Here is a 54779-nt window from a genome sequence, read left to right as displayed (position 1 = left end):
CCTCCGACCCCAACCGCCCGGCCCGCTCGCGCGGCCATTTCGGAGATCTCAACGCGCTGCTGGCCGACGAGATCGTTCCCGCCGCCGAGCGCCTCGCCTGACCCCGGGCCCCGCCCGCAACCCGCCGCCCCCGGGCCCCGCCCGCAACCCGCCGCCCCGTCGACCCCGGCGCCGCGACCCCCACGCCAGCCCCGGACGCGCCCGTCGCGCGGCGCCTGCGCGAAGACAACGCCTCACCCGGGAGTCCGCGCCGCGCCCGCCACAGGCGTCCGCCCGCAACCCGCCCCCCCGTCGATCCCGCGCCGCGAGCCTGACGCCCCTCCCGGGCGCGCCCGTCGCGCGGCGCCGCCCGCGCCGCAGGCGCGGGCTCCCTCAGGGTTTGGCAAAGGCCCGCGCGTTGGCGATCGAGGGCACGCGGGCGCGGGCCCTGGCCACTTCGCCCAGGTCCAGGTCGACCAGCGTCACGCCGATCGCCTCGCCCGCATCCGCCAGCACCTCGCCCCAGGGCCCCACCGCCATCGAGTGGCCATAGGTCTTGCGCTGCCGCCCCTCGGCGACCGCCACCCTCGGATGCGTCCCGGTCGAGGCGGGGGCCAGCACGAAGCACCCCGTCTCGATGGCGCGCGCGCGCATCAGCGGCGCCCAGTGCGCCTTTCCGGTCGGCTGGGTGAACGCCGAGGGGATGGTCAGGATCTCCGCCCCCGCCTCGGCCAGCGCCCGGTAGAGCGCGGGAAACCGCAGGTCGTAGCAGATGCTCATCCCGATCCGCCCCCAGGGCGTGTCGGCGACCACCGCCTGCTCGCCCGGACGGTAGGCGGCGGATTCGCGATAGCTCTCGCCCTCGCCCACCTCGACGTCGAACATGTGGATCTTGTCGTAGCGCGCCACGATCCCGCCCGCGGCGTCGATCAGGAAGCTGCGGTTGACGAAGCGCCCCTGGGGATACGCGTCCTCCGGCGGCGCCTTGAGCGCCAGCGAGCCGACCAGGATCCAGATCCCCAGCTCGGCGGCCAGCGCGCGATAGCCCGCCAGGCTCTCGTCCTCGGCCTCGGGCTTCAACACCTCGGCCTGCAGCTTGCGCGAGAAGGTCACCATGTTGGTGACCTCCGGCGTCAGGACCAGTTGCGCGCCCGCGGCCGCCGCCTCGCGGATCAGCGCCGAGGTGGCGGCCAGGTTCTGCTCGGGCACGTCCGAGGCGCAGGTCTGCACCAGGGCGGCGCGAAGGGCGGCCGGGGCGTCCATCAGGCCAGCATCGCGTCGAGCTTGCCCTCGCGATCCAGCGCAAACAGTTCGTCGCAGCCGCCCACGCCCTGACCCGCAATGAAGATCTGGGGCACCGTGCGCCGGCCCGCGGCGCGCTCCATCATCTCCTCGCGCGCACCCGACACCGAGAACACGTCGTACTCGACATAGGGGATTCCCTTCTGGTCCAGCAGCCGCTTGGCGCGCACGCAGAAACCGCAGATGGGGCTCGTGTAGATCTCGACCTGTTTCATTCCGACCCTTCGCTCTCCAGCGGCGAGAATATGGGCCCGTCGGCCTCCGGCGCAACCCGCGCGAGGCAAAGCGCGTCGACCCGCCGGGCGCCCGCGGCCCGCAACGCCGCCGCGCAGGCCGACAGCGTGGCGCCCGAGGCGTAGACGTCGTCGATCAGCAGCACCGCCGTCCCCTCGACCCGCGCCCGCCGGCGCGCGGGAACGGCGAAGGCGCCGGCCTGGTTGGCCGCCCGCGCCTCCCGGCTCAGCCCGCGCTGCATGGGCGTCGCGCGGGTGCGCGCCAGCAGGTCCGCGCAGCACGGAACTCCGGTGCGCATCGAGACCCGGCGCGCCAGCTCCGCCGACTGGTTGAAGCGACGCCTCAGCAGCCGGCGCCAGTGCAGCGGCACGGGGGCGATCACATCGGCGCGATCCAGCAGCTCGCGCCCCGCCCGGATCATCCAGGTGGCGGCGGGCCGGGCGATGTCGAGCCGGTCGCCATGCTTGAGCGCCAGCGTCAGGTCCCGCCCCACGCCTTCATACAGCACCGCCGCCCGCGCCCGGGCGAATTCCAGCCGCCGCCCGAGGCAATGGTCGCAGAACGGCGCGTCCTCGGCCCCCGACATCGGCGAGCCGCAGCGGTCGCACAGCGGATGGGCGATGAAGGTCGCCTCGCGCCAGCAGGCGGGGCAGAGCGCGTGCGCCTCCTGCACCTCCGACCGGCACCAGGTGCACTGCGGCGGATAGAGCAGGTTCGCGGCCCCCAGCGCCAGCGGCCGGGCGAGCCGTCCCGCGGCCGCGGCGGCCCATCGCAGTCGGGATCGGGGCGCCCCCCCCGCGCCGGGCGCCTCAGGCGCCTCCGCGCCGGGCGCCTGCGGCCCCCCCGCGCCGGGCGCCTGCGGTTCCTCCGTGCCGGGCGCCTCACGCGCCACGCCCGGAGCACACGCCCCCGGCGCAACGCCCACGCCGCAAGCCTCCGGCGCAACCCGCAGAGCGGTCAATTCGGGATCGGACGCAACGAGACGGGTCATCGGCGAGCCGGCCTCCTTCCCCTTGCGTCCCGATGCCAATATATCCCGGACGAGCCGCGGCGCCAGCCCGCCATTGCGCTGCAAAGGATGCATGGGAAGGAGACCCGCCCTGCCCCCGACGCCCGCCCGCCTCCGCCTCGCCGCCGCCCCGGCCGCGCCGCGATGAGCCAGCCGCCCGACCTCTCGACCGGCGCGCCCGCGCCCCAGCAGGCCCCCGCGCTCTTCGATCGCGCGCTGTGGCTGGCGCGCCGCCGCCGCCGCGCCCTGCCCCGGCCCGAGGCCGGCTTCCTGCACGAAGCCGCCCTCGAGGGCGTGCTCGACCGGATCTCGATGGTCGCCGACCGCGCGTTCCCCAACGCCGCCCTGGTCTGGCCCGGCTCGCCCGACTGGGCGCCCGCGCTCGCCGCGCACCCCCGTGTCGGGACGCTCGAGACCGCGCCCCTGACCGCGGACGAGACCCTGCCCCTCGCGCCCGAGAGCTTCGACCTCGCGGTGCTGGGCTTCACCTTCCACTGGGCCAACGACCCGGTCGGCGTGCTGATCCAGATGCGCCGGGCGCTGAAACCCGACGGCCTGCTGATCGCCTGCGGCCTTGGCGGCGCAACGCTGGCCGAGCTGCGCGACGCGCTGGCCGAGGCCGAGGTCGCGGTCACCGGCGGCCTCTCGCCCCGCATCTCGCCGATGGGCGAGCTGCGCGCCATGGGCGCCCTGCTGCAACGGGCGGGTCTGGCGATGCCCGTGGCCGACGCCGACCGCCTCGAGACGAGCTACGCCGACAGCCTCGCCCTGATGCGCGAGCTGCGCGCGATGGGCGAGGCCAACGCCCTGCACGCCCGCAACCGCGCCCCCCTGCGCCGCGAGGTGCTGGCCCGCGCCTGCGCGATCCATGCCGAGCGTCACCCGGCCGAGGGCGGCCGCGTCGCCGCGGGGTTCGAGATCGTGACCCTCACCGGCTGGGCGCCGGGCCCCGACCAGCCCCGCGCCAAACGCCCCGGCTCCGCCGTGGCCCGCCTTGCCGACGCGCTCGGCACGACGGAGCGCCCCACCGGCGAGAAGCCCGACCGCTGACCCCCGCGCCCCGGCCGCCACACGCGCCCTGGCGCCCGGCCGACCGCAGGGCGCGAGCGCCTGTTCTCCGGAGCCGTCTGTCGCTGATGCCGATCAGAGCGACTCGTCCGCAGGGGTCAGGGATCGCGAAGCGACCGGCGAAGCCGGCTTGTCCTTGACCCCTGCGGGCGAGTCGCTCAGGCATCAGGCAGCGACGGACGGCTTCGGAGGACAGGCGCGGCCTCTGTTCTCTGGTGAGTCAGGAGCTCCGCCGGAGGCGCCCGCCCCGCCCGCCCCTCGCCCGCGCCCCCACAGGCGCCCGGCAGCCAAGCCCGCCCGCAGGGCGCCTGCAGGCCCCTTCCCCCCTTCCGCGCTTGCTCCCTCGCCCCTGGCGCGGCATAGCGGCCCCGCGCGCCCCGCCGGCATTGACCCGCGCCCCGCTCCCCCTAAGTGCGGGACGCCGGGCGCCGTCGCAGGGCGCCCGATTGGAACGGAGGGGCCGATGCTCGACGCCAGCCAGATGACGAAAGCCGGAGCCGGCCGGCTCGCCCATGCGCCGGGCGACCACCCGCCCGTCCCTCGCGCGAAGATCGGCGTGATGCTGGTCAACCTCGGAACCCCGCCCGCCACCGACTACTGGTCGATGCGCAAGTACCTGTCGGAGTTCCTCTCCGACCGCCGGGTCATCGATTATTCGCCGATGTTCTGGCAACCGCTCCTGCAGCTGGTGATCCTGACCAAGCGCCCGTTCACCTCGGGCAAGGCCTACGACAGCATCTGGAACCGCGAGCGCGACGAGAGCCCGCTGCTGACCATCACCCGCGAGCAGACCGAGAAGCTCTCGGCCCGCCTCGCCGCCGAGCTCGGCGAGGGCGTCATGGTCGACTTCTGCATGCGCTACGGCGAGCCGTCGACCGCGTCCCGCATCAAGGCGATGCAGGCGGCCGGAGCCGAGAAGATCCTGTTCTTCCCCCTCTACCCCCAGTACGCCGGCGCCACCACCGGCACCGCCAACGACGCCTTCTTCCGCGCGCTGATGGAGATCGTCTGGCAGCCCGCCGCGCGCACCGTGCCGCCCTACTACGACCACCCGCTCTACATCGACGCGCTGGCGAGGTCGGTCGAGACGGCCTACGCGGGGCTCGACAGGCGCCCCGACGCGCTGGTCACCTCCTACCACGGCCTGCCCAAGCGCTACCTGGTCGAGAAGGGCGACCCCTACCACTGCCACTGCGCGGCCACCACGCGCCGCCTGCGCGAGCGGCTGGGCTTCCCCGACGAGGAGGTGGTGCTGACCTTCCAGTCGCGCTTCGGCTCCGAGGAGTGGCTGCAGCCCTACACGGTCGAGGAGGTCGCGCGCCTGGCGAAAGCCGGCAAGACGCACATCGCGGTGATGGCCCCGGCCTTCTCCTCGGACTGCGTCGAGACGCTCGAGGAGATCTCCGAGGAGATCAAGGAGAGCTTCATCCATGCCGGCGGCGAGCGCTTCGACTACATCCCCTGCCTCAACGCCTCCGAGGACCACATGACGATGATCGAGGCGATCGTGCGCAACGAGCTTCAGGGCTGGATCTGAGGGCCCGATCCGCGCCCGGCCCGGGCGCGCGACCGCAGGGGCCGCGGACCTGCCGAGCCCCTCGCCGAGCCCCTCGCCGACCCCGCAACGCCCGTCCGGTCCCCCGGGCGGGCGTTGCGCGTCGCGAGATGCGCCCTATCTGGGAGAGCGGAGAGGGACCGGATACGGGAGCGCAGACATGGAACTTTTCGCCATACCCTGGATCGTGGCCTTCGGGCTGGTGGTCTGGTGGGCCTCGGTCTGGGGCCGCAGCGTGTTCTGGGCCGTCGTCGGGGCGCTGTTCCTGACGCCGCTGGTCTGGGGCGTCGTGCTGCTGATCCTGGGCCCCGACCGCGAGACGATCGGCTAGACCGCCTCAAGGCGTCATCCCGTCCAGGGAATCCTCCCGGACGGGACGCAACTGCGGGCCGCGGCGTCGCCGGCCGCGGCTCACGTGTCGGGCCCGGCTTTCGGTCGGCCAGACGAGCGCCGCGTCGGCCCGACCGACGGGCGCGGCGCGGCGCGGACCCGACAGACCCGCCGACGGGGATCGACAGACCGGCAGGGCGGTTCCGCACCCGGATCGAGACGATCTCTCCTTGATTCTGTCCATTTTGCAGTAAAATCTTTGCTCAGCGAGCGGCCGCGCCGCGGCCCGTCGCCGTCTCCGCGCCGCGCCGCCCCTCGGCCGCGACGCCCATTTCGAGCGGCGAACGAGCCCCGCACGCGACCGCCTGCCGCCGCCGGCAAGGTCGCCCGTCTCCTGCCGACGCGCCCGCACCGGAGCCGACGGACGGAGGACGCCATGAAATTCCTGCCCACCCTCTTCCGGAACGCGATCGTCAAGGGCCAGGTCGAGCTTCGCACCCCCGATGACGAGACGATCGTCGTCAAGGGCGCCGAGCTCGGGCCCCGCGTCGCGATCCGCATCACCGACCCTGCGCTCGACTGGAAGATCCCGCTCAACCCCGAACTGTTCGGCGCCGAGGCCTTCATGGACGGCACGCTGATCGTCGAGGACGGGCCCGAGGGCGGGACCGCCTATGACCTGCTGAGCCTGCTGTTCGAGAACCAGAGCGCCTTCACCCTCTCGGGTCCGCAGGCGCTGGTGCACTGGCTCGACCGCGTGTTCCGCCGGGTGTCGCAGCACAACCCGGCCTCGCGGGCGCGCCGGAACGCCGCCCATCACTACGATCTCGGCAACGCCTTCTACCGAAGCTGGCTCGACCCCGACATGCAGTATTCCTGCGCCTATTTTCACGACGGGACCGAGAGCCTGCGCGACGCCCAGATCCTCAAGAAACGTCACATCGCGGCCAAGCTGAACCTGCAGCCCGGGCAGCGGGTGCTCGACATCGGCTGCGGCTGGGGGGGAATGGCGCTGTATCTCGCCGCGACCGCGGACGTGGAGGTCACCGGCATCACGCTCGCCGAGGAGCAGCTCGCGATCGCGCGCGCCCGGGCGAAGGCCGCCGGGCTCGAGCATCGCGCGACGTTCGAGCTCGTCGACTACCGCAACGTGACCGAGCGCTACGACCGGATCGTCTCGGTGGGGATGCTCGAGCATGTCGGCGTCGGGCACCTGGAGACCTATTTCGAGAAGGTGCGCGCCTGCCTGAAGGACGACGGCGTGGCGCTGGTCCACTCGATCTCCTCGATGAGCCCGCCGGCGGCCACGGGGCCGTTCCTGCGCAAGTATATCTTCCCCGGCGGCTACACGCCCACGCTCTCGGAATGCGCCGCGGCGACCGAGAAGGCGGAGCTGTGGATGCTCGATTGCGAGATCTGGCGGGTTCACTACGCCCGCACGCTGCGCGCCTGGCAGGAGAACTTCCAGGCGGTGCGCGCGCAGGTCGAGGAGACCCACGATCCCCGCTTCGCCCGGATGTGGGAGTTCTACCTGGCGGCCTGCGAGTGCAGCTTCGCCTACGGCTCATCGAACGTGGTGCAGCTGCAGCTGGCGCGGGAGCGGGACGCGACGCCCCTGCACCGCGACTGGATCCCCTCGGCCGCCGCCGCGCTGGCGCGCAACGAGCCCGAGGCCGTGCGCCGCATCGAGGCCGCCACCGCCCGCGTCTTTGGCGAAACGCCGGCCGAACCGGGGGAGGCGGCGGGCGACCTCTACGACGGCCCGCGCGAGGCGAGCGGCTGAGTCTCGCCGGCCCGCGCCGGGGAGCCCGGGCGGCGACGGCGCCGGGGGGGCCGCCGCTCGGAACCCGGAGACGACGAAGGGCCGCCCCGAGGAGGGGCGGCCCTGCGCGGTCCGGCCGAGGCGCGGACGGGGTCCCGGCGCCGCCCGCGGGGGCGGCGCGAGAAAGCTCAGTCGTCCTCGAGGCGCGTCACGATCACCGTGACCACCGGGCGCTTGCCCCAGCGGCGGCCGCAGACGGCGCGGACGGCGCGGGCGGCGACCTCCTCGACGTCCTTGTCGGCTCGGCGGCGCTTGGGCAGACCCTCGACCGCCTCGTCGACGGCCTCGTAGATCATCGCCTCGAGCGGGGCCGGCCAGCGGTCGTTCTGCAGGGGGCCGCCCATCACCCGGATCTCGGGGTCGGCGAGCAGCTCGCCCTTCTCGTCGACCACCAGCGCGCAGACCACGTGACCCTGACGGGCCAGCTTCAGACGCGAGCGCACGACCCCGTCCATCGCCCCGATCAGCGTGTCGCCGTCGAGATAGAGACGCCCCACGGGCACCTCGTTCAGGATCACCGGACGGTCGCCCCCGATCGCCACCATCGTGCCGTTGGGCGCCGGGATCGCGGGCACCTGCATGGTCGCGGCAAAGGCCGAATGCTCGACCAGGTGGCGATGCTCGCCGTGCATCGGCACCGCCATGCGGGGCTTGAGCGCCTCGTAGAGGACGCGCAGGTCCTCCTTGCGGGCGTGGCCCGACACGTGGATCCGCCCGGTCAGCTCGGGCGAGGCCTCGTCGACCACGTGAACCCCGCGCTCGGAGAGCTGGTTGGCAAGCTTGGCCACCCCCTGCTCGTTCCCCGGGATGGTCTTGGAGGAGAAGATCACCATGTCCCCCTTGCCCAGCCGGACCGTGGGATGGGAGCCCGACGCGATCCGCGCCAGCGCCGCCCGCCCCTCGCCCTGCGAGCCGGTGGCGAGGTAGAGGACATGCTCCTGGGGCACGTCCTTGGCCTCGTGGTCGGAGATGGTGCGGGGGAAGTCGCGCAGCTCCCCGGTCTCGACCGCGGCGGCGACCATCCGCTCCATCGCCCGGCCGACCAGCACGACCGCGCGGCCGCACTGCTCGGCGGCCACGGCGATCGAGCGCAGACGCGCGACGTTGGAGGCGAAGGTCGTCGCGGCGACCGCCCCCTTGGCCGTGCGGATCAGGTCGGCGAGCGGCTTGACCACCTCGGACTCCGAGCCGCCGTGCCCGTTGAGGAACACGTTGGTCGAGTCGCAGATCATCGCCTGCACGCCCGTCGAGCCGATGGCGCGGAACGCCTCCAGGTCGAAGGGCGCGCCGATCTGGGGATTGTCGTCGAACTTGAAGTCGCCCGTGTGCACCACCCGGCCCGAGGGGGTGTCGATCACCAGGCTGGACGCCTCGGGGATCGAGTGGGTGACGGGCTGGAAGCTGACCTTGAAGGGTCCGGCCTCGATGGTCTCGCCCACCTGCACGATGTTGAGACAGGCGGGGTCGACCCCCGCCTCCTCGAGCTTGCGGCGGATGTGCAGGCCGGTGAAGGGGCGGGCGTGGATCGGCGCCTTCAGGCGCGGCCACAGCCGTCCGAGCGCGCCGATATGGTCCTCATGCGCGTGGGTCGCGAAGATGCCCACGAGCTTGTCCGCCTGCTCGGCGATGAAGGACGGGTCGGCCATCACCAGCTCGATTCCCGGAGACGTCTCCATGTCCCCGAATCCGACGCCGCAGTCGACCATGATCCAGCGACGCTTCGCGCCCTGCCCATGGCCATATAGATACATGTTCATCCCGATCTCGCCGGCGCCGCCAAGCGCCACGAAGACCAGGTCCGATCCGTCCGACATCAAGTTAGCCTTGTCTGTTCAATTCGTGGATGGCGGCGAGGCCCCTGAGCGTCAGGTCGCCGTCCACCGCGTCGATCACGTCCGTGCCTCGCGCGAACAAAGGCGAGAGACCCCCGGTCGCGATCACCTTCATCTTGCGGCCCCGCTCGTCCATGATGCGACGGCAGAGCCCTTCGATCAGGGATACGTAGCCCCAGTAGATGCCAGACTGCATGCACGCAACCGTATTCAGCCCGATCACCTTCTCGGGCTTGGTCACATCGATCTCGGGAAGGGCGGTCGCGGCGGTCTCGAGCGCCTTCAGCGCGAGGTTCACGCCGGGCGCGATGATGCCCCCCTCATAGGCCCCGTCCGCGCCCACCACGTCGATGGTGGTGGCGGTGCCGAAGTCGATCACGATGATGTCGCCGCCATAGGTCCGCCAGGCCGAGAGCGTGTTGACCAGCCGGTCCGCGCCGACCCGGGTGCCGGGATCGACCCGGACCTCTATCCCCACCTTGGTCTCGGGCTTGCCCACCACGATGGGGCGCACGCCGAAATAGCGGTCGGCGAGCACCCGCAGGTTGAACATCGTGCCGGCCGCGGTCGACGAGATCACCACCGCGTCGATCTGGCGGGACGAGATCCCGTGATGCTCCATCAACTGGCGCAGCCAGACGAAATACTCGTCCGCGGTGCGCTTGACGTCCGTCGCGCAGCGCCAGTCGGCCAGATAGGCCGTGCCGTCATGAATCGCGAACACACTGTTGGTGTTGCCCACATCGATCGCCAGAAGCATCGCCCGGTCTCCTCCCGCTCGGCTTCGTTTCCTGTCAGGGAAAGAACACCTCCGCGGCCGCGATTCTGCGCGCGCCCTGCGGAGTGTCCAGTACCAGCCGACCGTCGGAGTCGAGGTCGGCGAAGATGCCGGTGATCGTCTCGCGCGGCAGGCGGGCGACCACCGGCTCGCCCAGGCGCGCGGCGCGGGCGAGGAAGGCGTTGCGCAGGGGCTCGAACCCCTCGGCGCGGTAACGGTCGAGCCAGTGGGCGAAGGCGGCGGCCAGCGCGTCGAAGGCGGCCTCTGGGCTCGGGACCGGCACGCCCAGGTCGGCGAAGCTGATCGGGGGAAAGGCCGCGGCCGGATCGCCGGGGGGGCGCGAGGCGAGGTTGATCCCGATCCCGACCGAGATCCACTCGGGCTGGGGGCCCTGGCCTTCGGATTCCAGCAGGATGCCGGCGATCTTGCCGCCCTCGACCAGCACGTCGTTGGGCCATTTCAGCGCCACCTGCGCGCGCGGCGCGAAGCGGCCGGCCACGTCGGCCACCGCCAGCGCCGAGACGAAGGTCAGCAGTGCGGCCGCCCTGGCGCTCATCTGCGGGCGCAGCATCAGCGTGGCGGCCATGTTGCCGCCCGGATCCTTCCAGGCGTTGCCCCGGCGGCCGCGGCCGCCGGTCTGCAGCCTGGCCATGATCCAGACCGGCCCCGGCTCTCCCGCGCGGGCTTTCGCCCGCGCGTCGTCCATGGTGGAGCCGGTCCGCTCGTGGATCTCGCGCCCGTAGCCCTCGGGCCAGCCGTCCATCTAGTGGATCAGCGAGGCGGCGGCCGCGGCGGCGGCCTCCGGAACGCCGAACAGGTTGATCAGCGGCATGCCCCCGATCCCGATCACCAGCGCCGAGGCGGCCAGCGCCACGCCGTGGGGCAGCGGCATCGTGCCGGTCAGGCCCTGGTCGACCTCGTCGAAGAACATGATCTTGACGATGCGCAGATAGTAGAAGGCGCCGATGACCGAGGCGATGGCCCCTGCGGCCACCAGCGGCACCATCCCCGCCTGCACCGCGGCCATGAACACGTAGAGCTTGCCGTAGAAGCCCACCAGCGGCGGAATGCCGGCCAGCGAGAAGAACAGCACCAGCATCGCGATGGCCGAGGCCGGACGGGTCTTCGAGAGCCCCGCGAGGTCCGAGATCTGGGTCACCGGCTTGCCGTCCCGCTCCATCGTCAGGATGAAGGCGAAGACGCCGACGTTCATGGTCACGTAGATCGCGATGTAGATCAGCAGCGAGGAGGCGCCGTCCGGCGTGCCCGCCGCGAGCCCCACCAGCGCGAAGCCCATGTGCGCGATCGAGGAATAGGCCATCAGCCGCTTGATGTTGGTCTGCCCGATCGCCGCGATGGAGCCGAGGAACATCGAGGCGACGGCGAGGAACGCCAGGATCTGCCCCCAGTCATGCGCCGCGCCGCCAAACCCGTCGTAGAGCACGCGGGCGAACAGCGCCGCCGCGGCCGCCTTGGGGGCGGTCGCGAAGAAGGCGGTCACCGGGGTCGGCGCGCCCTCGTAGACGTCGGGCGTCCACATGTGGAAGGGCACGGCCGAGATCTTGAAGGCAAGGCCCGCGCACAGGAACACCAGGCCGAACAGCAGCCCCATCGAGGTCTCGGTCGCCGCCACCTCGGCGATGGAGGCGAACTTGGTGGCCCCCGTGTAGCCGTAGACCAGCGAGGCGCCGTAGAGCAGCAGGCCCGAGCTGAGCGCACCCAGCACGAAATACTTCAGCCCGGCTTCCGTCGAGCGCAGGCTGTCGCGGCGGATCGCGGCGATCACGTAGAGCGCCAGCGACTGCAGCTCGAGCCCCATGTAGAGCACCATCAGGTCGCCGGCCGAGACCATCACCATCATGCCCAGCACCGACAGCGCGATCAGCACCGGATACTCGAAGCGCATGATCTTGTGCTTGCGCATGTAGCCGTCCGACAGCAGCAGGATGATCGCCGCGCCGAACAGGATGATCACCTTGGCGAACCGCGCGAACGGATCGTCGATGAAGGTGCCATTGAAAGCGGTGTGCGTGCCGCCGGTCAGCCCGTCGACCGCGCCCAGGATCGCCAGGAACAGGGCGGTCAGCCAGGTGATCGGTCCGGCCCACTTGTCGCCCTGCCCGTAGGCGCCCGCCATCAGCGCCGCCATCGCGAAGATCGCCAGCAGAAGCTCGGGCAGGATGACGGAAAGGTCTTGGCTCAGCATGTCAGTGCGTCCCCTGCGCGGCGGTGTCGCCGTCCCCGTGGCCGCCGTCGCCGTGGCCCCCGGCCTCGGCCCCCTCGGCGGCCTCGATCAGGGTCGGCGCCGCGTCCGCGGTCGTGATGATGCCCGTGTCCCGGGCCTCGGCCACCGCCTGGTCGACGCCGGCGACCAGGTTCTCGACCGAGGGGCCGAAGACATCTGTGATCAGGCTCGGATAGACGCCCAGCAGCAGCATGCCGACCACCAGCGGGGCGAACAGCGACTTCTCGAGCCGGGTCATGTCCTTGATCTGCTTCAGGCTCTCCTTGATCAGGTCGCCGAAGACGACCCGCCGGTAGAGCCACAGCGCGTAGCAGGCCGACAGGATCACGCCCGTCGCCGCGCCGAACGCCGCCCAGGTCGAGACCTGGTAGGTCCCCGCCATGGTCAGGAACTCGCCGATGAAGCCCGAGGTGCCCGGCAGGCCGACGTTGCCCATGGTGAACAGCATGAACACCAGCGCGAAGGCCGGCATCCGCACCGCGAGCCCGCCATAGGCCGAGATCTCACGCGTGTGCATCCGGTCGTAGATCACGCCCACCGAAAGGAACAGCGCGCCCGAGATGAAGCCGTGGCTCAGCATCTGGAAGATGGCGCCGTCGACGCCCTGCTGGTTGGCCGCGAAGATGCCCATGGTCACGAAGCCCATGTGGGCGACCGACGAATAGGCGATCAGCTTCTTCATGTCCTCCTGCATCATCGCCACCAGCGAGGTGTAGATGATCGCCACGACCGAGAGGAAGAAGACGAAGCCCGTCATCAGCTCGGACGCCACGGGGAACATCGGCAGGCTGAAGCGCAGGAAGCCGTAGCCGCCCATCTTCAGCAGGATCGCCGCCAGCACCACCGAGCCGGCCGTGGGCGCCTGAACGTGCGCGTCGGGCAGCCAGGTGTGCACCGGCCACATCGGCATCTTCACCGCAAACGAGGCGAAGAAGGCCAGCCACAGCAGGGTCTGGAAGCCGCCCAGGATCTGCCAGCCCAGGATGTCGATCGGCCCGGCCGCGAACTCATGGGCCAGCAGCGCCGGGATGTCGGAGGTGCCCGCGTCCCAGTACATCGCGATCATCGCCACCAGCATCAGCATCGAGCCGAGCAGCGTGTAGAGGAAGAACTTGAACGAGGCGTAGATGCGGTCCTTGCCCCCCCAGATGCCGATGATCAGGTACATCGGGATCAGGCCGGCCTCGAAGAACATGTAGAACAGGAACATGTCGAGCGCGCAGAACACGCCCAGCATCAGCGTCTCGAGGATCAGGAAGCAGGCCATGTATTCCTTGACCCGGCTCGTGACGCCCCAGGAGGCGCCGATCACGATCGGCATCAGGAAGGTGGTCAGCATCACGAACAGGATCGAGATCCCGTCGACGCCCATCTTGTAGGAGAGGCCCATCAGCCAGGTCCCCTCCTCCACGAACTGGAAGTCGGGGTTGGAGCTGTCGAAGCCGCCGAGGATCACGAGGCTCAGCAGGAAGGTCGCCGCGGTGGTGATCAGCGCCACCACCTTGGCGTTGAGCTGGGCGGCGGCGTCTTCGCCGCGCAGGACAAGGATAAGGACCAGCGCCCCGATCAGGGGCAGGAAGGTCACCAGCGTGAGGATGTTGTCCATCTCAGTGCGCCCCCCCGCCGACGCTCAGCCAGGTGATCAGGATCGAGATGCCGATCAGCATCACGAACGCGTAGTGGAAGACATAGCCCGACTGGGCCCGGCCCGAGAGCCGGGTGAAGAAGGGCACCACGCCCATCGCCAGCCCGTTGATGATCCCGTCGACGATGGCGCCGTCGCCCTTCTTCCACAGGGTCCTGCCGATCCACATCGCGGGCCGGACGAAGATCCAGTGATAAAGCTCGTCGAAATACCACTTGTTGAGCAGGAACTTGTAGAGGCCGTGGTGACGCTCGGCCAGCTCGCGCGGCAGCGACGGGGACTTGATGTAGAAGATCCAGGCCACCACCAGCCCGCTCAGCATCGCCACGAAGGGCGACAGCTTCACCCAGGCCGGGACATAGTGGCTGTCGTGCATGACGTGGTTGCCCTCGCCCATGAAGATGGCGGTGTTGAACCAGGCCTCGGCGCTCTCGCCCCCGATGAAGGGGTAGTAGAACGCCATGCCCGCCAGGACCGCGCCCGCCGACAGCAGGTAGAGCGGCCACATCATCACGCCCGGGCTCTCGTGCGCGTGGTCGTAATGCTTCTTGTCCCGGGTCTCGCCGAAGAAGGTCATGAACACCAGGCGCCAGGAGTAGAAGGAGGTGAAGGCGGCCGCGATCACCAGCATGGTGAAGGCGAAGCCCGCGGCGGCGTTGTGCGAGGCGAAGGCGCCCTCGATGATCGCGTCCTTGGACACGAAGCCGGCGAAGCCCACGGGCAGGTGGATCAGGTCGTAGCTGAACGGGATCCCGACGCCCGTGATCGCCAGCGTGCCCAGCGTCATGCACAGGAAGGTCACCGGGATCTTGTGGCGCAGGCCGCCGTACTTCCGCATGTCCTGCTCATGGTGCATCGCGTGGATCACCGAGCCGGCCCCGAGGAACAGCAGCGCCTTGAAGAAGGCGTGCGTGAACAGGTGGAACATCGCCGCCTGATAATAGCCCACGCCCGCGGCCACGAACATGTAGCCCAGCTGCGAACAGGTCGAATAGGCGATGACCCGCTTGATGTCGTTCTGCACCAGGCCGACGGTCGCGGCGAAGAAGGCGGTCAGCCCGCCGATGGCCACGATGAACACCTGGGTGTTCGGCGCATACTCCATCACCGGCGACATCCGGCAGACCAGGAACACGCCCGCGGTCACCATGGTGGCGGCGTGGATCAGGGCCGAGACCGGGGTCGGACCCTCCATCGCGTCGGGCAGCCAGGTGTGCAGCAGCAGCTGCGCCGACTTGCCCATCGCGCCGATGAACAGAAGGAAGCAGGCGAGCTCGGCCGCGTTCCAGTCGGTCCACAGGAAGCGGATCGAGGTCTGCGCCAGCTCCGGCGCCGCGGCGAAGATCGTGTCGAGATCGACCGAGTCCACCACGAAGAACAGCGTGAAGATGCCCAGCAGGAAGCCGAAGTCGCCCACCCGGTTGACCACGAAGGCCTTCATCGCAGCGGCGTTGGCCGAGGGCTTCTTCCACCAGAAGCCGATCAGCAGGTAGGAGGCGACGCCCACCCCTTCCCAGCCGAAGAACAGCTGCAGCAGCGTGTCGCCGGTGACCAGCGCCAGCATCGCGAAGCTGAAGAACGACAGGTACGCGAAGAACCGCGCCTTGGCCTCGTCCTCCTCCATGTAGCCCATGGAGTAGAGGTGCACGAGCGCCGAGACCGAACACACCACGACCAGCATCACCGAGGTCAGCCGGTCCAGCCGGATGCCCCAGTCCGCGACCAGGCTGCCGCTGTCGATCCAGCGCATCAGCACCAGTTTGTCGGTCTCCTCCGGCAGGGCGAAGAAGACGATCCAGGCGAAGACCGCGGCGACCATCATGATGCCGGTGGTCAGCATCATGGCGCCCTTGTCGCCCAGCATGTTCTTGCCGAAGCCGGCGAGGATCGCTCCCGCCAGCGGCCCCAGCAGGATGAAGAGCGTCAGGCTCTCGAGCATCCCTTATCCCTTCATCATGTTGACGTCCTCGACCGCGATGCTTCCGCGATTGCGGAAGAAGCAGACGAGGATGGCGAGACCGATGGCGGCCTCGGCGGCGGCGACGGTCAGCACGAACAGGGTGAACACCTGCCCCGCGAGATCGCCCAGATGCGCCGAGAACGCCACGAAGTTGATGTTGACCGCGAGCAGCATCAGCTCGATCGACATCAGAATGATGATGATGTTCTTCCGGTTGAGGAAGATTCCGAAGATGCCCGTGACGAACAGGATCGCCGCCACGGTCAGGTAATGCTCGATGCCGATGCCCGCGCTTTCCATCGTGTTCTCTTTCCCGTTCTCAGATCCGGCCGCTGGCGACGGCGACGCCCCCGCCCGCGACGGTCCTGCCCCCCGCGCTCACAGCCCCTGCCCCGGCTTGACGTCCTTGAGCTCCACGGCCTCGTGCCGCTCGCGGTAGATCTGCTTGACCACGTCCTGGCGCTTGATGCCGGCCTTGTGGCGCAGCGTCAGCACGATCGCGCCGATCATCGCCACCAGCAGCACCAGGCCCGCGAGCTGGAACAGCAGCACGTAGTCGGTGTAGACGAGCCGGCCCAGCGCGCGGGTGTTCTCCACCTGCTCGGGTATCGGGGCGACCGCGGTGCGCAGCTCCGGCGCGGCGTCGGCGAAGACCCACTGGCCGGCGACCAGACCCAGCTGGATCAGCAGCACCAGGCCGATCAGCAGCCCCACCGGAAGATAATCGGTGATCCCGGCCCGCAGCTCGGCGAAGTCGACGTCGAGCATCATCACCACGAACAGGAACAGCACCGCCACCGCGCCCACGTAGACGATGGCGAGCAGCATGGCCACGAACTCCGCCCCCACCAGGACGAACAGCCCCGAGCAGGAGAAGAAGGCCAGGATCAGCCACAGCACCGAATGGACCGGGTTGCGGGCCAGGACGGTCATCAGCCCCGCGGCGATGGCCGTGCAGGCGAAGAGGTAGAAGGCGATCGTCGCCACGGTCATGCTTGAGCGTCCTTCTCAAGAGCAGGCGGTGTCCGCAGCGGCGTCGCATGCGGAAGCGAGGCGGCGAACGCATCGCGCGCGCTGGCATGAAGCATGCCGTCCTCCTTGTAATACTCGGTCACGAGATCCGCGACCGCGGCCTCGTCGGCGAGACGTTCGGCCACCGCATCGCCGGCAGGGGCGCCCAGGCCGAGACCGCGCAGTCGCATCAGCACGCGGACCCGGAACGGAACCGTCCCGAAGCGCTTGCGCGTCTCGCTTCCCGCCAATGTGCGGTTGGCATGCGCGAGAGCGGACGCGCCGGTGGCGACGCCATAGCGCGCGTCCAGCATCGCCGGAATCCGGCTCACGTCCTCGAGCGGAACCAGGGTCTCGACGATCTGGCGCCCGTCATGGCGCACGTAATCGACCTGAGGCTGGAAATGCACCAGCCGCGGGTCGCGCCAGGGCTCCGCCCCTTCCAGCAGGCGCGCGCTCAGCTTCCTCGCCGTCCGCCGCACCAGTTCGTAGGGCAGCTGCGTGAGGTCCTTGCCCGTGCGATAGCGCAGATGCTCCGCCAGACTCGAGACGAAACGCGCGCCGGGATCGCGGACCACGGCGAAGCTGCGGTAGGCGGCGACCTTGGCATAGGCGTTGGGGAAGTGCCGGGACAGTTGTGCGAGCGGAATATGCATCAGATCGATCCGCCCCCCCCACCGGTGGTTCTCGTGGATGCCTTCAAAGGCATTCGTCTGGTCGTCGAACGGCACCAGCAGTTGCCGCAGGCTGGTGCCGGCGCACTTCGGGATGTGGATGAACGCCAGCTTGTGATGATCGCTGATGATCATGACGCCGCCTCCCGCAAGGCCGGCGTCAGCAGGCGTTCCCGCGGGCCCGCCAGGCCGAAGCCCGCCAGGGCGCCTCCGGCGCGGTCCGCGTGAAATCGATCTCCAGGTCGCAGGCGTATTCCTCGACCCGGGTGCGGTAGGCGGGGCCGTAGCCCCCCCAGGGGTAGCCCGGCCCGCCGTAGCGGCGCGACAGCGTGCCGAGGCCGCCCGGCTGGTAGGGCGGCCAGGGGCCCCAGGGATCCTCCCACGCCACCACCCGGCGCTGCGACCAGCGCAGGGAGCGGACGTCGTCCTCGATCCCCGGCGTCTCCTCGCCGGTGGTCAGCTCGGCGTCGGGGACGCCCAGGTCGCGCACGATCTCGCGCTCGCTCAGGCCCATGCGCGGGTCCATGCGCTCCTTCAGCGTGGGTTGCGGCGCGCCCGTCGAGCAGGCCGCCAGCAGCGCGGCGCCCAGGCAGGCGAGCGCGATACGGCGCAGCATCGGCCGTCTCCTTCCTTCCCCCCAGGTGATCGCCACACGTCATGCCCCTGCCTCCCCCGCTCAGCGATAGGGGGCGTCGAGCTCGAGGTTGCGGGCGATCTCCCGCTCCCACCGCTCGCCGTTCGCCAGCAGCTTGTCCTTGTTGTAGAACAGCTCCTCGCGGGTTTCGGTCGCGAACTCGAAGTTCGGCCCCTCGACGATGGCGTCCACCGGGCAGGCTTCCTGGCAGAAGCCGCAGTAGATGCACTTCGTCATGTCGATGTCGTAGCGCGTGGTCCGGCGCGAGCCGTCCTCGCGCGGTTCGGCCTCGATGGTGATCGCCTGGGCGGGGCAGATCGCCTCGCACAGCTTGCAGGCGATGCAGCGTTCCTCGCCGTTGGGATAGCGGCGCAGGGCGTGTTCGCCACGGAAGCGGGGGCTCAGCGGCCCCTTCTCGAACGGGTAGTTCAGGGTCGCCTTGGGCTTGAAGAAGTACTTGAAGCCCAGCCGGAAGCCCCCGATGAAATCGGCGAGCACGAAGTAGCGTGCGGCGCGGGCGGCGGTGAAAGCCATCGTCGGTTTCTCCTTACCAGCGGGCGTAGCCGGGGACGCCGTACTGCGCGAGCCCGGCGGCGATGACCACCCAGCCCAGCGACAGCGGCAGGAACACCTTCCAGCCGATGCGCATCAGCTGGTCGTAGCGGAAGCGAGGCACGACCGCCTTCACCATGGCGAACATGAAGAAGAAGAACACGGTCTTGAGCGTGAACCAGAAGATGCCGTCCGGCAGACCCGGGATCGGCGAGAGCCAGCCCCCGAAGAACAGCGTCGTCATCAGCGCGCACATCAGCGTGATCGCCATGTACTCGCCGATCATGAACAGCAGGTAGGGCGTGGAGCTGTATTCCACCTGGTAGCCCGCCACCAGCTCCGACTCCGCCTCGGGCAGGTCGAAGGGGGGGCGGTTGGTCTCGGCCAGGGCGGAGATGAAGAACATGATCATCACCGGGAAATGCGGCAGCCAGTACCAGGAGAACAGGCCGTAGGCGCCGTCCTGAGCTTCCACGATCCGGGTCAGGTTCAGCGAGCCGGTGGTGATCAGCACGCCCACGATGATCAGGCCGATCGAGACCTCGTAGGAGATCATCTGCGCGGCCGAGCGCAGGCCCCCCAGGAACGGGTATTTCGAGTTCGACGCCCAGCCGCCCATGATCACGCCGTAGACCTCGAGCGAGGACACGGCGAAGATGAACAGGATGCCGACGTTGATGTCCGAGACCACCCAGCCCGCGTTGAACGGCACCACCGCCCAGGCCACGGTCGCCAGCACGAAGGAGACCAGCGGCGCGAGGAAGAACACGGTCTTGTCCGCGCCGGCGGGGACCACGATCTCCTTCATCGCGAACTTCAGGAAGTCCGCGAAGCTCTGCAGCAGGCCGAACGGCCCCACCACGTTGATCGATCGGCGAAGCTGCACCGCGCCCCAGACCTTGCGGTCCATCCACAGAAGGAAGGCGAGCGAGACGAGAAGGCAGACCGTCACCACCAGGCACTGAAGCGCGATGATCAGGCCCGGAAGGGCGTAGGAGGTCCAGAAGCCGGCGTCTTCCATCGTCACGTTCACTCCGCGGCCATCGGCTGCGCTTCACGGTCCGCCTTGAGCCGGGAGAGCTCGGCCATGACGGTGGAGGCGCGCTGGATCGGGTTGGTCAGGTAATGGTCCGCGACCGGGGCGATGAAGGCCGCGTCGTCGATGTCCCCGGCGGGAAGCGCCGGGCCCTCGTTGACGGGCACCTCGTCGATCAGGCCCAGGTGGGGGACCGCCTCGAACATCTTGGCGCGCAGCGCCGAGAGGCTGTCGAAGGGCAGCGTCTTGCCGAGCGTCGCCGAGAGGGCGCGCAGGATCGCCCAGTTCTCGCGCGCGTCGCCCGGGGGGAAGCCGCAGCGGTTGGCCATCTGCGGACGGCCTTCCATGTTCACGAAGATCCCGGACTCCTCGGTCCAGGCGGCGCCGGGCAGGATCACGTCGGCGCGATGCGCGCCGCGGTCGCCGTGGCTGCCCTGGTAGACCACGAAGGGGCCGGCGGGGATGTCGCCCTCGTCGGCGCCGAGGTTGAAGACCACGTCGGCCTTGAGCGCCGCCTGCACCCCGCCCTCGGCGACGCAGCCAAGGTCGAGCGCGCCGACGCGGCTGGCCGCCGTGTGCAGGATCAGCAGGCCGCTCTGGGTCTTCGCGCAGATCTCCTGCGCCATCGCCAGGATCGAGAGCCCGTCGGCGCGGGCGAGCGCGCCCTGCCCGACCACCACGACCGTGTTCAGGGCGTGGTTCTCCTCGGCGTTGTCCATCTCGAGGATCTCGGTCAGGGCGGCCTTGCCCTCTCCGGCGTGATGGACGTCGTAGGTCAGGTCGTTGCGCGCGCCGATCCGCCCGATGGTGGCGCCGTTCAGCCAGGCCTTGCGGATGCGCGCGTTCAGCACCGGCGCCTCGCCGCGCGGGTCGACGCCCACCAGCAGGATGCGGTCCGCGGTCTCCAGATCCTCGATGGTCGCGGTGCCGGCGTAGGCCGCGCGGTTGTCGGCGGGCAGCATGGCGCCGTTCAGGCGGCTCTCGACCACCCCGCCCAGGCTCTCGACCAGCGACTTCAGCGCGAAGGCGGACTCGGTGGAGGCGAGGTCGCCGACCAGGCCCGCGACGGTCTTGTCCCTGGCGGCCGCTGCGATCGCCTCGAACGCTTCGGTCCAGGTGGCGGGCTTCAGCTTGCCGTCCACGCGCACGAAGGGCCGGTCGAGGCGCTGGCGGCGCAGCCCGTCCCACACGAAGCGGGAGCGGTCGGCGAGCCACTCCTCGTTCACTCCGTCATGGTTGCGGGGCAGGATCCGCATCACCTCGCGCCCGCGCACGTCGACCCGGATGTTGGAGCCGAGCCCGTCCATCACGTCGATGGTCTCGGTCTTCTTCAGCTCCCACGGACGGGCGGTGAAGGCGTAGGGCTTGGAGGTCAGCGCGCCGACCGGGCACAGGTCGATGACGTTGCCCTGCAGTTCCGAGGTCAGGGTCTGGGCGAGGTAATTGGTGATCTCGCTGTCCTCGCCGCGGCCGGTCTGGCCCATCTCGGGGACGCCCGCGACCTCGGTGATGAAGCGCACGCAGCGGGTGCACGAGATGCAGCGGGTCATGCAGGTGCCGACCAGCGGGCCGAGGTCCATGTCGACCGCCGCGCGCTTGGGCTCGCGGTAGCGGGAGAAGTCGACGCCGTAGGCCATCGCCTGGTCCTGCAGGTCGCACTCGCCGCCCTGGTCGCAGATCGGACAGTCGAGGGGGTGGTTGATGAGCAGGAACTCCATCACCCCTTCGCGGGCCTTCTTGACCATCGGCGTGTTGGTGAACACCTCCGGCGCCTGGCCTTCCGGCCCCGGGCGCAGGTCGCGCACCTGCATGGCGCAGGAGGCGGCGGGCTTGGGCGGGCCGCCCTTCACCTCCACGAGGCACATGCGGCAGTTGCCGGCGATCGACAGGCGCTCGTGATAGCAGAAGCGCGGGATCTCCACCCCGGCCTCTTCACAGGCCTGCAGGATGGTCATCGCGCCGTCGACCTCGATCTCCTGGCCGTCGATGCTGATTTTCTTGAGGTCGCTCATGCCGCCTCCGCCGCTCCGCGGCCCCGGGATTTCCAGAGCTGCGCCTGTTCCAGATGAGTCCAGCCGAACGCTTCGTCCGTGTCGCCCTCGGCTTCGAGACGACGCAGACGGGCGACGCCCTCCTCGACCGAGGGGCGATGGCCGACCGGCACCCACCACATCACCAGCCGCGGGGTCGCCCACGGCTCGAACCACTCAGGACCGCGGGCGTAGAAGCGCCCGTGCACGGTCCTGAACACGAAATGCTCCAGCGCCTCGACGCTCTCCCACACCGAGAGGGCGGAGGCGATGCGCGTATCGCCGCCCAGCGGCCCCTGGGGGTCGAGCTGCGCCTGCTCCATGCCCGCGTCGTCGAGACGCCACACGAAGCCCGCGCTGCGCTCCCCCACCGCGTTCACCCGGTCGAGCGCATCCCTGAAGGGGGCGACCCGCGGGTCCTCCCAGTCATGGAGCAGCCGGCCCAGGTTGAAGGCGGCGATATGATGGGCGGCGGGCTGCATCACTCGGCGGCCACCGCGGCGCTGACGCGGCCGGTCTTCCTGGCCTTGATCCGATCCTCGATCTCGTCGCGGAAGTGACGGATCAGGCCCTGGATCGGCCAGGCGGCGGCGTCGCCGAGCGCGCAGATGGTGTGGCCCTCGACCTGCTTGGTCACGTCGAGGAGCATGTCGATCTCCTCGATCTCGGCGTCGCCGGTCACCAGGCGATCCATCACGCGCATCATCCAGCCGGTGCCCTCGCGGCAGGGCGTGCACTGGCCGCAGCTCTCATGCTTGAAGAACTTGGTCAGGCGCCAGACGGCCTTGATCACGTCGGTCTGCTGGTCGATGACAATGGCGCAGGCGGTGCCGAAGCTGGATTTCAGCTCCCGCATGCCGTCGTAGTCCATGATCGCGCCCTCGGCCTGGCTGGCCGGGATGATCGGGCAGGAGGCGCCGCCGGGGATCACCGCCTTGAGGTTCTTCCACCCGCCGCGGATGCCGCCGCCGTGCTTGTCGACCAGCTCGCGGAAGGGGATCGACATCGCCTCTTCCACCACGCAGGGGTGGTTCACGTGGCCGGTCAGGCCGAACAGCTTGGTCCCGGAGTTGTTCTGGCGGCCGAAGCCCGCGAACCACTCGCCGCCGCGGCGCAGGATGGTGGGGGCCACCGCGATGGACTCGACGTTGTTCACCGTCGTCGGGCAGCCGTAGAGGCCGGTGTTCGCCGGGAACGGCGGCTTCAGCCGCGGCATGCCCTTCTTGCCCTCGAGGCTCTCGAGCAGCGCGGTCTCCTCGCCGCAGATATAGGCGCCGGCGCCGTGGTGGACGTAGACGTCAAAGCCCCAGCCGTGGGCGTCGGGGCCGAGCAGGCCGGCGTCGTAGCACTCGTCGATGGCCGACTGCAGCGCCTCGCGCTCACGGATGAACTCGCCGCGGATGTAGATGTAGGCGGCGTGCGCGCTCATCGCGAAGCCGGCGATCACGCAGCCCTCGATCAGGGTGTGCGGATCGTGGCGCATGATCTCGCGATCCTTGCAGGTCGCGGGCTCGGATTCGTCGGCGTTGACCACCAGGTAGTGCGGGCGGCCGTCGGATTCCTTGGGCATGAAGGACCACTTCAGCCCGGTGGGGAAGCCCGCGCCGCCGCGGCCGCGCAGGCCGGACTTCTTCATCTCGTCGATGATCGCGTCGCGGCCCCGGGCGAGGATGTCCGCCGTGCCGTCCCAGCAGCCGCGAGCCTGCGCGCCCTTCAGCGTGCGGTCGCGCATCCCGTAGATGTTCGTGAAGATCCGGTCTTCGTCCCGCAGCATTTGCGTCACTCCTTATCGGCGCGCTGACGGCGCCAGACCAGAAACAGGGTCAGCAGCGCCCAGCCGAGCGCAGCCAGACACAGCATGTCGAGCAGGATGGCGAAGCGGGGCGCCAGGCCCAGCTCGCCGCCCAGCAGGCTCAGCCCGAGCCACAGCAGCATCGCCGCGGCGATGACGATGCTCGCCAGCCGCGTCTGCGCCCTGTCCCGTTCCGGCTGTTCGGCCACGCGCGTCACCTCTTTCGCCCCGTCCCAGATCCTGTCCTGCGTCTGAGCCCGGGCCCGTCAGTCCCGGCTCTCGCCATGGGTGTCGTTGTGGTCGGGCTCGCGCTCGGCCACCTCTTCCTCCGCCAGCCTGGCGGCCGCCGCGCGCCAGTCGTCGCGCGTCGGGCGGCCCGCGGCGCCGGGGATCTCCCGCTCGACCCAGGCCACCTCGGCGTCGCTCCACTGGGCGATCTGGCTGAAGTGGAACACCCCGTTCTCGTTCAGCCGGGTCTCGATCGCCGGGCCGATGCCCGGGATCCGCTGCAGGTCGTCGGGCTTGCCCTCGACCGCCTCGGCGAGGGACTGGGGCTGCATCGCCTCGAGCTCCTCCGAGCCTTCGGGGCGATCCTCATGATGATGCTCGGAGCCGGGTTCGGGCTGCGGCGGGGGGGCGCTGCGCTGGGGCGCGTCCTGCGCCTTCTCCGGCGCGGGCGAGGCCATGTCGGAGTTGATCATCGAGGCGTCGGCCACCGGCTCGGTCCCCTGGATGCGGGTCTGCCCGTCCTCGAGCGCCACGGCGAGCTGCACCGAGGCGTTGCGGCTGTTGCGGTCCTCCCCCTGCGGGATGATCAGCGAGGTCAGCCCGCCCTTGGGCTCGGAGGCGTAGCGCCCGCCCTGGGGGCCCGGCGTGGGGACGCGGCCGGCGGCGAGCTCGTCGAGGATCTCGGCGAAACGCTCGGTGGTCAGGTCCTCGTAGAAGTCCTTGCCGATCTGGACCATGGGGGCGTTGGCGCAGGCGCCGAGGCACTCGACCTCCTCCCACGAGAACATCCCCTCGCGGTAGGGCGTATGCGCCTTGGGGCCGATCTTCTCCTTGCACACCGAGATCAGATCCTCGGCGCCGCAGATCATGCAGGTCGTGGTGCCGCAGACCTGCACGTTGTAGCGGCCAACCGGGGACATCTGGAACATGAAGTAGAAGGACGCCACTTCCAGAACCCGGATGTTGGCGAGCCCCAGCATCTTTGCGACCGTCTCGATGATCGGACGGGAGATCCAGCCCTCCTGCTCCTGGGCGCGCCACAGGAGCGGGATCACGGCCGAGGCCTGACGCCCTTCGGGGTACTTGGCGATCTGCGTCTTCGCCCATTCCAGGTTCGCCTCGGTGAAGGCGAAGCTCTCGGGCTGTTCGTGGTGCAGGCGGCGCAGCATCAGTGAATTTCCGTGGTGGCGATTTCAGTTACGCAGACGCCGAGGCGCCCGTGCGCGGCCCGACCCGGTTCCGGCTGGCGGGAGGCGACGCTCATCGGTCGACCTCCCCGAACACGATGTCGAGCGAGCCGAGGATGGCCGAGACGTCGGCCAGCTGGTGGCCCTTGCAGATGTGGTCCATCGCGGCGAGGTGCGGATAGCCCGGCGCGCGCAGCTTGGCGCGGTAGGGCTTGTTGCCGCCGTCCGAGACCAGGTAGACGCCGAATTCGCCCTTGGGCGCCTCGACCGCGGCGTAGACTTCGCCCGCGGGGACGTGGAACCCCTCGGTATACAGCTTGAAGTGATGGATCAGCGCTTCCATCGAGGTCTTCATGTCGGCCCGCGACGGCGGCGAGAGCTTGCCGCGGTGCATCACCGGCTCGCCCTTGCACTTGTCGAGCTTCTCGATGCACTGGCGCATGATCTTCACGCTCTCGCGCATCTCCTCGACGCGGCAGAGATAGCGGTCGTAGCAGTCCCCGTTCTTGCCCACAGGGATCTGGAACTCCATCTCGTCGTAGCACTCGTAGGGCTGCGCCCGGCGCAGGTCCCAGGCCATGCCCGAGCCGCGCACCATCACCCCCGAGAACCCCCAGGCCAGCGCCTCCTCCTTGGAGATCACGGCGATGTCGACGTTGCGCTGCTTGAAGATGCGGTTGTCGGTGAGCAGCCCCTCGAGGTCGTCGACGATCTCGAGGAACGGGTCGCACCAGTCCCAGATGTCCTGGAGAAGCTGCTGGGGCAGGTCCTGGTGGACGCCGCCGGGGCGAAAATAGGCCGCGTGCAGACGGGCGCCGCAGGCCCGCTCATAGAAGACCATCAGCTTCTCGCGCTCCTCGAAGCCCCAGAGCGGGGGCGTCAGGGCGCCCACGTCCATGGCCTGCGTGGTCACGTTCAGCAGGTGGTTGAGGATGCGGCCGATCTCGCAGAACAGCACCCGGATCAGCTGGCCCCGGCGCGGGATCTCGACGCCGACCAGCTTCTCGATGGCCAGGCACCAGGCGTGCTCCTGGTTCATCGGCGCCACGTAGTCGAGCCGGTCGAAATACGGCAGGTTCTGCAGGTAGGTGCGGCTCTCCATCAGCTTCTCGGTGCCGCGATGGAGGAGGCCGATGTGGGGATCCGTCCGCTCGACGATCTCGCCGTCAAGCTCGAGCACCATGCGCAGCACGCCGTGGGCGGCCGGGTGCTGGGGCCCGAAGTTCAGGTTGAAGTTGCGGATCCGCTGCTCGGTCGTCTGGAAATCGGAGCCGTCCATGTCAGAGGTTCTCCCTTGCCGGGCCGCGGAAGGCCATGACCCACAGCAGAATGATCGAGACCGGCGGGAACAGCGCGAACAGCGCCAGCCACGACGGCATGCCCGAGCGGGGCAGCAGCTTCCAGAACGGAACCACCACCAGGGCCGCGCCGATCAGCCAGACCAGCCAGCCGCTGAGGCCGAAGGCGAAATAATGGGCCTCGCCCTGCATCACTTCGCCCCCGCCTTGTCGTCGCCGGGCAGGATGTACTCGGCGCCTTCCCAGGGGCTCATGAAGTCGAACTGGCGGTAGTCCTGGGTCAGCTTGACGGGTTCGTAGACCACGCGCTTGGCGGCCTCGTCGTAACGGACCTCGACATAGCCGGTGGTCGGGAAGTCCTTGCGCAGCGGATGGCCGCGGAAGCCGTAGTCGGTCAGGATCCGGCGCAGGTCGGGGTGGCCCGAGAAGTAGACGCCGTACATGTCGAAGGTCTCCCGCTCGAACCAGTTGGCCGAGGGGTGCAGGGTCACGATCGAGGGGACGATCTCGTCCTCGCGCACATGGACCTTCAGACGGATGCGCAGGTTCTGGCGCATCGACAGGAAGTGGTAGACGACGTCGAAGCGCTGCTCGCGCGCCGGCCAGTCGACGCCGCAGATGTCGATCAGCGTGGTGAACTGGCAGGCCGGGTCGTCGCGCAGGAACTTCACCGCCTCGGGCAGCTTGTCGAGCGCCACGATCACCGCGAGCTCGCCCCCCGAGACGGAATGGGACACGACCGCCTCGGGCAGCCGGGCTTCCATCAGGGCGGCGATTTCGGCGAGGGCTTCTGACATCGTTCGGGGATCTCCTGGCTCGGCGGCTGGGGTCCGCCCGCGATCAGCGGGCGATCACCCCCGTGCGCCGGATCTTCCGTTGCAGCTGAAGGATGCCGTAGAGCAGCGCCTCGGCGGTGGGCGGGCAGCCCGGGACGTAGATGTCGACCGGAACCACCCGGTCGCAGCCGCGCACCACGGAGTAGGAATAGTGGTAGTAGCCCCCGCCGTTGGCGCAGGAGCCCATCGAGATCACGTAGCGCGGCTCCGGCATCTGGTCGTAGACCTTGCGCAGCGCCGGCGCCATCTTGTTGGTCAGCGTGCCCGCCACGATCATCACGTCGGACTGGCGCGGCGAGGCGCGGGGCGCGAAGCCGAACCGCTCGACGTCGTAGCGCGGCATCGAGGTCTGCATCATCTCGACCGCGCAGCATGCGAGCCCGAAGGTCATCCAGAACAGCGAGCCGGTGCGCGCCCAGTTGATCAGATCGTCGGCGGTGGTGAGCAGAAAGCCCTTGTCCGCCAGCTCGTCCGACAGGTTGCGCGCGAAGATGTCCTTGTCGGCGCCGGCGGTGGCCGGCTGATACGTCGAGGCCTGGGCGGCGGGGGCGTATTCGCCCTGGGGGCCGGAGGTCTTGGCCTCGGTCCCCTGGCCGGTCGGGGTCACTCCCATTCCAGGGCTCCCTTCTTCCACTCATAGGCGAAGCCGATGGTCAGGACCGCGAGGAACACCATCATCGACCAGAAGCCGAACAGCCCGATGTCCTGGAAGGCGACCGCCCAGGGGAACAGGAAGGCCACCTCGAGATCGAAGATGATGAACAGGATCGAGACCAGGTAGAAGCGCACGTCGAACTTCATGCGCGCGTCGTCGAAGGCGTTGAAGCCGCATTCGTAGGCCGAGATCTTCTCCGGATCCGGTTTGCGCACGGCGAGCACGACCGCCGCGAGGATCAGCACCAGGCCGAGCCCGATCGCCAGAGCGAGGAAGATCAGGATCGGAAGGTATTCACGGAGCAGGTCTTCCATGGGCCCTCCCGCTGGCCGTCCGGGAAGGCGCCGACCTCGGCGCGCCCTCGGCCTTCAGAGACGCGCCACGTCTATCGCCGCGCCGCGGGGCAGTCAACAAAGGGCGGCCCGAAGAAAGCGGCGGATTTGGTGCGGCGAATCCGGCAGATCGGGGCAGGCGCGAGGGCAAGTGGCTGATCGCGCGCGCGAATCGACGGCACGCAACCGCATGCAACTGCATACGGGCGATTTGCTGCGCCGCGGAAGAATCGCGAACGTCGCCAGATCGCCGCCGGGCGCGGGGCGGGAGTCGTCCCGCGCGCGCCTGTTCCGCCGCGATACACGGAGCGATACAGGCCAAGGGGTTGAGAATGCGTTTCGATCCCGAGACGCGGTCGCTTTCGCGAAGAAAGTTCATGGTCCGGGATCAGGTCCCGCCGTCCTCGCGGGACCGGGTGTTCCGGTCCCGCGGGAGGCGTGGGCGGCGATGGCGCGGTTGACGGGGCTCGAACCCGCGACCCCCGGCGTGACAGGCCGGTACTCTAACCAACTGAGCTACAACCGCAGCCGCCGTCCCGGTCTCGCCGGGAGTGGGCGGTTGATATTCGGCCCGGCCGGGGGCGTCAATACCCCTTCGCGCGGAAAATTCGACGAAACCCGCCTGCCGTCGCGGCGGGTTTCCGCCGCCGGCCCGCGCCCCATATGATGGGCCCCGACCGCGCGCCCGCGCGCTTCTTCTCACGCCGCCCCACGGGAGACCCGCATGCTCCGCACGCTCCTCGCCGCCTTCGCCCAGCCCGAGCCCCCCGAGCGGCTGGACACCGAGGACGCGCGCCTGGCGCTCGCGGCCCTGATGGTGCGCGCGGCCCGGGCCGACGACATGTACGAGGCGAGCGAGCGGACCGAGATCCTGGCGCGCCTCGCCCGGCGCCACGCCCTGCCCGAGGCGCAGGCCCTCGCCCTGCTCGAAGAGGCCGAGGCGCTCGAGGCCGAGGCCCCCGACACCGTCCGCTTCACCCGCCTGCTCAAGCAGGCCGTCCCCTACGAGGACCGCACGGAGGTGATCGAGGCGCTGTGGGCCGTGGCGCTCGCCGACGGCGCCCGCGCGCCCGAGGAGGACGCCTTTCTGCGCCAGCTCGCCCCCCTGCTCGGCGTCTCCGACCAGGACAGCGCGCTGGCCCGCCATCGCGCCGCGCGCGACTGACCCGCAAGCGGGGGGCGCGGGCGACCGGCCGGCGCGGGGCGCGCGGGTGACCCGCCGCGGGGACCCTGCCCCGCTCGCGGTTGCAAAACCCCCCGCCGCGCCGCAGGCTCCGCTGCGATCCCCGCCTCTCCTCCTGCCGGAGCCACCGATGACCCATCCCGCCCTTCCCGCCGTGCTCGAGCAACTCGACCAGGATCTCGACGCCGGGCTCGAGCGGCTGTTCCACCTGCTGCGCTTCCCCTCCATCTCGACCGATCCGGCCTACAAGGGCGACTGCGCCGCCGCGGCCGAGTGGCTGGCCGAAGAGCTCAACGGCCTGGGCTTCAAGGCCGAGGTTCGCCCCACCCCCGGCCACGCCATGGTGGTCGCCCATGGCGACGCCATCGCCGAGGACGGCGCCGAGGGCCCCACCCTGCTGTTCTACGGCCACTACGACGTGCAGCCCGTCGACCCGCTGCACCTGTGGGACTCCGAGCCCTTCGACCCGAAGATCGAGACCCTGCCCGACGGACGAAAGGTGATCCGCGCGCGCGGCGCCTCGGACGACAAGGGCCAGCTGATGACCTTCGTCGAGGCCTGCCGCGCCTGGGTGACGGCCCATGGCAGGCTGCCCGCCAAGGTCTCGATCCTGTTCGAGGGCGAGGAGGAATCCGGCTCGCCGAACCTTGTCCCCTTCCTCAAGGACAACGCCCAGGAGCTCTCGCGCGACATCGCCCTGATCTGCGACACGGGCATGTTCGGGCCGATGCAGCCCGGCATCACCACCATGCTGCGCGGGCTGGTGGGCGAGCAGATCACGATCAAGGCCGCCAGCCGCGACCTGCATTCGGGCATGTACGGCTCGGCCGCGGCCAACCCGATCCGGGTGCTGGCGCGCATCCTCGCCTCGCTGCACGACGATCAGGGCCGGGTGCAGATCCCCGGCTTCTACGACGACGTCGACGAGCTGCCCGAGGAGATACGCGCCCAGTGGCAGGCCCTGCCCTTCTCGGCCAAGGACTTCCTGGGCGAGGTCGGCCTGAGCCATCCCGCCGGCGAGCAGGACCGCTCGGCCCTCGAGATGATCTGGTCGCGCCCGACCTGCGAGTTCAACGGCATTTCGGGAGGCTACGAGGGCGAGGGCTTCAAGACGGTGATCCCCGCGGAGGCCTTCGCCAAGGTCTCCTGTCGCCTGGTCAGCCGCCAGGACCCCGAGAAGATCCGCGCGTCGCTTCGCGCCTTCGTCGAGGCCCAGCTGCCCGAGGACTGCACGGTCGAGTGGCATCCCCACGGCGGCGCCGGCGCCACGGTGATGGACTTCTCGACGGCCCCCTTCGCCGCCGCGCGCGAGGCGCTGTCGGATGAGTGGTCCAAGCCCGCGGCCTTCATCGGCTCGGGCGGCTCGATCCCCGTGGCCGGGCATTTCCAGACGCTGCTGAACATGCCCGCGATGCTGATCGGCTTTGGTCTGGACGACGACCGCATCCACTCGCCCAACGAGAAATACGACCTGGAGAGCTTCCGCAAGGGCGCCCGCGCCTGGGCGCGGATCCTCGCCAAACTGGCCGAGAAGGGCTGAGGCCCGCCATCGCGGGACCGAGCGGCCCGCACAGGCCGCGACCGAGAGCGCCCCGGGACCTTCCCGGGGCGTTTCGCGTTCCCGGCGGGCGCGGGGCCTCGGATGCGGGGGGCCTTGCCTTCGACCGGCGCGGGGACAGGCGCAGGGCATGGCGCCGAACTTCCCAGGCCGGGACCGCTCGCGAGCCGGCGAGGCGCGCTTCGTCCCCCGCGTTCAGTGTCCCCGGCGTTCAGTGTCCCCGGCGGCGCCCCCTGCGGCGGGCGGTTGCGGTCTCCGCCGCGGCGACGCCTTCGGCCAGCACGGCGGTCATCGGGTGCTCCGGCGCCTCTGCGGCATAGCGGGCATGCAGGGCGCGAACCGCCTCCGCGTCGCCCTCGGCCTCGCTCCGCCCGAGCGCCCAGTCGAAGAAGATCGCGCGACAGGCGACCGGGTCGATGCCGGGCATCCGGTAGGCCTCGGCGATCAGGTCGCGAGGATCGAGCGGATCGGCGGCGGGGCGAGGCTGGCCCATGGACGGCTCCTGTCAGGGCGGAGGCGCCGCGCGCCTCGTGCCAGACTTCCCTAGCCGCCCCGCCGCCCGCCCTGCAACAGCGGACGCGACGGCGCATGTCGTGACCCCCGCGTTCTCCTCCGAACGGAGCCAGACTCCGGCCCACGAGAGGGGCTCGGATATGAAGCGAAGCAGGTTCGGCGAGGAGCAGATGATCGGCGTGCCGAAGGCGCATCAGGCCGGAGCCGCGGTGGCCGACCTGTGCCGGAAGCACGGGATGTCTTCGGCGACGTTCTGCGCGTGGAAGGCGCGGTTCGGCGGGCTGGAGGGTGAGGCGGATCAGGCGGCCTTCCAGTGGAAGGACGCCCCGCCGAATGATGCGAAGAAGCCGAAGGGCCTCGAGGACGAGACCGCCCGCCCCAAGCGGCTGCTGGCCGACGCGATGCTGGACAATGCAGGTCTGAACGACCTGCTCTCGCGAAAATGGTGACGCTCGCCGCCAGACGCGGCGCGGTCGCACATCTGGTGGAGGCCCCCGGGATGAGCGAGCGTCGGCGTTCCGGGTGATCGGCCCCGATCGGTCGAGCCTGCGCGGTGAAGCCATACGGCCGTAAGACGGCGACCTGAGGGCCCGGCTGAGAGAGCTGGCGCAGGAACGACGACGCTTCGGCTGTCGCCGCCTGCACGTGCTGCTGCGGCGGGAGGGCGTCGCGATGAACCGCAAGCGCGTTCAGCGCATCGACGTCGAAGAGAAGCTTCATGTCCGCCGTCGCGGCGACCGGACGAGGGCCCAGGGGACCCGCGCCTCCATGGCTGTCCCCGATGTGCCGAACGCCCGTTGATCGCTGGACGAGCGTCGCATGATCAGATGACCGACGGGCGGCGGTTCCGGCTGCCGGGGGTCGTCGACGACTGCCCCCGCGAATGCCTGGCGCTGGTTCCCGACACCTCGCTCTCGGGCGTCAGGGTCGCGCAGGAGCTGGATGCCATCGCCGCTCATCGAGGCCGCCCGACGGCCATCGTCAGCGACACCCGAACCGACTTCGCCTCGAACGCGATCCTCGCCCGGGCGGTCGACCGGGGCGTGGCCTGGGAATACATCCCCCCGGGAAAGCCGGTCCGAAACGCCTTCGCCGAAAGCTTCAACGGGCCGCTCAGGGACGAGCGTCTCAACGAGACGCTGTTCCGCTCCATCCGCAACGCCCGTCTGATCCTCGAAGCCTGGCGGCGCGACTTCAACGCCTGCCGTCCGCATTCGAGGCTGGGCTGGCTCACTCCCGATGACCATGCCCGCCGCCTCCGGGGCGAGCTTGAAGCCGACGGCCAGAAGCCGTCAGATCAGCCTCGGATTCCGGTTCCGTCTGGATGAGGCGGGGCGGCGCGGCGCCGGATTTTCAGCTTCGAGCGTCCCGTCCTCAGAGGTCTGAGCAGGGTTCGGCGCACAGTCCGGGAAACTCCAATCTCTGGCGGTCCGGAGCAGGGGCTCAGAGCAGACATGACCCTCCTTGCGCTTCCATGGGGGATGTCATGCGACGCGCCTCGCGGGCCGGGATTCCGTCCGCCCGCCGACCTTGAAGAAGTCCAGCTGTGTTTGCAGTTCGCGCGCCCGCTCGGCGAGCCTTGCTGCGGCGCGGGCGTTCTCCTCGGCCAGAGCCGAGCTTCGCTGCGTGGTCTCGTCCATGTGCGCCACGGCGTCGGTGATCTGCTGCACGCCGCCGGCCTGTTCGCGGCTGGCGCCGTCGATGTTGCGGGTCGACTCGGCGAAGTCCACCGCAGCCGCAGTCAGTTCCTTGAGCAAGACCCCGGTCTCGCCGACAAGATTCACGCCCTCCCGGACGTCGGCGCCGCTCTTCTCGATCACGTCGCGGATGTCGGTCGAGGCGACCGAGGCGCGATGGGCCAGGTCCCGGACCTCCTTGGCCACGACCGCGAACCCCTTTCCGGCCTCGCCGGCGCGAGCCGCCTCGACCGCGGCGTTCAGGGCCAGGAGGTTGGTCTGGAAGGCGATCGAGTCGATCAGCGAAGCGAAGGCGCCGATCTCGCCGGCGTTTCGGTCGATCTTGGTCATCGCCTCCGCCGTGCGGGAAACGACCTTCTCGCCTTGCTGGGCGCGCGCCGAGGATCGGCTCGCGGCTTCGGCCATGTGCGCGGCGGTGGCGGCGTTGGTCTGCACTGTCGCCGACATCTCCTCCATGGTGGCCGAAGTCTCCTCGAGCGTCGCGGCCTGGGCGGTGGCGCGCATCGACATGTCCTCGGCGCCCTGTGAAATCGCGTTGGTGTCCATCGCGATCCCCTCGCCGGCGTCGCGGATGGCGTTCACGATGGTCGACAGGTGTTCGAGGGTCTGGTCGACGTTGACCTTCAGCTCGTGGAACGCGCCGCGGAAGTCGCCCTTCATCCGCCGGGTGAGGTCGCCCTGGGACAAGCCGCCCAGCACCTGGATGGTTTCGCGAAGACCCACCTGCACCGTGTCCAGCAAGCGATTGAGCCCCTCCGCCAGCCTGTTGAGCTGGCGATCGTCGAAGCGCTCGGCGACGCGGCCTTCGAAATCGCCGTCGACGGCGCGATCCACGATCTGGCCGAAGGCGCTCTCGAGGCGCGCCATCATGTCCTCGCGCGCCCGGGCCGCCTGATCCCGCTCGCGAGCGGCCTCGGCGTCGAGCCGGCTCACCTCCTGCGCGTTCCTCTGGAACACGACCAGCGCCGCGGACATCTCGCCGGGCTCGGTGCTGGCGGGGTAGTCGGGCAGCGGACGACCCAGTTCGCCGGCCGCCAGGGCCTTCATCTCGCCGCTCAGGCTGCGCATCTGGACGGTGATCGACCGGGCGACCGCCGCGCCCATGGAAAGCCCGAGAATCACCCCCAGCACGCCTGCAAGAAGCTGGACCATCATCGCGCGCTGGCCCGCCTCGACGATGTCGGATCGTTCGCGCTCCAGGCTCGTCGCCGCCGCCTCGCGCAGCGCCTGGGCGCTGGCGGCGAGCTCGGCCTCAGTGGTCGCGCGCGCCTCAAAGCCTCGGGCCATCGCGCCGGTCAGGTCGTCGAAGGTCTCCAGCTCCGCCGCGATCGCGTCGGCGCCGGCGTCGCCCAGCCCCCGGACCCCGGAGGCGATCTCGCCCGCGCGGGCGGCGAGCGGCGCGGCTGTCGCAGGGTCGCGGGTCGACAGGAACAGGCTTGCGTCCCGCTGCAGACGCGCGAGATCCGCGGCGATGCGTTCCAGGTCGCGCGCCCGTGCGATGGCCTCCTGCGCCGAGGCCGTGAGCGGACGCGAACGGGCTGCGGCCTCGGACGCCGCGTCGCGCTGCAGGGCCAGGAGCTCGTCGGAGATTCGCGCGATCACGCCGGCGCCGTGCAGCAGTCGCACCTCGGCCGCGACCACGCGCGCGGGCGGCGCGTCGGGATCCTCGCTCAGCACCAGCCACTGGCCGAGCACCCCGGCGACCATCCGCGCGGTCAGCTGCAACCGGTCGCGCCGCGCCTCGCCCAGCGCTTCGCCGGCCGCCTGCGAGACCTCCACGATCGCCGCGGCGAGCGCGTCGCGCGAGGCCTCCAGCGCCTCCAGGTCCCTCGGTTCTCGCGTGACGGCAAAGCGATTCGCGTCGCGCTGGAACAGGATCGCGGCCCGGGACAGCGCCTCGGCCGCCTGGATCCGCGCCTGGATCTCGGTCTCCTGGAGTTCGATCTCGCCCACCGTGCGCGCCGCCTCGGCGGCCTGGCCGGTCAGCTCGGTCGCCAGGTCGCGCAGCTGGCTCGAGGTCGCGTCGACCAGGGCCGCCATCCGCGTCTCGCCTGCGGCCGTCGTCTCGTCGACCGCGACCAGCGCGTCGACGCGGGCCTTGAGCTGATCGAGCGCCATGCGTCGGTCCGCCGTCGCGCCGGCGCCGTCGTCCACGCCGTCCAGCGCGGCGATGGCGCTGCGCGCGTCGGCGCGCGCCTGTTGGGTCGGACGTGCGGCATAGATCGCGGCCGCGGTCGCGGCCGCGTCGACCTTGTCGCGGGCTTCGTTGAGGTGACGCAGACGCTCGACTCCGCGGGACGTTGTGCTGGCGGTCAGCCATCCCACGACGCCGATCGCGGCAACGAGAACGACGAGCACGGCGAAGCCTCCGCCAATCCTCGACCCGATGCGCATTCGACTCAGCATCTGGAGCTTCTCCCTCACTGCGTTGCCCGACATGGCGCACGGATCGCCAGCAGGAGAGCTCGATAAGGGCCGCGCCTTAAGCCGAAATGAATCTCCGGGTTCATCTTCGGGAAACCTCGGTCGATCATCTTCGAGCGCAACGATGATCTTCCGGGAGAGCCTCGATGCGCCTGATTCTGCTCGCCATGCTAATGGCGCTGCCCGCGGCGGTCTGTTCGGCCGCGAGCGTCGGCGTGGCCTACATCGGTCAGTCGGGCCAGGCCGAGCGGACCCTGGCCGGCTTCAACGAACGCATGCGCGAGATCGCGCCCGAGATGACGATCGAGACGCGCGCCGGGCTCGCCGACGAAGACGCGCTCGCCCGCACGGTGGAGTCGATGTCCCTGCGTCATGACGGCCTGATCCTGGTGCGGTCCAACGCCTCCCAGTGGCTGGCCGCGAACCGGACCACCGTGCCGACGTTCATCGCCGGCGGGAACCATCCGCCGACCCTGGGCTCTGTGCTGAACATGGATGCGCCCGAGGGCAACGTGACCGGCGTCACCTACTTTCTCGACCATGCCACGGTGATGGAGATCTTCGTGGCCCTCGCGCCGCAGGCCCTGACCTGGGAGCTGTTCACCCAGGCCGGGCATCCCGCCGCGCCGATCGACTCGGAGGGCGTGGCCGAGGCCTGCGTGGCCGTCTTCATCTCCTGCGCCTCGACCGAGCTGTCCGCCGCCAGGGACCTGGCGCCGGCGATCCGCGCCTCGAAGGCCGAGGCTTTCCTGATCGGCAACCAGGCGCCGCTCTACGACGACCCGGCGCTGTTCGCCGAAGCGCTCGAGGCCGCGGGCGATCGGCCGATCTTCTCGTTGAACCAGAAGCCGGTGGAGATGGGCGCGCTGGCCAGCATGTCGGCGAGCGATCACAAGCTCGGCCGGATGCTGGCCGAGCAGGTCGTGGCGGTGCTGCGCGACGGTCAGCCGATCGCCATGACGCCGATCGGGCGCGACGCCGAACCGGTGCTGGTCATCAATCCGGCGACCATGACGCGCCTGGGCCTGCATGCGCCTCGCCAGTTGCTGGCCATCTCGGAGAGCGTCGGAGGCTGAGAGGGCCCAAGCGCGATCCTGTTGCTCAACGTCTGAAGCCGGGATCCGATCCTGGCATATGCCATGTCCGTCAGCAGAACCGGCGCGGGCGGCTCGTCCGCCGTCATCAAACGTGCGCAGCAGCGATAGTCGGGCATCTGGCTGCCGGTGATCAGCGCCGCTCGCTCGCCTTCGGCACGGGTGGGACGATCTCGTCGCGGCCCCTCTTCATGCCGTCGCGTGGAATGCGCGCTCGAAGCGCGACGGGCTTCAAAGCTCCCAGGGTGGCCGGGCTCTCGGTGCGGTCCATCATCGGGCGGCCTTCCAGAGGCTGTCACAGCGGGCGCAATCGGCGACCGGTTCCCGGGCGAGGCGTCGTGCCGAAGGCGCGCCCCCTGGCGAAACGCCTCCGAGGCCATGATCATGGCCGGCGGCCCCGGCTCGCGCCGGCAAGGTCTGTGGGCGGGCCAGGATCTCGAGGCTCACGTCGGCCGAGCGGACGCCCTCCGCGAACGCCCCGGCCCGAGCCGCCGTCACGGCCTCGATCCCCACGTTTCAACGGAGCCGGCATCGGCGAGGGCAACCTAGGGACGGTCATTCTGACGTGTCGATCTGTCTGGCTCGGCCTCTCATGCGCCGAGGGGCTGCAGTGGCGATCCGAGCGCGTTCGAGACGGCCGCTCATCGCCACCTGTCGAGGGTGGCGATGAGCGGTGAGGGTGATCGGGGCGCGGGCGAGGCAGGGGATCCGCTCGTCGTGCCGGACGCGGCGGCGTCACTCCCTCATCGAGGCACGCTCGTCGGCGGCGAATGACGACCAAGCCGCTTGTTCGCAGGGGCGTCGGACACGTCGCGAGGGAGATGGGCTTCGTCCTGCGCTCAACCGACCTGTCGCCCGACGTTGCCGCCGTCGACGAAGACCGGTTCGATGGAGGCCAATGCGTGGCGGGATCGCGTCAGGACGCCGCGAGCAGCGTCGCGGGCCTCGACCCGGGCGGCATGGAGCCCCGCCCCCAGGTGCGGAACCGAGAGGCGCAGACGTCTGGAGGCGCCGTGCACGCGGTCCTGACACTCGGGAAGGCGAACGCCGCCTCCAGTCGCTCGGCCTGGCGCCCTCTTGAGAGCCTTGGCGCGGTGGCGGCGCGCCCGCCCTGGGCTCTCAATAAATGTAGCGGATATGGTCCATCCAGAAGCGCTCGACGCGGGTGAGCGTGGCGTTGGCGTCGGGGAGGCGGGTCTGGCCGGCCATGGCGTCGTCCGCGAGCGCGGCGGCGTGGCGGTTGAACAGCTCGGACACCGTGTCGTGGATGAAGCGGCCGCGGTCGGTCAGGCGGATGCGCACCGAGCGGCGGTCGACCTCGGACCGCTCATGGTGGAGGTAGCCTGCCTCGACCAGCTTCTTGAGATTGTAGGAGACGTTGGAGCCCTGGTAGTAGCCCCGCGTCTTCAGCTCGCCCGCCGTCACCTCGGCGTCGCCGATGTTGAACAGCAGCAGCGCCTGCACCGCGTTGATGTCCAGCAGACCCAGCCGCTCGAACTCATCCTTGACCACGTCGAGGAGCAGGCGGTGCAGACGCTCCACCTTCGCCAGGAGGTCAAGGTAGCATTCCCGGTACGCCATCGGGTCGGGCGCCGAGGCCTCCCCCCGCATCGCGCCGCCGGATCCGACGCCTGTCATGGACTTGGTCGCCTGAGCCGCCTTGGCCATCGCTCGACTCTCCCCGAAGTGAACCTTCGAGGGGAAATTGAGAGCAAAAGCGAAACATGAGGTTAACGCAGCATGAGCGGGACGCGTCGACTTCACGGCGGGCCCGATATTCCGGGCCTGCCGCGTCTTCGCGCCGGGGCCCCGCCTCCGGGCTCTGGTCCTCAGGCCAGGCCGTGGAACCTGCGCACTTCGGCCAGCGCCGGCTCATGCTCGGCCGGCGCCTCGCGCGCGCGCGAGACCCAGAGGTAGAGGTCCTGGTCGTTCTCGTCCATCAGCGCCTCGAGCGCGTCGAGGTCGGCGCGCTCGCGCCCCTCGAGCAGGGCGTCGGCGTAGGGGCCCAGGATCATGTCCATCTCCTTGGTCCCGCGTCGCCAGCCGCGAATCTTCAGCCGGCGCAGGCGCGCCTCCGGGGTCGCGGTCTCGGGGTTCATCGCGGATCCTCCTCGTTCCACAGCCAGGCTGCGCCGCGCACGCCCGAGCTGTCGCCATGCACGGCCCGGCGCACGTCGGTCTCGACCACGTCCGAGAAGACGTAGGGCAGCATCGCGGCCCGCGCGCGGGCGGGCGCGTCAGGCAGGTTCGACAGGCCCCCGCCCAGCACGATCACGTCGGGGTCGACCATGCCGGCCAGCAGCGCCAGCGCCCGGCCCCAGCGGTCGTAGAGGCGGTCGAAAGCGGCCTGCGCGTCGGGGTCACCGGCGATCTCCATGTCCACGAGGTCGCGGGCCGAAGGCCCGTCGCCCTCCCCGGCGCCGACCGCACGGGCGAAGTCCGCCTCGAGCCCGGGGCCCGAGATCCAGACCTCGAGGCAGTTGCGCCGCCCGCACCAGCACTTGGGGCCGGGAAACTCGTCTTCGCGCGCCCAGGGAAGGGGCACGTGGCCCCATTCGCCGGCGATGCCGTTGCGCCCGCCCCAGGGGCGGCGGTCGATCACCAGGCCGCCGCCGACGCCGGTGCCGTTGATCGTGCCGAAGACCACGCGGCCGTCGGCCCCGGCGCCGTCCACCGCCTCGGACAGGGCGAAGCAGTTGGCGTCGTTCTCGATGCGCACCGGGCGGCCGATGGCGTCGGCCAGGTCGCGGTCGAAGGGTTTTCCGAGCAGCCAGGTGGCGTTGCCGTTGCGGACCGTGCCGTCCCTGGGGGACAGTGAGCCGGGGATTCCGATGCCGATGCCGGGCGCCCGCTGGCCCGTCCCGGCCTCGAGCGCGGCGACGAGATCGGCGATGGCGCGCACGGTGCCGGCGTAGTCCTGGCGGGGCGTGGGCGCGCGCAGACGGGCGAGCTCGGCCCCCGCGGGGTCCAGCGCCAGGCCCTCGATCTTGGTTCCGCCGAAGTCGATCCCGATGCGCATGCGCGGCCTCCCTGCCCCCGGCCGGTGGCGGCCGGCCCGTCCCCAGTGGAACGGTCCCGAGCGGTAGCCGAGCCCGCCGCCGCAGGCAAGGCCGCGGCGGCCGCGCCCGGCTCAGCCGGTCTTGCCGCTCTCGCGGATGCGCTTTTCCAGCCGGGCGAGACGGTCGAGCAGGCGGCTCTGAGCCACCCGGATCTCGCGCATCTCGGCCAGCACGCCCTTGAGCTCGCCGTCGGCGTTCTCGTCGGGCGAGACGCCGCCCTCGCCCTGCCCGGTCAGCAGCCAGATCATCGAGACGTTGAGGATCCCCGCGATCATCTGCAGCTTGTTCGCCCGCGGCTCGGAGCGGTCCCCCTCCCAGTTCTGGATGGTCGAGAGGCGCACGCCCGAGCGCGAGGCGAGCTGCGCCTGGCTCAGCCCCAGCGCCTCGCGCGCGGCGGCCAGCCGGTCGCCGAAGGTGGCGGCCTCGTCGCTGTAATAGTCGTCGTCCGTCATCTGAATTCCTTCCCCTCCGGAGAGCGGGAGACTCGGCCCCCTTGGCCGCAGTCTGCACCGGACCGAAGGTCGCACCCGCGCTCCCCCCGACCACCTGAGGCGCGAAAGCGGCGGCGGGAAGGGAGGGGGGGGGTGGGCGCGCCTGCCTGCCGGCCGGTCGACAAGCCGGCTCGACAGCCGCCCGCCCCTGGCGCAGGATCCGGGTCGCCGGGCGCGCCTCGCGGCGCGACAAGACCGTCGAGAGACGGCGACCGGCGGGAGGAGACGACGATGCGGATGAGCGACCGGGCCTGGGCGGAGATGATGCTGCTGGGCGTGATCTGGGGCGCCTCGTTCACCATGGTCGCCGTGGCGATCCGGGAGATGGGGCCCTTCCAGGCGGTGCTGTGGCGCACCGGGCTGGGGGCGGCGGTGCTGTGGGGGGCGGTGGCGCTGATCGGCGCGCGGGCCCCGATGACCTGGCGCTTCTGGGGCGCCTGCGCGGTGATGGGCGTCCTGAACAACGTGATCCCGTTTTCGCTGATGGCCTGGGGGCAACAGAGCATCGAGAGCGGTCTGACCTCGATCCTCAACGCCTCGGCAGCCGTGTTCGGGGCGCTGGTCGCCGCGGCCCTGCTGCGCGACGAGCGGCTGACCGCGCGGCGCGCCGTGGGGGTGGCGCTGGGGGTGGCCGGGGTCGCCGCGATCACCGGGGTCGAGGCGCTGTCGGGCCTCGATCCGCGCAGTCTGGGCCAGATGGCGGTGCTGGGCGGCGCGCTGAGCTACGCCTTCGCCTCGACCTGGGCGCGGCTGACGCTGGGCGGGCCCTCGCCCATCGCCTCGGCGGCGGGGATGTGCACGATGGCCTTTCTCACCATGATCCCGCTGACGCTGTGGTTCGAGGGGCCGCCGCCGCTGGACCTGTCGCCCGGCGTCTGGGCGGCGGTGGCCTTCTACGGGATCGCGGGAACCGGGCTCGCCTATGTCATCTACTGGCGGCTGATCGCCAACGCGGGCGCGGCCAACGCGCTGCTGGTGACGCTGGTGACGCCGCCTGCGGCGATTCTCCTGGGCTGGCTGCTGCTGGACGAGACGCTGCCCGCGCACGCCTACCTCGGCCTCGGTCTGATCGCCTCGGGTCTCGCGGTGATCGACGGTCGGCTGCTGAGGCGGCTTCGTCGCCGACGCGGCGCCGAAATCGGCTGAAATCGCTCTCCGGAGGCCGGAAACGCCGGCTTCCGCTTGCCCCCGCGCGCCTCCGGGCCTATCAGACCGACGCCCCAACGAGGGGCGAATTCAACACCCGGGAGCACCCACATGGCCTTTCTCGCCGACAGCCTCGCCCGCGTGAAGCCCTCCGCCACCATCGCCGTGACCAACAAGGCGCGGGAGCTGAAGGCCGCGGGCAAGGACGTCATCGGCCTCGGCGCCGGCGAGCCCGACTTCGACACGCCCCAGCACATCAAGGACGCCGCCAAGGCCGCGATCGATCGCGGCGAGACCAAGTACACCGCGGTCGACGGCATCCCCGAGCTGAAGCAGGCGATCTGCGAGAAGTTCGAGCGCGAGAACGGCCTGAGCTACGCCCCCTCCCAGATCACCGTGTCCACGGGCGGCAAGCAGGTGCTCTACAATGCCCTGATGGCGACCCTGAACCCGGGCGACGAGGTGCTGATCCCCGCGCCCTACTGGGTCAGCTACCCCGACATGGTGCTGCTGGCCGGCGGCGAGCCCAAGCCGATCGAGACTACGATCGACACCCACTTCAAGATGACGCCCGAGCAGCTCGAGGCGGCGATCACGCCGAAGACCAAGTGGCTGATCTTCAACTCGCCCTCCAACCCCTCGGGCGCGGGCTACACCCATGACGAGCTCAAGGCGCTGACCGACGTGCTGATGAGGCACGACCACGTCTGGGTGATGACCGACGACATGTACGAGCATATCGTCTACCCGCCCTTCGTCTTCGTCTCGCCCGCGCAGGTCGAGCCCGGCCTCTATGAGCGCACGCTGACCTGCAACGGCGTCTCCAAGGCCTATGCGATGACCGGCTGGCGGATCGGTTATGCCGGCGGGCCGGAGGCGCTGATCAAGGCGATGGCCAAGATCCAGTCGCAGTCGACCTCGAACCCCTGCTCGATCTCCCAGCATGCCGCGCTCGCCGCGCTGACCGGGCCGCAGGACTATATCGACGAGAGCCGGGTGGCCTTCCAGCGCCGCCGGGACCTGGTGGTGGCGGCGCTGAACCAGTGCGAGGGGATCGTGTGCCCCGAGCCCGAGGGCGCGTTCTACGTCTACCCCTCGGTCGCGGGCTGCATGGGCAAGACCGCCCCCTCGGGCAAGGTGCTGGAGAGCGACGAGGACTTCGTGACCGAGCTGCTCGAGACCGAGGGCGTGGCGGTGGTCCACGGCTCGGCCTTCGGCGCCGGCCCCTGCTTCCGCGCCTCCTACGCGACCTCCGACGAGTCCCTGACCGAGGCCTGCAACCGCATCCGCCGCTTCTGCGGCGCGCTGAAGTAAGCGTCGGGCGCATCGTCGGAACCGACCGGAGCGGCCCTCGGGCCGCTCCGTTGCGTCTTGGGGCGCGTGGCGGGCGTCAGCCCCGGCGGCGCCGCGCCAGCGCCTCGGCGCATTCCTCCACGAAGGCGACCGTCTGCCGGGCGACCGTCTCGGGCGCGTAGACGCGCAGCGCCTCCTGGCGGGCGGCCTCGCCGATGCGGCGCATGCGAGCCGGGTCGTCCAGCAGCGTCTGGCAGGCGGCGGCCAGCGCGGCGGCATCCCCTGGCGGCGTCAGCACGCCGGAGCGCCCGTCGTCCACGATTGAGGGGATTGCGCCCACGCGGGAGGCTACCAGCGGCGAGCCAGCCGCCATCGCCTCGAGCACCGTGTAGCCGAAGGTCTCGTAGCGCGAGGGAACGACTGTGAGCGCGTGGCGAAGACGCAGGCGGGCCACCTCCTCGCGCGCAAGCTGGCCCCGCACGTCGATGCGCGCCCGGGTCTCGGCGGGCAGCGCGGCAAGCGCCTCGGCCAGCGAGCGGCGCCCGAGGCCGGGCGTCTCCACCCCGCGATCCGGGCCGACGAAGGTCAGCCAGGCGTCCGCGCCGCCGGCGATCAGCCGCGCAAACGCCTCCAGCGCCACGTCGCCGCCCTTGTGGCGGTCGAACCGACCCACGAACAGCAGGCTGCGCCGCTCGCGCGCGTCGAGGCTGTCGAAGTCGATCCGGGGCCCGGCGACGATCGCGTTGGGGATCATCGCGCGCGGCGTCTCGTCGGGGACCTCGGCGCGCGCGATCATCCGGTCGAGCACGTCGCGCGAGGGCGCGGCGACGCCGCCGCTGCGGCGCAGGCCTTCGGCCTCGAGGCGGATGCGCTGGCGGTCGGCCTCGGTCGGCGCCAGGCCGGAGAGCCCTTGGTGGATGTCCCACGGGCCGTGCAGCACGGTGATCACGGGAACCGACAGGCCCGCCTGCGCCACGCCGGCCCAGCCGTAGGTCTCTTCCATCAGAAAACCGCGGACGCCGCGGGCGCGCACCAGCTCCTCGCCCAGCCGGGCGAGGCGGACGCCGTCGCGCGCAAAGAACGCCTCGGCCGGCTCAAGCCGCCGCAGGAGACGCTTGAGCAAGCGCTCGGGCGGGTGGGGCGGCAGCGGCACGGCGTCCGAGCCGGGCTCGCGCCGGCCCGAGATCACCACCGCCCCGTGGCCCGTCGCCTCGAGCCCCGCGCGCAGGTTGGCGACCGCGGTGACGATGCCGTTGGGGGTGTCCGCGCCCGGCCAGGCCGGACTGGTCAGGCCGAGCAGCATCGCCGGACCCTCCCCAACGGCGCCCTCAGACCTGCGCGCCGAACTGGGTGCCGGCCTTGGCGTCCGCCTCGGGCTTGGACCAGTCGCGCTTCACGCCGAGCTTCAGCAGGAAGAACGCCGCGATGAAGATCGAGGAGTAGGTGCCCACCACCACGCCCCAGATCATCGCGAAGGTGAAGCCGCGGATCACCTCCCCGCCCAGGACATAGAGCGCCACCAGCGCCAGCAGCGTGGTGCCCGAAGTCATCACCGTCCGGCTCAGCGTCTCGTTGATCGAGAGGTTGAGGATCCCCGCCAGCGGCATCTGCTTGTACTTGCGCAGGTTCTCGCGCACCCGGTCGAAGACGATCACCGTGTCGTTGAGCGAGTAGCCCACGATGGTCAGCAGCGCCGCGATGATCGAGAGGTTGAACTCGAGCTGCATCACCGAGAACAGACCCACCGTCAGCAGCACGTCGTGCAAAAGCGCGATCACCGCGCCCAGCGCGAACTGCCACTCGAACCGCAGCCAGATGTAGATCAGGATCGCGCAGATCGCGAGGCCCAGCGCGAGCGCGCCGTCCACGATCAGCTCGCCCGAGACCTTGGGGCCGACCACCTCGACGCGTCGGAACTCGATCCCCTCGAACGCGGCCGAGAGCGCCTTCTGCATCTCGCCGACCACGGCCATCTGCGCGTCGCCGTCGCCCTCGACCGTGCCGATGCGCAGCAGCACGTCCGAGGGCTGGCCGAACTCCTGCACCTGCACCTCGCCATAGCCGAGGTCGGAGGCGGTGGCGCGGATCGCGCCGATGTCGGCGGGCCCCTGGGTGCGGGCCTCGATCATCGTGCCGCCGCGGAAGTCGATGCCGAAGTTCAGGCCCATGACCACGACCAGCACCAGCGAGGCGAGGATGCCCGCCACCGACAGGCCCGCGGCCCACTTGCCCAGCGACATGAAGTCGAAGGACGTCTCCTGGGGAACCAGCTTGAGGCGCATTGCTCCCTCCTCAGACCTTGAGCGTCTTGGGCCGCGCCCGGTCGAACCAGGCGGCGACCATCAGGCGGGTGACCATGGTGGCCGAGAACACCGAGGTCACGATCCCCAGCGCCAGCGTCACCGCGAAGCCCTTCACCGGGCCCGAGCCCATGAAGAACAGGATCGAGGCCGCGATCAGCGTGGTCACGTTGGCGTCGATGATCGAGGTGAAGGCGCGGGCGTAGCCGGCCTCGATGGCGCGCGCGGGTCCTCGGGCGGTCTTGAGCTCCTCGCGTATCCGCTCGAAGATCAGCACGTTGGCGTCGACCGCCATGCCGATGGTCAGCACGATGCCCGCGATGCCCGGCAGGGTCAGCGTGGCCCCGATCAGGCTCAGCAGCGCCATCAGCATCGCCACGTTCAGCAGCAGCGCGATGTTGGCGAAGAAGCCGAACATCCCGTAGCTGACGAACATGAAGATCAACACCGCCGCAAAGGCCACGACCACCGCGAACTCGCCCGCCGCAATGGAGTCGGCGCCCAGATCCGGGCCGACGGTGCGCTGTTCGAGCACCGTGATCTCGGCGGGCAGCGCGCCCGCGCGGAGCAGGATCGCGAGCTGGCTGGCGGTCTCGACCGTGAACGAGCCCGAGATCTGGCCCGAACCGCCGGTGATCGCCTCGCGGATGGTGGGCGCGGTGATCACCGCGCCGTCGAGCACCACCGCGAAGGGCCGCCCGACATTGGCCGCCGTCACCTCGCCGAAGCGGCGCGCGCCGGCGACGTCGAAGCGGAAGTTCACCACCGGCTGGCCCGAGCGGCTGTCGAAGCCCGGCTGGGCGTCGGTCAGCCTGTCGCCGGTGATCATCGCCGTCTCGTCGAGCAGATAGAACATGCCCGGCTGTTCGGCGTCGGGCAGTTTCTCCTGACCCGGAGGCGGGGTCGAGTCGGCGTCCTGGGTGGTGCCCTCGACCATGTGGAAGGTCAGCTTGGCGGTGGTGCCGATGATCGCCAGCACCTCCTCGGCCGAGCCGACGCCGGGGACCTGCACCAGGATGCGGTCGGCGCCCTGGCGCTGGATGGTCGGCTCGCGGGTGCCGGTCTCGTCGATGCGGCGACGCACGATCTCGAGCGACTGCGCCATGGTGCGGTCGTCGATGGCGGTCTTGGCCTGGTCGGTCAGCTCGGCGGTGACGACGGCGCCGTTGACCGAGACCGACAGGTCCGGCCCGCCGCCGCCCAGAAGACCGGCGTTGACCGGCTGGGCCAGCCCGCGCAGCGCCTCGGCGGCCGCGTCGGCGCCGGCGGCGTCGTCAAGCCGGATCTCGAGCGCGTCGGGGCGCTCGCCCACCCGGCGGAAGGCGCCGACCTGCTCGCGCAGGTCGCGCAGCACGCCGCGGGCCTCGGGCCACAGGGCGTCCATCCGCTCCTCGTAGACGTCCGCGACGTGGACCTCGACCAGCAGATGCGCGCCGCCGCGCAGGTCGAGCCCGAGGTTCACCAGGTCCGAGGGCGCCCAGGAGGGCCAGGCCGAAGCCTTTTCCTCGAGCTCGGGCCCGTCCCGGCCCGCCTCGATGGCCGCGCGGGCGTCGTTGGCCTGCTCGACCGTCGGGTAGAAGATGTTGGGCGCCGAGAACACGACGCCCGCAAGGCAGACGAGGATCACCATCGCCGCCTTCCACGTGGGGAACTGGAGCATGGGCCCCCTCCGCCTTCAGGGCTGCGCGGGGATCAGGAGTCCTTGACCGGCTCGGTCTTGGAGATGACCTGGGCGATGGTGCCGCGCACGACGCGGACCTTCACGTTCTCGGCCAGCTCGACCTCGATCTCGTCCTCGCCTTCCTTGACGCGGGTGACCTTGCCCATCAGGCCGCCGGCGGTGACCACCTGGTCGCCGCGGCGCAGCGCGCCGAGCATGGCCTTGTGCTCCTTCGCGCGCTTCTGCTGAGGACGGATCATCAGGAAGTAGAAGATCGCGAAGATCAGGATCAGCGGGATGAAGGAGCCGAAGGCCCCCATCGGATCGCCTCCGCCCGTCTGGGCGTAGGCCGGGGTGATGAACATGCCGCCTCCTCGTGATATGGCGCGAATATCGGTGACCCGGGCGCATATGGGGAGGCTCTCCCCGCCCCGCGAGGCCGCGCGGACTATAGCCGCGGGCGGCGCCGATGCAAGGCGGCCTGCCGCGGCATGACCGGGCGCCCCCGGCCGGAGGCGGTCACGTCCCCGTCAACGCGCGTGGACTCGCGGGCCCGTCAGCGCGCGCCAATCCGTAGGGCGCATTTCAATGCGCCGCGCCGCCCCCGATCAATAGGGCAGGCCCACGTAATTCTGCGCCAGCGCCGTCTGGGCCGCCTCGTTCTCGGCCAGGAAGGCGAAGTCGGCCTGCTGCATGCGCCGGTCGAAGCCAGACTGCTCGGGGAAGCGGTGGAGGAGCGTGGTCATCCACCAGCTGAACCGCTCGGCCTTCCAGACCCGGGCGAGCGCGCGGTCGGAATAGCGCTCGAACCCCTCCGCCTCGCCGTCGGCGTAGAAGGCGGCCAGCCCGTCGAACAGGTAGCGCACGTCCGAGGCGGCGGTGTTGAGCCCCTTGGCCCCTGTCGGCGGCACGATATGGGCGGCATCCCCCACCAGGAACAGCCGCCCCCAGCGCATCGGCTCGCACACGAACGAGCGCAGCGGCGCCAGGCTTTTCTCGATCGAGGGACCGGTGACCAGCGTCTCGGCGACCTCGCCCGGCAGGCGGCGGCGCAGCTCGTCCCAGAAGGCCTGGTCGGACCAGGCTTCGACCCGGTCGGTCATCGGCGCCTGGACGTAGTAGCGCGAGAGCTTGGCGTTGCGCATCGAACAGAGCGCGAAGCCCCGGTCGGAGGAGGCGTAGATCAGCTCCTCATGCGCCGGCGGCGTCTGGGAGAGGATGCCGAGCCAGCCGAAGGGATAGACCTTCTCGAACTCCCGCCGCAGGGCCTTGGGAATGGTCTCGCGCGAGACGCCGTGGAAGCCGTCGCAGCCGGCGACGAAATCGCAGTCGACGCGATGCTCGGTCCCGCCGTGGCGGTAGGTCACGAAGGGCGCCTCGGTGTCGGCGCCGCGGATCTCGACCCCCTCGCAGTCGAAGCGCAGGTCGGCGCCCTGCCCCTCGCGCGCCTCGTAGAGGTCGCGGGTCAGCTCGGTCTGGCCGTAGACCAGCACCTGCGCGTCGGCGAGCCGGGCGAAGTCGATGCGCAGCCGCCGGTCGTCGCAGGAGATCACGGCGCCGTCGTGGACATAGCCCTCGGCGTCCATGCGCGCCCCTGCGCCGGCCTCGCGCAGCAGGTCGGCCATGCCGCGCTCGAGCACCCCCGCCCGGATGCGGGAGAGGACATGGGCGCGGGTCCGCCGCTCGAGCACCACCGAGGCGACGCCCCGCCCCGCCAGCAGCTGCGACAGCAGCAGGCCCGAGGGGCCGCCTCCGATGATGCAGACCTGCGTGCGCATGGCCCCTCCGCTGGTTTCGGCGCCGACGAAACTAGGCGGCGAGGGGGCCTGCGCGAATGGATTTCCCGGCGCGTTTCCGGCACTTTCCGAACATGGACCGCGCCGCCCCCACGCCCCCGATTCCCGCCTACGCGCTCTATGGAGAGCAGCGGGATTTCCCCGATGTGCTGCATTGCGAAGGGATCTGGGACCGGGCGCATCGCTATGACTGGGTGATCGCGCCCCACCGGCATCCGGCGCTCGAGCAGGTGTTTTTCATCACTTCGGGCGGCGGCTGGGTGGAGCTGGACGGGGCGCGCCATGCCCTGTCTCCGCCCTGCGCGATCTGGGCGCCGCGGCGCGTCGTGCACGGCTTCCGTTTCGTCGAGGGGACGCGGGGGCACGTGATCTCGATCCCCTCCGCCGCGCTGGCCTCGGCCGCGGACCCCGACCTCGTGGCCTTCGCCCGCGCGCCCCGCCTGTTGCCGGGCGCCCCCGACCTGCGCGCGGCGGTCGAGGCGCTGCACGCGGAATGGCGCGGCGCGGCCCCCCTGCGCGCGGTCCTGCTCGGCGCGCTGGCGCTGGCGCTGGTCGCGCGCCTGGCCCGCGCCGCCGCGGCCCAGGGCCGTCCCCCCGGCGCCGTCGAGGCCCGGATGGAGGCGTTCGAGGCGCTGGCCCGCGAGCGGCTGGCGCGCGACTGGAAGGTCGGCGACTACGCCCGCGCGCTGGGCTGCTCGGCCACGCATCTGGGGCGGCTGACCCGCGCCCGGGCCGGCCAGTCGCCGGCGGCGTTCCTCGCCTCGCTGCGGATGCAGGAGGCGCGGCGCCTGCTCGCCTACACGCTGATGGACGTGGCCGAGGTCGGCTATCGGCTGGGCTACGACGACCCGTCCTATTTCTCGCGCGCCTTCCGACGCGAGACCGGCCTCAGCCCCAGCGCCTTCCGCCGTCCCTACCGCGAGGAGCGCTGAGCGGCCCTACGCCTTCAGCCAGATCTCGTCCTGGCCGCAGAATTCGACCAGACGATAGCCGGCGGGCTCCATGATCGCGCGGATCCGGGGCGTGGCGGCGTTGTTCTCGATCGCCCAGACCCGCACCGGGTGGCGGGCGAAGGGGAAGACCGAGAGGGCGGCGACCTCCCCGCCCTCGATGTCGAGCGAGACGAAATCGGGCGTGCGCGGGGCTTCGTCCAGGATCGCGGCGAGGGGGCGGGTGGGGACGCGGCGCAGCGCCTCGGCATGGCGCGGATCGGCGCGGACCGTCGTCAGCAGCCCGGGGTCGTAGCTTTCGACCAGGCCGCTCATCTGCGTGTAGCCCGCCGAGATGTCGAGGAACTCGGCCTCGCCATCCTCGGCCGCCGCCGCCACGCCGAGGCAGGGGCAGCGGCGGACGGCGCGGGCGGCGGCGAGGTTGGCGGGCGAGGGTTCGACCAGCAGGCCGCTCCAGCCGCGGCGCTGCTCGAAGAACAGGGTGTTCGAGCCGGTGACGCCGTCGTAGCCGCCCACGTCCGCGAAGACCCCGCCGGTCATCCCGCCCAGGATCCGGTCCACCGCCCGGTCCTGCCCGGCCTGGCTGGCGTGCCCGGTGTCGGGGGCCAGCATCCGCTCGATCTCGTGCAGGCGCAGGTTCAGCGCGCCGCGGCGGCGGGAGCGGTCGGCGCGCAACGCCTCGATCAGGCCCGCCCGCGCGGCCATCAGATCGCGCCGCGCCGTGTCGAGCGTCGCGGCGGCGCGGGCCTCGGGCGAGGGATGGGGATCGGGCATGGCGGCCTCCTGCCTCGGGACCTGCCCGGAATGGCGCGGCCAGAGGCGCGGCGCAAGCGCGCTCAGGCGTTGCGGATGGTCATGCCGCCGTCGACGGGAAGGACCGCGCCGGTGATGTAGCCCGAGGCGGGCAGGCACAGCGAGAGGGTGGCGTGGGCGACCTCCTCCGGCTCGGCATAGCGGCGCAGCGGCACGCGACGGCGCACGAAGATCGCCTTGTGCTCCTCGGGGATGTCCCGGGTGATCGCGGTGCGCACGGGGCCCGGGCAGACGGCGTTGACCGTGATCCCCTCGGGGCCGAGGTCCACCGCCAGCGCCCGGGTCAGCCCGATCACCCCGTGCTTGGCGGCCGTGTAGGGCGAATGTCGCGGCGAGGCGCCCAGCCCGTCGGTCGAGGAGATGTTGACGATCCGCGCGCAGTCCGAGCGGCGCAGCAGCGGCAGCGCGGCCCGGATCAGCCGCTGGTGGGCGCTGAGCATGACTTCCAGCGTGCGCGACCAGATCGCCTCGTAGTCCTCCGCCTCCAGCGGGGAGGTCTGCAGGAAGCCCGCGTTGTTGATCAGGAAATCGAGGGCGCCAAAGCGCGCCTCGACCGCCGCCAGCGCCGCGCGCCCGGCCGCCTCGTCGGCGACGTCGAAGGCGAGCGGCAGGGCCTCGCCGACCGAGGGGTCCCCGGCGCGGGCGGCGTCGATCTCGACGGCGACGGCCTGGGCGGTTTCGGCATGCAGGTCGGCGACGACGACATGGGCGCCCTCGCGGGCGAAGACATGCGCGGTGGCCCGCCCCATGCCCGCGCCCGCCCCGGTGACGAGGACGACGCGTCCGGCGACGGAGCGGGAGAAATGGCGGTGGTCGGACATGGCGGCTCCGATGCGGCCCCGGGGGGCATGGCGGGATCGGACAGGCGCCGGCGCCCGCGCGCCGCGCGGGCGGGACTTTCCGCATCTGCGCGCTCGGCGCGAGCGGGATCGTCGGTCCTCCCCGGCCGGGCCCCTGTGTCCGGGGCCTCGGCCGGCGCAGACTAGGGGCCGCGCGGGTCGAGGGCAACGCGCGGCGGCGGCCCCGCGCGTCGCCTGATCGTGCCGGCCGACGCACGGGCCGGGCGCGCGCGCGCGCGCCCCGGGCTTGATCCGGGGCCTCCCGCTCGCCGCCGGTCAGCCCTCGGAAAAGCTCACCCCACGCGCATCGAGCTTGTAGAGCTTGATGACGTTGTCGCGCATCAGCTTGCGCAGGGCGGCGGGGCGGAGGTCCAGCCCGTCGATGTCGGCGGTGGTCTTCTCGAAGTCGAGCACCGGGAAATCGGTGCCGAAGATCACCTTGTCCTGCCCGAAGCTGTTGATGTAGTGCGTGAACGCCTGCGGCCAGTACTTGGGCCGGTGGGCGTCGCAGCCGATGTAGACGTTCTTGTGCTTCCAGGCCATGGCGATCATCTCTTCGGTCCACGGGATGCCGACGTGGATGCCCACCAGCTTCAGCTCGGGCAGGTCGCAGGCCACCGCGTCCAGCGTGATCGGCCGCCCGACCGAACGGCAGGGATAGTCGGCCGCATAGACCATCGACTGACCCACCTGCAGCTGCACCGGCACGTCAAGCTCGATGCACTTGGCGTAAAACGGATACCAGCGGGCCGCGTCGGGGGCGATCTCGAACCAGTGCGGATAGCCGTGGGCGCCGATGAAGCCGTAGTCCTCGACGGCGCGCTGGAACTCCCACACGCCCTTCATCCCTTCGGTCGGGTCGAGGCCGGCCAGCCCGAAGAACCGGTCGGGATGGGCCTTCACCGCGTCCAGCACCACCTCGTAGGGCAGATGCCAGGTCGAGGGGTGGCCCTTGCGCCCGACCTTGGGGGCGACGAGGAAGCCGCGCTCGATCCCCGCGGCGTCCATCCGGCGCAGCATCTCGTCGATCGAGATGCCTTTCGAGGTGCTGGCGTCCACCTTCATCTTGTCGACGAAGAAGCCGTCGCGCCACTCGGGGCGGTGCGACATCACCTCGTCGGTCCACAGGTTCACGACGGCGTCGATGGATCCCTGGAAGGGCATGGCGGGTCTCTCTTCTTGGCTCAGGCGAGGGCGGAGGCGGCCAGCGCCCCCTCGATCAGGCGACGGGCGGGGCCGGCGCCCCAGGCGGGTTCGAGGAAGCCCCCGGCGCGCGCCAGCAGCCGGGCGCGGTCGAGCGGCGCGAGGCGTCCGCCCGGCGGGGTCAGCAGCGCGGGATCGGCGGCCTCGCCATAGGCCAGGCGCCGTTCGGAAGTCAGCGTGCGGCCGTCGGCGAGCGTCACGGTCAGGCGGGCGCCGAGCGCCGCGGGATAGCCGGCCACGAAGGGCTCCGCCGCGCACATCGAGACGCGCGAGGCCAGGGCTGTCAGCGCGGGGGCCGAGGGCTCGGCCAGCGCCTGCGGCTCCAGCGGGCCGCGCAGCAGGGTCGAGGCGACGCACCAGGGCACGCTCATCAGCCGGTCATAAAGCTCGTCGCGCCCGTCGGGGAGGGCGGCGAAGGCGAGCGCCAGGGGGTAGGTCTCGATCGCCACGGCCGCGATGGCGGCGGGGTCGGCGGGCAGATCCTCGCGCAGGTCGAGGGCGGCCTCGACCGCGGGCTGCACATGCCGGCAGCCGGGCACGGGCTTGAAGAACACGAGGTCGAGCGTCTCGCCCTGCCAGCCGGCGGGATCGGGGACCGGCGCGGGACGCCCGGCGAGCAGGGTCAGCAGCCCGTCGGCGCCCGGCCGCCCCTCGAGAACCGTCGCGCCGCCGTCGAGGCCGGCGCCCGCCAGCCGCGCCGCCTCCCAGCCCGCGCGCGCCGCCCAGCCGCCATGGAACGGAACCGCCGAGCCGTGCAGGCGCAGCGCCTCGTAGGTCGCCACCGGGGCCCCGATGGCGGCGATGGAGACGGCCCGGCCCAGCGCCTCGGCATCGAGGCCCAGCAGCCGCCCGCAGGCGGCCGCGGCGCCGATCGCGCCCATGGTGGCGGTGGGGGCGGCGCCGCGGCGGCTCTGCTCGGGGTGGGTGGCCGCCGACAGGCGGTTGGCGATCTCGTAGCCCGCGACCAGGGCCGCCAGGATCTCCTCGAGCGGCTTGCCGCGGCCGGCGACATGCACGGCCGGCACGATCACCGAGGAGGGATGGTTGCCCCCTCGCCCGAAGCCGTCGTGAAGCTGCAGGAGGGCGCCCATGTAGCTCAGCGCCACCATCGCGCCGCCGCAGGACAGGGCCCGCCCGACGCCCGGCACGCAGACCCGGCCGTCCTCGGCCAGCAGGGTCGCGGGCTCGGCCTCGGGCAGCATCGCGCCGGCGGCGGCGAGCGAGAGGAAGTCGACATAGGCCAGCGCCGCCTTCTCGCGCCGCGAGGGCGTCAGGGCGGACCATTCGAGCCCCGCCGCGAAGGCGCCGATGGCGCGGGAGAGGGGCTCGCTCACAGCCCCATGCCCTTGGCGACAAGGGTGCGCTGGATCTCGTTGGCGCCCTCGCCGAAGGAGAACAGGCGGGCGTCGCGCCACAGGCGGGCCATCTCGGATTCCTCGGCGTAGCCGGCCGAGGCGAGGATCTGCATGCCGTGGTGGGCGGCGTATTGCAGCGCCTCGGAGGCGACGATCTTGGCCTGGCTCGCCTCGCGCCCGCAGGGTTTGCCGCGGGCGATCAGCCAGGCGAGGTGCCAGCAGCAGAAGCGGGCCTGGTCGACGCGCATCTGCATGTCGGCAAGGCGATGCTGGACGGCCTGGAAGGCGCCGATGGGGCGGCCGAACTGCACCCGCTCCCTGGCGTGCTCGACCGCGATATCGACCGCCCTCTGCGCCGCGCCGACGCAGGACGCCGCGAGCCCGCCGCGGCCGTATTTCAGCGTGGTGGCCATGGCCGCAAAGCCCTGCCCCTCCGCGCCCATCAGCGCGTCCTCGGGAACCTCGACGTTCTCGTAGAGGATCTCGAAGCTGGGCATGCAGTTGTTGCCGAGCTTGGCGATGGGGGTCAGCGTCAGGCCCGGCGCGTCCGTGGGGACCAGCAGGACCGAGATGCCGGCGTGGCGGCTGGCGTCGGGGTCGGTGCGGGCGATGGTGACGAGGTGGCTCGCGCCCTCGGCGTCCGAGATCCAGGTCTTGCGGCCGTTGATCCGCCAGCCCGAGGGCGTCCGCTCGGCCCGCAGCTTCACCCCGGCGGCGTCGGAGCCGACGTCGGGCTCGCTCAGCGCCAGGGCGAACAGCAGGCGGCCCTCGATCAGGCCGGGCAGGAACGCCTGCCGCTGGGCGTCCGAGCCGTACTCGATCAGCGACATCCCCCCGAAACCCAGCACCCGGTTGAGGATCGAGGCGGCCATGCGCCCGCGCAGGCCCATCCGCTCCTGCACCAGCGCCACGGTCTGCCAGTCCTGGGCGAGACCGCCGTAGGATTCGGGGAACGGCAGGCCCAGCAGCCCCAGCTCGCCCATCTCGGGCAGCAGGTCGTAGGGGGGGACGTGGCCGAGATCTCGGCGGCGCTGCTCCTCGGGGGGCAGGCGACGGGCCATGAAGCGGTCCACCGTCTCGAGGATCGCAAGCTGGTCGTCGGTCGGCTGGAAGTCGATCATGCGGGCATCCGGGAGGTCATGCGGCGGCCCAACGCCAGGGCGCCGGCGGCCATCGCCACGAGAAGGGTGGAAAGTCCGGCCATCAGCGCCAGCCACAGCGCCGGGTCGCGGGACTGCAGGTGCTGGCGACCGATCAGCTCCATCGCCACGGCGAACAGCGCCAGCGCCCCCCAGCCGAGCCAGAGCGAGCGGCCGGGATGCTCTGCGACCCCGCCCGGCGCCTCGGTGACGGCGGCGAGCGGGTCGGAGGGGGCGGCGTG

The 54779-nt window shown here is 70.9% G+C and carries 53 protein-coding genes, 1 tRNA gene and 3 pseudogenes (2 of these 57 only partly in view); 12 read left to right on the top strand and 45 right to left on the bottom strand.

All coding sequences use genetic code 11. From position 1 onward, the window contains the following. Nucleotides 1–101 carry the end of a serine hydrolase gene (locus AAC134_RS06825; RefSeq protein ID WP_339948315.1) on the top strand. Its footprint begins 925 nt before the window's first position, so only the last 101 of its 1026 coding nucleotides appear in the window; the start codon falls outside the window, past its left edge; it ends in the stop codon at nt 99–101. 271 nt (nt 102–372) lie between these two features. On the opposite strand, the gene AAC134_RS06820 is transcribed toward AAC134_RS06825, so the two are convergent. Genes AAC134_RS06820 through AAC134_RS06810 form a run of 3 tightly spaced genes read right to left on the bottom strand, consistent with a single transcriptional unit; the run spans nt 373 to nt 2506 of the window. Further along, entirely contained in the window at nt 373–1242 is an 870-nt protein-coding gene (locus AAC134_RS06820) for a carbon-nitrogen hydrolase family protein (protein WP_339948314.1), read from the bottom strand. Next, nucleotides 1242–1496 (bottom strand): glutaredoxin 3, encoded by a 255-nt coding sequence (gene grxC, locus AAC134_RS06815; protein WP_339948313.1) that lies wholly within the window; start codon nt 1494–1496, stop codon nt 1242–1244. Before grxC ends, AAC134_RS06820 begins: the two co-directional genes overlap by 1 nt. Further along, on the bottom strand, nt 1493–2506 hold the full coding sequence (locus AAC134_RS06810; RefSeq protein ID WP_339948312.1) for a ComF family protein: 1014 nt from the start codon (nt 2504–2506) through the stop codon (nt 1493–1495). Before AAC134_RS06810 ends, grxC begins: the two co-directional genes overlap by 4 nt. 162 nt (nt 2507–2668) lie before the next feature. On the opposite strand from AAC134_RS06810, the gene AAC134_RS06805 reads away from it, so the two are divergent. The 4 genes from AAC134_RS06805 to AAC134_RS06790 all read left to right on the top strand — a co-directional run bounded on the left by AAC134_RS06805 (nt 2669) and on the right by AAC134_RS06790 (nt 7260). Next, nucleotides 2669–3574, top strand: a complete 906-nt coding sequence (locus tag AAC134_RS06805; RefSeq protein WP_339948311.1) for a methyltransferase domain-containing protein — start codon at nt 2669–2671, stop codon at nt 3572–3574. A 481-nt stretch (nt 3575–4055) separates the two neighbouring features. Continuing rightward, nucleotides 4056–5129: a ferrochelatase gene (hemH, locus tag AAC134_RS06800; RefSeq protein WP_339948310.1), complete on the top strand. Its 1074-nt coding sequence runs from the start codon at nt 4056–4058 to the stop codon at nt 5127–5129. Nucleotides 5130–5307: 178 nt separating this feature from the next. Next, nucleotides 5308–5478, top strand: a complete 171-nt coding sequence (locus AAC134_RS06795; RefSeq protein WP_339948309.1) for a hypothetical protein — start codon at nt 5308–5310, stop codon at nt 5476–5478. Between the two features lie 435 nt (nt 5479–5913). Then, a complete protein-coding gene (locus AAC134_RS06790; RefSeq protein WP_339948308.1) occupies nt 5914–7260 on the top strand; it encodes a cyclopropane-fatty-acyl-phospholipid synthase family protein in 1347 nt (448 codons plus the stop codon). Nucleotides 7261–7427: 167 nt separating this feature from the next. On the opposite strand, the gene AAC134_RS06785 is transcribed toward AAC134_RS06790, so the two are convergent. From AAC134_RS06785 to AAC134_RS06675, 23 genes and pseudogenes are all read right to left on the bottom strand, one after another. Then, nucleotides 7428–9113, bottom strand: coding sequence for a ribonuclease J (locus tag AAC134_RS06785; RefSeq protein ID WP_339948307.1), 1686 nt, complete (start codon nt 9111–9113; stop codon nt 7428–7430). A 4-nt stretch (nt 9114–9117) separates the two neighbouring features. Then, entirely contained in the window at nt 9118–9891 is a 774-nt protein-coding gene (locus tag AAC134_RS06780; RefSeq protein WP_339948306.1) for a type III pantothenate kinase, read from the bottom strand. 34 nt (nt 9892–9925) lie between these two features. Next, nucleotides 9926–10672 (bottom strand): biotin--[acetyl-CoA-carboxylase] ligase, encoded by a 747-nt coding sequence (locus AAC134_RS06775; RefSeq protein WP_339948305.1) that lies wholly within the window; start codon nt 10670–10672, stop codon nt 9926–9928. Beyond that, nucleotides 10673–12115 carry an NADH-quinone oxidoreductase subunit NuoN gene (gene nuoN / locus AAC134_RS06770; protein ID WP_339948304.1) on the bottom strand — a complete coding sequence of 481 codons (1443 nt, stop codon included), beginning with the start codon at nt 12113–12115 and terminating at the stop codon, nt 10673–10675. A 133-nt stretch (nt 12116–12248) separates the two neighbouring features. Beyond that, a pseudogene (locus AAC134_RS06765) lies at nt 12249–13760 on the bottom strand (NADH-quinone oxidoreductase subunit M); the annotation flags it as partial. A gap of 1 nt (nt 13761) precedes the next feature. Next, complete coding sequence (gene nuoL / locus AAC134_RS06760; protein ID WP_339948303.1) at nt 13762–15738, bottom strand: NADH-quinone oxidoreductase subunit L; 1977 nt, start codon at nt 15736–15738, stop codon at nt 13762–13764. Nucleotides 15739–15741: 3 nt separating this feature from the next. After that, complete coding sequence (nuoK, locus tag AAC134_RS06755; RefSeq protein ID WP_339948302.1) at nt 15742–16059, bottom strand: NADH-quinone oxidoreductase subunit NuoK; 318 nt, start codon at nt 16057–16059, stop codon at nt 15742–15744. A 78-nt stretch (nt 16060–16137) separates the two neighbouring features. Beyond that, entirely contained in the window at nt 16138–16752 is a 615-nt protein-coding gene (locus tag AAC134_RS06750; protein WP_339948301.1) for an NADH-quinone oxidoreductase subunit J, read from the bottom strand. After that, the gene (locus tag AAC134_RS06745; protein WP_339948300.1) at nt 16749–17579 is read right to left on the bottom strand and encodes a sulfotransferase family 2 domain-containing protein; all 831 of its coding nucleotides are present in this window, start codon (nt 17577–17579) and stop codon (nt 16749–16751) included. Before AAC134_RS06745 ends, AAC134_RS06750 begins: the two co-directional genes overlap by 4 nt. A gap of 25 nt (nt 17580–17604) precedes the next feature. After that, on the bottom strand, nt 17605–18060 hold the full coding sequence (locus AAC134_RS06740; protein WP_339948299.1) for a hypothetical protein: 456 nt from the start codon (nt 18058–18060) through the stop codon (nt 17605–17607). A 60-nt stretch (nt 18061–18120) separates the two neighbouring features. Further along, nucleotides 18121–18612, bottom strand: coding sequence for an NADH-quinone oxidoreductase subunit NuoI (nuoI, locus tag AAC134_RS06735; RefSeq protein ID WP_339948298.1), 492 nt, complete (start codon nt 18610–18612; stop codon nt 18121–18123). Between the two features lie 13 nt (nt 18613–18625). Further along, on the bottom strand, nt 18626–19651 hold the full coding sequence (gene nuoH, locus AAC134_RS06730) for an NADH-quinone oxidoreductase subunit NuoH (RefSeq protein ID WP_339948321.1): 1026 nt from the start codon (nt 19649–19651) through the stop codon (nt 18626–18628). An 8-nt stretch (nt 19652–19659) separates the two neighbouring features. Beyond that, nucleotides 19660–21678, bottom strand: a complete 2019-nt coding sequence (gene nuoG, locus AAC134_RS06725; RefSeq protein ID WP_339948297.1) for an NADH-quinone oxidoreductase subunit NuoG — start codon at nt 21676–21678, stop codon at nt 19660–19662. Then, nucleotides 21675–22178 carry a DUF3291 domain-containing protein gene (locus AAC134_RS06720; RefSeq protein ID WP_339948320.1) on the bottom strand — a complete coding sequence of 168 codons (504 nt, stop codon included), beginning with the start codon at nt 22176–22178 and terminating at the stop codon, nt 21675–21677. Before AAC134_RS06720 ends, nuoG begins: the two co-directional genes overlap by 4 nt. Beyond that, nucleotides 22178–23470 carry an NADH-quinone oxidoreductase subunit NuoF gene (nuoF, locus tag AAC134_RS06715; RefSeq protein ID WP_339948296.1) on the bottom strand — a complete coding sequence of 431 codons (1293 nt, stop codon included), beginning with the start codon at nt 23468–23470 and terminating at the stop codon, nt 22178–22180. The genes AAC134_RS06720 and nuoF overlap by 1 nt, the downstream gene beginning before the upstream one ends. A gap of 5 nt (nt 23471–23475) precedes the next feature. Further along, the gene (locus tag AAC134_RS06710; protein ID WP_339948295.1) at nt 23476–23697 is read right to left on the bottom strand and encodes a DUF5337 family protein; all 222 of its coding nucleotides are present in this window, start codon (nt 23695–23697) and stop codon (nt 23476–23478) included. A 57-nt stretch (nt 23698–23754) separates the two neighbouring features. Then, nucleotides 23755–24885, bottom strand: a complete 1131-nt coding sequence (gene nuoE, locus AAC134_RS06705; RefSeq protein ID WP_339948294.1) for an NADH-quinone oxidoreductase subunit NuoE — start codon at nt 24883–24885, stop codon at nt 23755–23757. Nucleotides 24886–24976: 91 nt separating this feature from the next. Then, nucleotides 24977–26182, bottom strand: a complete 1206-nt coding sequence (locus AAC134_RS06700) for an NADH-quinone oxidoreductase subunit D (protein WP_339948293.1) — start codon at nt 26180–26182, stop codon at nt 24977–24979. 1 nt (nt 26183) lies between these two features. Then, on the bottom strand, nt 26184–26393 hold the full coding sequence (locus tag AAC134_RS06695) for a hypothetical protein (protein WP_339948292.1): 210 nt from the start codon (nt 26391–26393) through the stop codon (nt 26184–26186). After that, entirely contained in the window at nt 26393–26998 is a 606-nt protein-coding gene (locus AAC134_RS06690; RefSeq protein ID WP_339948291.1) for an NADH-quinone oxidoreductase subunit C, read from the bottom strand. The genes AAC134_RS06695 and AAC134_RS06690 overlap by 1 nt, the downstream gene beginning before the upstream one ends. Before the next feature lie 43 nt (nt 26999–27041). Next, nucleotides 27042–27650 (bottom strand): NADH-quinone oxidoreductase subunit B family protein, encoded by a 609-nt coding sequence (locus tag AAC134_RS06685; protein ID WP_339948290.1) that lies wholly within the window; start codon nt 27648–27650, stop codon nt 27042–27044. Beyond that, nucleotides 27641–28006: an NADH-quinone oxidoreductase subunit A gene (locus AAC134_RS06680; protein WP_339948289.1), complete on the bottom strand. Its 366-nt coding sequence runs from the start codon at nt 28004–28006 to the stop codon at nt 27641–27643. The genes AAC134_RS06685 and AAC134_RS06680 overlap by 10 nt, the downstream gene beginning before the upstream one ends. A gap of 467 nt (nt 28007–28473) precedes the next feature. After that, a tRNA-Asp gene (locus AAC134_RS06675) sits at nt 28474–28550 on the bottom strand. Between the two features lie 198 nt (nt 28551–28748). Here AAC134_RS06675 and AAC134_RS06670 point away from each other — a divergent pair. Continuing rightward, nucleotides 28749–29189, top strand: a complete 441-nt coding sequence (locus AAC134_RS06670) for a TerB family tellurite resistance protein (protein ID WP_339948288.1) — start codon at nt 28749–28751, stop codon at nt 29187–29189. A gap of 148 nt (nt 29190–29337) precedes the next feature. Continuing rightward, the gene (locus tag AAC134_RS06665; protein ID WP_339948287.1) at nt 29338–30747 is read left to right on the top strand and encodes a dipeptidase; all 1410 of its coding nucleotides are present in this window, start codon (nt 29338–29340) and stop codon (nt 30745–30747) included. A gap of 229 nt (nt 30748–30976) precedes the next feature. Here AAC134_RS06665 and AAC134_RS06660 read toward each other — a convergent pair whose 3' ends face one another. After that, nucleotides 30977–31258, bottom strand: coding sequence for a hypothetical protein (locus tag AAC134_RS06660; protein ID WP_339948286.1), 282 nt, complete (start codon nt 31256–31258; stop codon nt 30977–30979). Nucleotides 31259–31418: 160 nt separating this feature from the next. Here AAC134_RS06660 and AAC134_RS06655 point away from each other — a divergent pair. Next, nucleotides 31419–32606 (top strand): annotated as a pseudogene (locus tag AAC134_RS06655) (IS3 family transposase). A gap of 156 nt (nt 32607–32762) precedes the next feature. Here AAC134_RS06655 and AAC134_RS06650 read toward each other — a convergent pair. After that, nucleotides 32763–35333: a methyl-accepting chemotaxis protein gene (locus AAC134_RS06650; protein ID WP_339948285.1), complete on the bottom strand. Its 2571-nt coding sequence runs from the start codon at nt 35331–35333 to the stop codon at nt 32763–32765. Between the two features lie 212 nt (nt 35334–35545). On the opposite strand from AAC134_RS06650, the gene AAC134_RS06645 reads away from it, so the two are divergent. Next, entirely contained in the window at nt 35546–36475 is a 930-nt protein-coding gene (locus tag AAC134_RS06645; protein WP_339948284.1) for an ABC transporter substrate binding protein, read from the top strand. A 151-nt stretch (nt 36476–36626) separates the two neighbouring features. Here the strand turns inward: AAC134_RS06645 and AAC134_RS06640 are convergent, their stop codons facing one another. The 6 genes and pseudogenes from AAC134_RS06640 to AAC134_RS06615 all read right to left on the bottom strand — a co-directional run bounded on the left by AAC134_RS06640 (nt 36627) and on the right by AAC134_RS06615 (nt 40004). After that, nucleotides 36627–36767 (bottom strand): hypothetical protein, encoded by a 141-nt coding sequence (locus AAC134_RS06640; protein WP_339948283.1) that lies wholly within the window; start codon nt 36765–36767, stop codon nt 36627–36629. Continuing rightward, nucleotides 36764–37003, bottom strand: a pseudogene (locus AAC134_RS06635) (hypothetical protein); the annotation flags it as partial. The gene AAC134_RS06640 and the pseudogene AAC134_RS06635, both read right to left, overlap by 4 nt. A 609-nt stretch (nt 37004–37612) precedes the next feature. Next, a complete protein-coding gene (locus AAC134_RS06630; protein WP_339948319.1) occupies nt 37613–38074 on the bottom strand; it encodes a winged helix DNA-binding protein in 462 nt (153 codons plus the stop codon). 248 nt (nt 38075–38322) lie between these two features. Next, complete coding sequence (locus AAC134_RS06625) at nt 38323–38592, bottom strand: succinate dehydrogenase assembly factor 2 (protein WP_339948282.1); 270 nt, start codon at nt 38590–38592, stop codon at nt 38323–38325. After that, on the bottom strand, nt 38589–39512 hold the full coding sequence (locus tag AAC134_RS06620) for an ROK family protein (protein WP_339948281.1): 924 nt from the start codon (nt 39510–39512) through the stop codon (nt 38589–38591). Before AAC134_RS06620 ends, AAC134_RS06625 begins: the two co-directional genes overlap by 4 nt. A 111-nt stretch (nt 39513–39623) precedes the next feature. Continuing rightward, the gene (locus tag AAC134_RS06615) at nt 39624–40004 is read right to left on the bottom strand and encodes a helix-turn-helix transcriptional regulator (protein WP_339948280.1); all 381 of its coding nucleotides are present in this window, start codon (nt 40002–40004) and stop codon (nt 39624–39626) included. Nucleotides 40005–40280: 276 nt separating this feature from the next. Here AAC134_RS06615 and AAC134_RS06610 point away from each other — a divergent pair, with 276 nt between their 5' ends. Beyond that, the gene (locus AAC134_RS06610; protein WP_339948279.1) at nt 40281–41189 is read left to right on the top strand and encodes a DMT family transporter; all 909 of its coding nucleotides are present in this window, start codon (nt 40281–40283) and stop codon (nt 41187–41189) included. A 111-nt stretch (nt 41190–41300) separates the two neighbouring features. After that, the gene (locus tag AAC134_RS06605; protein WP_339948278.1) at nt 41301–42503 is read left to right on the top strand and encodes a pyridoxal phosphate-dependent aminotransferase; all 1203 of its coding nucleotides are present in this window, start codon (nt 41301–41303) and stop codon (nt 42501–42503) included. A gap of 76 nt (nt 42504–42579) precedes the next feature. On the opposite strand, the gene AAC134_RS06600 is transcribed toward AAC134_RS06605, so the two are convergent. The 5 genes from AAC134_RS06600 to pobA all read right to left on the bottom strand — a co-directional run bounded on the left by AAC134_RS06600 (nt 42580) and on the right by pobA (nt 48220). Next, nucleotides 42580–43785: a glycosyltransferase family 4 protein gene (locus AAC134_RS06600; RefSeq protein WP_339948277.1), complete on the bottom strand. Its 1206-nt coding sequence runs from the start codon at nt 43783–43785 to the stop codon at nt 42580–42582. Nucleotides 43786–43810: 25 nt separating this feature from the next. Further along, entirely contained in the window at nt 43811–44764 is a 954-nt protein-coding gene (gene secF / locus AAC134_RS06595; protein ID WP_339948276.1) for a protein translocase subunit SecF, read from the bottom strand. Nucleotides 44765–44774: 10 nt separating this feature from the next. Further along, nucleotides 44775–46442, bottom strand: coding sequence for a protein translocase subunit SecD (gene secD / locus AAC134_RS06590; RefSeq protein WP_339948275.1), 1668 nt, complete (start codon nt 46440–46442; stop codon nt 44775–44777). A gap of 32 nt (nt 46443–46474) precedes the next feature. Further along, nucleotides 46475–46807 carry a preprotein translocase subunit YajC gene (gene yajC, locus AAC134_RS06585; RefSeq protein WP_339948274.1) on the bottom strand — a complete coding sequence of 111 codons (333 nt, stop codon included), beginning with the start codon at nt 46805–46807 and terminating at the stop codon, nt 46475–46477. Nucleotides 46808–47050: 243 nt separating this feature from the next. Further along, nucleotides 47051–48220 (bottom strand): 4-hydroxybenzoate 3-monooxygenase, encoded by a 1170-nt coding sequence (pobA, locus tag AAC134_RS06580; protein WP_339948273.1) that lies wholly within the window; start codon nt 48218–48220, stop codon nt 47051–47053. 56 nt (nt 48221–48276) lie between these two features. Between pobA and AAC134_RS06575 the strand changes: the two genes are divergently transcribed. Further along, the gene (locus AAC134_RS06575; protein ID WP_339948272.1) at nt 48277–49170 is read left to right on the top strand and encodes a helix-turn-helix domain-containing protein; all 894 of its coding nucleotides are present in this window, start codon (nt 48277–48279) and stop codon (nt 49168–49170) included. 6 nt (nt 49171–49176) lie between these two features. Here the strand turns inward: AAC134_RS06575 and AAC134_RS06570 are convergent, their stop codons facing one another. The 6 genes from AAC134_RS06570 to AAC134_RS06545 form a co-directional block, all read right to left on the bottom strand. Next, nucleotides 49177–49962: an FkbM family methyltransferase gene (locus AAC134_RS06570; RefSeq protein WP_339948271.1), complete on the bottom strand. Its 786-nt coding sequence runs from the start codon at nt 49960–49962 to the stop codon at nt 49177–49179. 62 nt (nt 49963–50024) lie between these two features. Next, the gene (locus tag AAC134_RS06565) at nt 50025–50822 is read right to left on the bottom strand and encodes an SDR family NAD(P)-dependent oxidoreductase (RefSeq protein ID WP_339948270.1); all 798 of its coding nucleotides are present in this window, start codon (nt 50820–50822) and stop codon (nt 50025–50027) included. A 294-nt stretch (nt 50823–51116) separates the two neighbouring features. Then, on the bottom strand, nt 51117–52004 hold the full coding sequence (locus AAC134_RS06560; protein ID WP_339948269.1) for an amidohydrolase family protein: 888 nt from the start codon (nt 52002–52004) through the stop codon (nt 51117–51119). Nucleotides 52005–52024: 20 nt separating this feature from the next. After that, nucleotides 52025–53377, bottom strand: a complete 1353-nt coding sequence (locus AAC134_RS06555; protein WP_339948268.1) for an MmgE/PrpD family protein — start codon at nt 53375–53377, stop codon at nt 52025–52027. Beyond that, nucleotides 53374–54519, bottom strand: a complete 1146-nt coding sequence (locus AAC134_RS06550; RefSeq protein WP_339948267.1) for an acyl-CoA dehydrogenase family protein — start codon at nt 54517–54519, stop codon at nt 53374–53376. Before AAC134_RS06550 ends, AAC134_RS06555 begins: the two co-directional genes overlap by 4 nt. Then, nucleotides 54516–54779, bottom strand: the end of a protein-coding gene (locus AAC134_RS06545) for a TRAP transporter fused permease subunit (RefSeq protein ID WP_339948266.1). 2016 nt of this gene lie beyond the right edge of the window; only the last 264 of its 2280 coding nucleotides appear in the window; its start codon lies beyond the right edge, outside the window; it ends in the stop codon at nt 54516–54518. The genes AAC134_RS06550 and AAC134_RS06545 overlap by 4 nt, the downstream gene beginning before the upstream one ends.

This window comes from uncultured Albimonas sp. (genome assembly GCF_963977235.1).
Classification (GTDB): Bacteria; Pseudomonadota; Alphaproteobacteria; order Rhodobacterales; family Rhodobacteraceae; genus Albimonas.
This window is presented reverse-complemented; position numbering and strand designations above follow the sequence as displayed.

What these genes read in the sequence shown, in the direction of transcription:
- AAC134_RS06820 (WP_339948314.1), bottom strand. Translation starts at nt 1,242, where the DNA reads ATGGACGCCCCGGCCGCCCTTCGCGCCGCCCTGGTGCAGACCTGCGCC.
- grxC (WP_339948313.1), bottom strand. Translation starts at nt 1,496, where the DNA reads ATGAAACAGGTCGAGATCTACACGAGCCCCATCTGCGGTTTCTGCGTG.
- AAC134_RS06810 (WP_339948312.1), bottom strand. Translation starts at nt 2,506, where the DNA reads ATGACCCGTCTCGTTGCGTCCGATCCCGAATTGACCGCTCTGCGGGTT.
- AAC134_RS06805 (WP_339948311.1), top strand. Translation starts at nt 2,669, where the DNA reads ATGAGCCAGCCGCCCGACCTCTCGACCGGCGCGCCCGCGCCCCAGCAG.
- hemH (WP_339948310.1), top strand. Translation starts at nt 4,056, where the DNA reads ATGCTCGACGCCAGCCAGATGACGAAAGCCGGAGCCGGCCGGCTCGCC.
- AAC134_RS06795 (WP_339948309.1), top strand. Translation starts at nt 5,308, where the DNA reads ATGGAACTTTTCGCCATACCCTGGATCGTGGCCTTCGGGCTGGTGGTC.
- AAC134_RS06790 (WP_339948308.1), top strand. Translation starts at nt 5,914, where the DNA reads ATGAAATTCCTGCCCACCCTCTTCCGGAACGCGATCGTCAAGGGCCAG.
- AAC134_RS06785 (WP_339948307.1), bottom strand. Translation starts at nt 9,113, where the DNA reads ATGTCGGACGGATCGGACCTGGTCTTCGTGGCGCTTGGCGGCGCCGGC.
- AAC134_RS06780 (WP_339948306.1), bottom strand. Translation starts at nt 9,891, where the DNA reads ATGCTTCTGGCGATCGATGTGGGCAACACCAACAGTGTGTTCGCGATT.
- AAC134_RS06775 (WP_339948305.1), bottom strand. Translation starts at nt 10,672, where the DNA reads ATGGACGGCTGGCCCGAGGGCTACGGGCGCGAGATCCACGAGCGGACC.
- nuoN (WP_339948304.1), bottom strand. Translation starts at nt 12,115, where the DNA reads ATGCTGAGCCAAGACCTTTCCGTCATCCTGCCCGAGCTTCTGCTGGCG.
- nuoL (WP_339948303.1), bottom strand. Translation starts at nt 15,738, where the DNA reads ATGCTCGAGAGCCTGACGCTCTTCATCCTGCTGGGGCCGCTGGCGGGA.
- nuoK (WP_339948302.1), bottom strand. Translation starts at nt 16,059, where the DNA reads ATGGAAAGCGCGGGCATCGGCATCGAGCATTACCTGACCGTGGCGGCG.
- AAC134_RS06750 (WP_339948301.1), bottom strand. Translation starts at nt 16,752, where the DNA reads ATGACCGTGGCGACGATCGCCTTCTACCTCTTCGCCTGCACGGCCATC.
- AAC134_RS06745 (WP_339948300.1), bottom strand. Translation starts at nt 17,579, where the DNA reads ATGATCATCAGCGATCATCACAAGCTGGCGTTCATCCACATCCCGAAG.
- AAC134_RS06740 (WP_339948299.1), bottom strand. Translation starts at nt 18,060, where the DNA reads ATGCTGCGCCGTATCGCGCTCGCCTGCCTGGGCGCCGCGCTGCTGGCG.
- nuoI (WP_339948298.1), bottom strand. Translation starts at nt 18,612, where the DNA reads ATGGCTTTCACCGCCGCCCGCGCCGCACGCTACTTCGTGCTCGCCGAT.
- nuoH (WP_339948321.1), bottom strand. Translation starts at nt 19,651, where the DNA reads ATGGAAGACGCCGGCTTCTGGACCTCCTACGCCCTTCCGGGCCTGATC.
- nuoG (WP_339948297.1), bottom strand. Translation starts at nt 21,678, where the DNA reads ATGAGCGACCTCAAGAAAATCAGCATCGACGGCCAGGAGATCGAGGTC.
- AAC134_RS06720 (WP_339948320.1), bottom strand. Translation starts at nt 22,178, where the DNA reads ATGCAGCCCGCCGCCCATCATATCGCCGCCTTCAACCTGGGCCGGCTG.
- nuoF (WP_339948296.1), bottom strand. Translation starts at nt 23,470, where the DNA reads ATGCTGCGGGACGAAGACCGGATCTTCACGAACATCTACGGGATGCGC.
- nuoE (WP_339948294.1), bottom strand. Translation starts at nt 24,885, where the DNA reads ATGCTGCGCCGCCTGCACCACGAACAGCCCGAGAGCTTCGCCTTCACC.
- AAC134_RS06700 (WP_339948293.1), bottom strand. Translation starts at nt 26,182, where the DNA reads ATGGACGGCTCCGATTTCCAGACGACCGAGCAGCGGATCCGCAACTTC.
- AAC134_RS06695 (WP_339948292.1), bottom strand. Translation starts at nt 26,393, where the DNA reads ATGCAGGGCGAGGCCCATTATTTCGCCTTCGGCCTCAGCGGCTGGCTG.
- AAC134_RS06690 (WP_339948291.1), bottom strand. Translation starts at nt 26,998, where the DNA reads ATGTCAGAAGCCCTCGCCGAAATCGCCGCCCTGATGGAAGCCCGGCTG.
- AAC134_RS06685 (WP_339948290.1), bottom strand. Translation starts at nt 27,650, where the DNA reads ATGGGAGTGACCCCGACCGGCCAGGGGACCGAGGCCAAGACCTCCGGC.
- AAC134_RS06680 (WP_339948289.1), bottom strand. Translation starts at nt 28,006, where the DNA reads ATGGAAGACCTGCTCCGTGAATACCTTCCGATCCTGATCTTCCTCGCT.
- AAC134_RS06670 (WP_339948288.1), top strand. Translation starts at nt 28,749, where the DNA reads ATGCTCCGCACGCTCCTCGCCGCCTTCGCCCAGCCCGAGCCCCCCGAG.
- AAC134_RS06665 (WP_339948287.1), top strand. Translation starts at nt 29,338, where the DNA reads ATGACCCATCCCGCCCTTCCCGCCGTGCTCGAGCAACTCGACCAGGAT.
- AAC134_RS06660 (WP_339948286.1), bottom strand. Translation starts at nt 31,258, where the DNA reads ATGGGCCAGCCTCGCCCCGCCGCCGATCCGCTCGATCCTCGCGACCTG.
- AAC134_RS06645 (WP_339948284.1), top strand. Translation starts at nt 35,546, where the DNA reads ATGCGCCTGATTCTGCTCGCCATGCTAATGGCGCTGCCCGCGGCGGTC.
- AAC134_RS06640 (WP_339948283.1), bottom strand. Translation starts at nt 36,767, where the DNA reads ATGATGGACCGCACCGAGAGCCCGGCCACCCTGGGAGCTTTGAAGCCC.
- AAC134_RS06630 (WP_339948319.1), bottom strand. Translation starts at nt 38,074, where the DNA reads ATGGCGTACCGGGAATGCTACCTTGACCTCCTGGCGAAGGTGGAGCGT.
- AAC134_RS06625 (WP_339948282.1), bottom strand. Translation starts at nt 38,592, where the DNA reads ATGAACCCCGAGACCGCGACCCCGGAGGCGCGCCTGCGCCGGCTGAAG.
- AAC134_RS06620 (WP_339948281.1), bottom strand. Translation starts at nt 39,512, where the DNA reads ATGCGCATCGGGATCGACTTCGGCGGAACCAAGATCGAGGGCCTGGCG.
- AAC134_RS06615 (WP_339948280.1), bottom strand. Translation starts at nt 40,004, where the DNA reads ATGACGGACGACGACTATTACAGCGACGAGGCCGCCACCTTCGGCGAC.
- AAC134_RS06610 (WP_339948279.1), top strand. Translation starts at nt 40,281, where the DNA reads ATGAGCGACCGGGCCTGGGCGGAGATGATGCTGCTGGGCGTGATCTGG.
- AAC134_RS06605 (WP_339948278.1), top strand. Translation starts at nt 41,301, where the DNA reads ATGGCCTTTCTCGCCGACAGCCTCGCCCGCGTGAAGCCCTCCGCCACC.
- AAC134_RS06600 (WP_339948277.1), bottom strand. Translation starts at nt 43,785, where the DNA reads ATGCTGCTCGGCCTGACCAGTCCGGCCTGGCCGGGCGCGGACACCCCC.
- secF (WP_339948276.1), bottom strand. Translation starts at nt 44,764, where the DNA reads ATGCGCCTCAAGCTGGTTCCCCAGGAGACGTCCTTCGACTTCATGTCG.
- secD (WP_339948275.1), bottom strand. Translation starts at nt 46,442, where the DNA reads ATGCTCCAGTTCCCCACGTGGAAGGCGGCGATGGTGATCCTCGTCTGC.
- yajC (WP_339948274.1), bottom strand. Translation starts at nt 46,807, where the DNA reads ATGTTCATCACCCCGGCCTACGCCCAGACGGGCGGAGGCGATCCGATG.
- pobA (WP_339948273.1), bottom strand. Translation starts at nt 48,220, where the DNA reads ATGCGCACGCAGGTCTGCATCATCGGAGGCGGCCCCTCGGGCCTGCTG.
- AAC134_RS06575 (WP_339948272.1), top strand. Translation starts at nt 48,277, where the DNA reads ATGGATTTCCCGGCGCGTTTCCGGCACTTTCCGAACATGGACCGCGCC.
- AAC134_RS06570 (WP_339948271.1), bottom strand. Translation starts at nt 49,962, where the DNA reads ATGCCCGATCCCCATCCCTCGCCCGAGGCCCGCGCCGCCGCGACGCTC.
- AAC134_RS06565 (WP_339948270.1), bottom strand. Translation starts at nt 50,822, where the DNA reads ATGTCCGACCACCGCCATTTCTCCCGCTCCGTCGCCGGACGCGTCGTC.
- AAC134_RS06560 (WP_339948269.1), bottom strand. Translation starts at nt 52,004, where the DNA reads ATGCCCTTCCAGGGATCCATCGACGCCGTCGTGAACCTGTGGACCGAC.
- AAC134_RS06550 (WP_339948267.1), bottom strand. Translation starts at nt 54,519, where the DNA reads ATGATCGACTTCCAGCCGACCGACGACCAGCTTGCGATCCTCGAGACG.